Raw genomic sequence first — 55,710 nt, forward strand, 5'->3', positions numbered from 1 at the left:
CGCGACGTCCGACCAGGAGCGCGCGCGATAGCGCGATCCGCTCAGGAGGCGGTGCGGTGCGCGGCGAGGCGACGGAGGCCCTCGGTCACGCCCACCTCGGGGCGCCACGCCAGGTCGCGCATCGTGCGGCGCAGGTCGAACCAGTGCGCGGTCGACAGCTGCTCGGCGAGGAAGCGGGTCATCGGCGGCTCGTCGGCGCCGGGGCGCACGCGCCAGACCGCCTCGACGAGGGACCCCGCGGCCTTGGCGGCGCCGGCGGGCACGCGCCGCGACGGCGGAGCGACGCCTGCGGCGGCGCAGAACCCGGCGAACAGCTCGGAGATCGGCCGGGGCTCGCCGGAGGTGAGCACGTAGGCGTTGCCGTGCACCCGCTCCGCGGCGTCGAGCGCGGCGCGGATCCCGGACACGGCGTCGTCGAGGTAGGTGCTGTCGACGAGCGCGGCGCCCGAGCCGACGACGGGCAGGCGTCCGGCCGCGGCGCGCTGCTGCACGCGGGCGACGAGCTGCGGGTCGCCCGGGCCCCACACGATGTGCGGCCGGACGGCCACGACGGCGAGACCGGGGGCGTCCGCGCCGAGCGCGACGAGCTCCGCGGCGGCCTTCGTGCGGGCGTAGGGGCCGCGGGCGCGCTCGGGCTGGGCCGGCGGCGCGTCCTCCCCCATGATCGCCTCGCCCGTGTGGGCCACCGACGGCGACGACACGAAGACGAAGCGGTGCACGCCGGCGCGCTTCGCCGCGCGGACCAGCGTGCGGGTGCCCTCGATGTTCACCGCGACGAAGTCCGCCTCCGCGCCGGCGAACGAGACCTTCGCGGCGAGGTGCACGACCGCGTCGATCGTCTGGACCGCGCGCTCGACCGCGTCGGGCTGGGTCACCGAGCCCAGCACGTCCTCCGCGCCCTCGACGCCGCTCGGTCGGCGCTGCAGCGTGCGGACCTCGTGGCCCGCGGCCAGCAGGTCGCGGGCGACCGCGGCGCCGAGCCAGCCGCTCGCGCCGGTGACGAGCACCCGGCTCACGGCGCGGCGACCTTCCCGCCGGCGAGCACCTCGGTGGCCCAGCGGGCCATCTTCGCCCGGTCGATCTTCGCGTTGTGGCGGATGTCCGTGGGCAGCACGGGCACGGCGAGCACCGCGGCGACGAACCGGTCGGTCTCGCGCCGCACCGCCTCCGCCGTTCCGGGGTCCGCGAGCGGCCCCTCCTGCCCCTCCACCACGACCACCAGCTGCTGCGTGCCGCGCGGGCCGACGCCGACCGCCGCGGCGCGCGGCGCGCCCGCGCGCTGGGCGGCGAGCTCGATGCGCACGGGCGTCACGACGCCGTCCGCCGTCGTGACGACGTGCGGCAGCCGGCCCTCGACCCAGAGGCGCCCCTGCGCGTCGAGGTGCCCGACGTCGCCGGTGCGGTGCCACTCCTCCTGCGGCGTGCCCGCCTTCGCGGCGGCGTCCGTGCGCCAGAGGCGGTCGTACCCGGCGAGCATGTGCGGCGCGTGCACCTGGATCTCGCCCGTGACGTCGGCGTCGGTCGTCGTCACCGCGGCGGGGACGCCGGCCTCGTCGAGCGGCGCGATGCGCACCTCGGCGCGGGTGATGGGCGGCCCGACGCAGACGCCGTTCCCCTCCCCCGCCTCGTGGATCGCCTCGCGCGTCACGTCCGCGACGAGCAGGGTCTCCGTCATCCCGTAGGGCGTGCGGAGGGAGGCGCCCCGCAGCAGCTGCTGCGCCCGGTCCAGCAGCGGCGCGCCCACCGGCGCGCCGACGGTCAGCAGCAGCTGCACGCCGTCGAACGGCTCGGGGTCCTCCGCGGTCGCGAGCACGTTGGTGAGCGCCGCCGGCGACACGAAGATCATGTCCGCGTCGATCGCTGCGACGGCCTTCGCGAGGGCGGCGGCGGTGAGCGTCCTCGGCTTGGTCACGTCCATGTCGGGCACGGAGGTGCGGCAGCCGAAGGCGGGGCCGAACAGCGCGAAGGGCGCGAAGCCGGCGACGAGGCCCGTGTCCCGCGTGATGCCGTACTGCGAGACGAGCGCGTCCCGCACCCCGGCGAGGCGGGCGTGCGTGTACCGCACGCCCTTCGCGGGGCCGGTGGAGCCGGAGGTGAACAGCACGGCCGCGAGCGCATCGGGACCGGGCTCGGGCGGCAGCGCACGGCCGCGGCCGAGGCGGGCCAGCTCGGGCAGCGTGTGCTCGACGCCGAGCGCCGCCCTGGCCGCGCGGGACAGCCCCGTCGGCGCGATGCGGACGCCGGGCCAGCCGAGCGCGCGCGCGGCGGCGAGGCCGACGGGGATGCCGATGACCCAGCTCGGGCGGGCGCCCTTCACGGCCCGGGTGAGCCCGGTGAGACCCAGCCCGGCGTCGGCCACGACGACCGTCGCGCCGATGCGGAGGCAGGCGTAGAGCGCGGCGGTGAGGTCGGCGCCCGGCGGCACGAGGAGGGAGACGCGGTCGCCCGCCTGCATCCCGATCGCGTGGAACCCGGCCGCGAGCTCGTGCACGCGACGGGCGAGCAGCCGCCAGGAGATCGAGCGCGACTCGTCGCCGTGCAGCTCCACCAGCGCCGGGCCGTCGTCGTCGGCGCGCGCGTCGAGCTCCGCCCACATGGCGCGGGTCTCCACGACCGGCACCGCGGCAGCGACGGCGCTCCGCGCGGGGGTCGGCGCGGCGACCCAGTCGAGCACCGCGCCGGCGACGTCCGCGTCCTCGGGCAGCAGGTGGCCCGCACCCTCGAAGCGGTGCACCGCGGCGTGCGGCAGCCGGTCCACCAGGTCGTGCAGGTACCGCTCCTGGAACACCGGGTCGCGCGGCCCCCACAGCAGCAGGGCGGGCGCCTCGAGGCCGGTGAGTCCGGCCGCGATGCCGTCCAGCGCGGCGCGGCTCGGGTGCGAGTCGGTGCCGGGGATGTCGGCGACGAACTCCCGGATCCCCTGCCGCCGGGCGGCCGCGCGGTAGGGGGTGCGGAACGCGGACCGGATCGCGGGGTCGAGCCGCGGGTGCGCGATCGCGAGCGTGGTGTCGAGGAAGGCGGTGGTGTGCTCCGTGCCGACGGACGAGGCGGCGAGCGCCGCCTTGAGCGCGGCGGGCAGCGCCGCGTGGCCGTCGACGGCCGTGTTGGTCAGCACGAGGCCCGCGAGCACGTCCTGGTGCTCGAGCGCCCAGCCGGACACGATGACGCCGCCCCAGTCGTGCCCGAGCGCGACGACCGGCCCCTCGAGGCCGAGCGCGTCCGTCAGCGCGCCGAGGTCTCGCACGCGGTCCGCGACGCGGCGGACGACGTCCGTGCGCTCGGACCAGCCCATCTCGAGCTGGTCGACGGCGACGACGCGCCACGCCTCCGCGCCCGAGCGGGCGCGGGCGAGCGACTCGGCGACGACTCCGCGCCAGAGGTAGCTCCAGGTCGGGTTGCCGTGCACGGCGAGGATCGTGCCGACGGGCTCGATCCCCTCGGCCGCCAGCGCGCTCCCCGTGTCGAGCACGTGGTGCACGACCGGCCGCCCGGTGGCGGCGTCGTGCACCGGGACCAGGCGCGACCAGGCGGGGTCGAGCCCGGGGAGGGCGGGCGGCAGGGAGGCGGCCGCGCTCACCACGCCAGTTCGAGCATCGAGGTGTTGATGCCGCTGCCGACGCCGCAGAGCAGCACCCGCTCGCCCTTGGTCAGCGTCTTCGACTCCTGCGCCAGCGTGATCGGGATCGACGCGGAGCCGATGTTCCCGAGCGTCGGGTAGGTGACGGGCACGCGCTCCGGGTCGATGTCGGCGGCCTTCACGAACGCGGCCGTGTGCACGCTGGACACCTGATGCATGATGTAGCGGTCCATGTCGGACCAGCTCCAGTCCCGCTTCGCCTCGGTCCAGGCGGCGGTGACGAGCTCCATGCCGCGCTTCAGCAGCGACTTGGTGTCGGTGAACATGCCGTCCATGTCGGCGACGCACAGCTCGTTGTACTCGGTCGCGGCGCGCGTGACGCCGCCGACGATGCGGTGGCCCTCCGGGTGCCGGTCCGCGCGGCCGAGCACGGCCGCGGCGGCGCCCGAGCCGAGCGTGAGGCTCGCGAACTCGTTCATGAAGTCCTCGCGCTGGATCTCCTCGCGGTTCAGGCGCTCCATCGTCGACTTGTGGATGCGGTCGACGTCCTCGCCGTCGATCACCATCGCGTAGTCGACCTGTCCCGCGTCGATGAGACGGGCGGCCAGGTTGAGGCCGTTCACGAAGCCGAGGCACGCGTTCGACACGTCGAAGTTGATGGCGGAGGAGGGCAGGCCCAGGCCGTGGTGCAGCCGCGTGGCGACCGACGGCTCGATGTGCTCCTTGGTGATGGAGGTGTTGATCAGCAGGCCGATGGAGCCCGCGGGCACCCCTGCCTCGCGCAGCGCGTTCTCCCCGGCCTGCACCGCCGCGTCGTGGGACGAGACACCGGGCCCCCAGTTGCGGCGCTCGACGACCCCGGCCACCCGCTGCAGCAGCCCGGAGGGCAGGCGCAGGCGCTTGAGGATCGGGTCGAGGCGACGCTCGATCTCGACGGACGTCGTCACGAGCGGGCCGAGCACGCTCGACACCGAGAGCATTGCGACGTTGTCGTACGTCGCGGTGGCATTGCCGTTCACGCAGGCTCCAGCTGGTCGGAGGCGCGCCTCGTGGGCGCGATGGCAGATCCGTCATTCTGCCTGCTCCACCTTGGCGTCCAGACCGGGTGCGCCGATCCCACGGGCGACGGCGAGCGGTCTGCCAGGATGACGCCATGGCGATCGACTTCGCGCGGTCGGACCGCTCGACGCTCGGGATCGAGTGGGAGCTCGCGCTGGTCGACCGGGACACGGGCGACCTCGTGTCCGCGGCGCCGGAGGTGCTCGCGACGACCGAGGTCGTGTCCGACGACGGCGCCGAGCGGCTGACGAGCGAGCTGCTGACCAACACCGTCGAGGTCGTCACCGGCGTGAACCGCACGGTCGCGGAGGGCGTCGCGGACCTGCAGCGCACGGTCGAGCAGGTCCGCCGCACCACCGATCCGATGGGCCTCGAGCTCATCGGCTCCGGCACGCACCCGTTCGCGCGCTGGCAGGACCAGCAGGTGACGGACAAGGAGCGGTACGTCACGCTCATGGACCGCACCGGCGTGTGGGGCCGCCAGCTGCTGATCTGGGGCGTGCACATGCACGTCGGGCTCGACGCCCCCGCGAAGGCGCTGCCGGTGCTCGACGCCCTGCTCGTCTACTACCCGCACCTGCAGGCGCTGTCCGCCTCCTCCCCCTTCGTCTTCGGGGAGTCCTCCGGCTACGCCTCCAGCCGCGCGATGCTCTTCCAGCAGCTGCCGACCGCCGGGCTGCCGCCCGAGCTCGAGTCGTGGCAGCAGTACGAGTCGATCGTCGAGGACCTGATCAAGGTCGGCGTGATCGACCACTGGGACGAGATCCGCTGGGACGTGCGCCCGTCGGCGAAGTGGGGCACGGTCGAGACCCGCGTCTGCGACGGCCTGCCGACGACGTTCGAGATCGGCGCCCTGACCGCGCTCGTGCAGTGCATCGTCGACGACTGCTCCGCGCGCCTCGACGCCGGCGAGACGCTCCCGACCCTGCAGCCCTGGTACGTCCGCGAGAACAAGTGGCGGGCCGCCCGGTACGGGATGGACGCCGAGATCGTCGTCGACCGCGACGGCGGCCAGACGCAGGTCGTCGATGCGATCCGCGCCCTCGTCGCGCGCCTCGAGCCGGTGGCCGAGCGGCTCGGCTGCGCGCAGGAGCTGCAGGACGTGCTGACGATCATCGACGTCGGCGCCTCCTACGAGCGGCAGGCGCTCGCCTCAGCACGGGCGGGCGGCGACCTGCGGGCCGTCGTCAGCTCGCTGATCCGCGAGATGCGCGAGGGCGTCCCCCTCCGCTGATCCGACCGCGCCGCCCGGGTCCCGAAGACTCGCGCGGATCCGGACGAATCGCGCGACGCGCCGCCGGGCGTCGGCTCCAGGCGGCGTGTCGCGCGAGATCTCCGGATCCGCGAACGCGCTCAGCCGTTCTTCGCGTCGCGCCAGCGGAGCCAGCGCTCGACCCCGGACCAGTCGATCTCCGGGCCGCTGACGCCGACCGTGTAGAGCCGGGCGCCGGCGGCGTGGAGGGCCTCCGCCTTCGCGTCGTCGGCTCCGCGCAGCTCGTTGCCGATCTCGATTTCCGCGACGTCGCGGCCGACCGCCTCCGCGTGGCGCTGCAGCACGTCGAGCTTGTGCCCGATCTCCTCCGGCGCCACGAAGCTGTGCCAGATGTCCGCGTGCTCGGCGACGAGGCGCAGCGTCTTCTGCTCGCCCGCGCCGCCGATCAGGATCGGGATGCGCCGCACCGGAGGCGGGTTCAGCCTCGTCCAGCGGTCGCGGATGACCGGCAGGTCGCGGGCGAGGTCGTTCAGCCGGGACCCGACCGTGCCGAAGTCGTAGCCGTACTCGTCGTAGTCGCGCTGCGCCCAGCCCGAGCCGGTGCCGAACACGAAGCGGCCGCCGGAGATGTGGTCCACCGTCCGGGCCATGTCGGCCTGCAGGTTCGCGTTCCGGTACGAGTTGCAGTTCACGAGGGGGCCGAGCTCGACGCGCTCCGTCGCCTCCGCCCACTGGGCCAGCTGCGTCCAGGCCTCGTAGTGCAGCCCGTCGGGGTCGCCCGACAGCGGGTAGAAGTGGTCCCAGTTCATGATCATGTCGACGCCGAGGTCCTCCGCGTGCACCGCCGCGTCGCGCAGGGCGGCGATCGGGAGGTGCTGCGGGGCGATCTGAACGGCGATGCGGACGGGTCGGTCGTCGGCGCGGAAGGCGGCGGTGCTCACGCGGGGATTCTGCTCCACCCCGCCGGGACGCCCACGAGCCGGATCGCGCACGGCCAGCCTTTCCCCGATCCAGTCGCGTAGGCATGCACCACCCGCATCATGCGGTGCACGACGACACGAAGGAGATCCCATGGCGGACAGCGGCGACCAGGCGAAGACGAACCTCGAGGCGCAGGGGCGGATGGGCGAGATCGTCGGCAGCGGCGACTACGACCGGCTGACGGAGGTGCTCGCGGACGGCCTCGTCGACCACGACCCGGCTCCGGACCAGTCCGCCGGCCCGAAGGGCATCGGCGAGTTCTGGACGACGTTCAAGCAGGCGTTCCCGGACGTGGCCCTCGAGCCCGTCCAGGTCGTCGCGACCGACGAGTTCGTGACCGCGGTCCTGAAGGTGACGGGCACGCACCAGGGCGAGTTCCTGGGCCACGCGCCGACCGGCAGGTCGTTCGAGGTCCGCGGCATCCAGGTGGGGAGGTTCGCCGACGGGAAGATGACGGAGCGCTGGGGCGCCACCGACACGCTCGGCATCCTGCAGCAGCTCGGGGTGGCGTAGTCCTGCAGCGAGCACGCCTCCGCGGACGCGGGGATCCCGGCCTCCAGCGCCGGATCCCCGCATCCCGGAATTCAGGCGGAGGCTCCGCCTGCTGCGCACATCATCCGGCTCCACCGGCTGCGCACATCATTCGGCTCCGCCGAACTCCGCGGTGCCGACCAGGATCGCCCGGCCCAGCGTGTGGAAGTGCAGGTTGAAGCCCAGCACCGCCGGCGTGATGTCCGGGTCGACGCCCAGGGACTCGACGTCGACCGCGTGGACGACGACGAAGTAGCGGTGCACGCCGGTGCCCTGCGGCGGGGTCGCGCCCGTGAAGCCGCGCTGCCGCAGCTCGTTGGGCAGCACGACGGCGCCCTCCGGCGCCTCCGCACCCGCGGCGAGCGAGGTGACCGAGGCGGGGATGTCCGCGACGGCCCAGTGCCAGAACCCGGAGCCGGTCGGGGCGTCCGGGTCGTACATCGTCACGGCGAAGCTCTTCGTGCCGGCCGGCGGGTCCGACCAGGTCAGCTGCGGCGAGCGGTCCTGACCGCCCGCGTCCGCGCCGTAGACCGCGGCGGGCAGCGGCTGGCCGTCCACGACGTCGTCGCTGGTCAGCGGGAAGGAGGGCACCGGGTCGAGCCGGGCGTAGGGGTCGTAGTCGCGATCGCTCATGCTCCGCAATGTAGGGAGCACTCGCTGAACCGCTCCTCAGCGGCGCAGGATCCCGCGCAACGTCGCCTCCCGGTCCGTGTGCCGGAAGACGAACCCCGCGTCGAGCAGCCGCTCGGGCACGACCCAGCGGCTCTTGAGCACCAGCTCGGTCTCGGTGCGGATGGCGGAGGACCCGAGCTCGAGCATCCACCGGGTGGCGGGCAGCCCGATCGGCATCCCGAGCGCGCGGCGGAGCAGGCGCATCAGCGTGCGGTCGTCGCTCGCCTCCGGCGCGGCGAGGTTCACGACGCCGTCGAGATCCGGGTGCGCGCGCAGGAACTCGATCGCGTCGACGACGTCGTCGAGGTGCACCCACGAGAAGCGCTGCCGTCCCCGCGCGGAGGCCGGCCGGTACCGGTGGTGCACGCCCGCGGCGATCCGGGAGGGGGTGCCCGGCCAGCGGCCGTCGAGCTGCGGACCGCCGAGCCCGAGGCGGGTGAGGCGGGTGAGCGGGATCATCACGCTGCCCGGACCCAGCACGATCGCGGTGCGCAGCGCGACCCGGCGCACGCCCGGCAGCTCGGGCTCGAAGAAGGCCCGCTCCCACGCCCGCGCCACGTCGACGGAGAAGCCCTCGCCGAGCTCGCCGCCCGCCTCCGTCATCGGCCGGTCGTCGGCGTGCCGGTAGATCGTGGCGGTGCTCGAGTTGATCCAGAGCGGCGGCGGCGCGTCCGTGGCGGTGATGGCACGGGCGAGCTCGGCCGTGGTCTCGACCCGTGAGCGCACGATCTCCGCCCGGTTCGCCCGCGTGTACCGGCAGTTCACGCTGCGACCCGCGAGGTTCACCAGCAGGTCCGCGCCGTCGAGCAGCCGGGTGATCGCGGCGGTGTCGCCCCAGGCGGCGTCCGCGCCGCGGCGCCCGATCGTGCGGACGTCCTCCCCCGCCCGGCGGCGTGCCGCCACGAGGCGCCGCCCCATGAAGCCGGACGCGCCGGCCACCACGACCCGGGTCATCGGTCCTCCTGCTCCTGCCGGACCCCGTAGGTGAAGGACCCGGCGTACTGGTAGATCCTGCCGACCACGGGTGCGTCGACGTGCAGCGCCACCCGCTGCACGCCCGCGGCGGCGTCGAACCGCTCGGTGAGCACCACCTGCGGCGACAGCGGCCCGAGCGGCAGCCGGAAGACGCCGAGACGCAGCCGCACGCGGAACGAGTCGAGCCGCAGGCCGCCGTCCTGCACCGTCGGGCGGAACGCGACCTCGAGCCGCGGCGGCCTCCCGACGCGGTCGACGACCACGCCCGGCGCGGTCGCGACGGTCTCGTCCCGCATCGTCAGCACCCGGCCGCCGAGGCGGATGCGCCGTTCGGCCGCGACGCCGGCGACGCCGGGGACCGCGCGGTTGCGCACCTCGAACGGCACGTCGGCCGCCCACACGGGGAAGAGGGAGGGGCCGCCGACCACCCGCAGCACGGGGTGCAGCCAGCCGTGCGGCGCGCCGACGCGGTCGAACACGCCGACGCCGAACCCCTCGCCGTCGGGAGGGAGCGCGGCGAAGTACGCCCGCAGCTCCGGACGCAGGTGCTCGATCCGGTCGCCGAGCGCCACCTCCCACGGCGACGGCACGGGTCAGCCGCGCGGGCTCGACACCCGGGCCGGCGCGATGCGCAGCAGCACCCGCTGCTGGCCGCCTCCCCCGAAGTCCGGGTACGGCCGCCCGAGGTACTTCTGCGACAGCTCGTCGATGTGCTCGCGCGCGCCCTCGGTGGTGATCTCGCGCACCGAGCCGCGGACCTGCACGTAGGCGCTCGGGTCGGCCGGGGAGGAGAGCGTGAGGGCGACCCGCGGGTCGCGGCGCACGTTGCGCAGCTTCTGGTGCCCCTCCACGGTGTTGATCAGCACGTCGGTGCCGTCCGTGTCGACCCAGACCTGGGTCAGCTGCGGCGACCCGTCGGGCATCGTCGTGGCGAGGTAGCAGGTGCTGGCGGCGTGCAGCAGGTCGAGGACCTTGGCGGGGAGTTCCATCGCCCGAACCCTACGGGCGACCGCCTGCCCTCGTGCTCAGACGGGTGCGAGGGGGACGTGCGGCTCGGCGGGCAGCTCCACGGCGATCGGGTCGCCGGGGCGGACCACCCCGCCCGCGAGCACGACGGACATCACGCCGGCCCGGCGCACCACGTTCCCCTGCTCGTCCCGGCCGACCATGCGCTTCATCAGCCCGGGCTCGTAGCCGTCGATCTGCAGGCAGGGGTTCCGGAGCCCCGTGACCTCCACGACCGCGTCGTCCCCGATCCGCAGCCTCGCCCCGACGGGCAGGGCGAGCAGGTCGACGCCGCTGGTCGTGATGTTCTCGCCCATCGCGCCCGGCGGCACGGTGAAGCCGTCCGCGTCGACCTCGTCGAGCAGCTCGCGGTGGATCAGGTGCACCTGGCGCAGGTTCGGCTGCGACGGGTCGCGCGCGACCCGCGACCTGTGCTGCACGGTGACGCCGGCGTGGGCGTCCCCCTCCACGCCGAGCCCGGCGAGCAGCCGGATCTCGTCGGCGGTCGGCTTCGAGAACCGGTGGGAGCCGTCGAGGGCGACGGCGGCGACGGACCCGGTGGCGCTCATCTCAGCGACCGAGCAGCTTCTGGAGCTTCTCGAGGTCGTCCGCGCTCGGCTGACCGGCGCCCGCCGCTCCCCCGCCGCCGAGCCCGAAGCCCGCGCCGCCCGCGCTCTGCGGCTTCGTCGGCCGGCCTTCGGCGAGCGCCGCGTTCTCCGCGGCCCGCTTCGCGGGGTTGCCCGACTTCGAGCCCTGCTTCTTCTTCTGCTGCGGCTTGCCGCGGCCCGACCCCATGCCCGGCACGGGGCCCATGCCCGGGATCTGGGGCACGCCGCCGCGTGCGACGGTCTTCATCATCTTCGCGGCCTGGTCGAAGCGCTGCACGAGCGCGTTCACGTCGGTCACGGTCATGCCGGAGCCCCGGGCGATGCGGAGGCGGCGGGAGCCGTTCAGCAGCTTCGGGTTCTGCCGCTCGGCCGGCGTCATCGACTGGATGATCGCCTCCGTGCGCACGATCTCCCGCTCGTCGAACTGGTCGAGCTGCTCGCGCATCTGCCGGGCGCCCGGCAGCATGCCGATCATCTTCATCAGGCCGCCGCGGTTGCGCAGCTGCTGCATCTGCTTGAGGAAGTCGTCGAGCGTGAAGGTCGACGTCGCGATCTTCTCCGCGAGCTCGAGCGCCTCCTGCTCGTCGAACGTCTGCTGCGCCTGCTCGATCAGGGTGAGGATGTCGCCCAGGTCGAGGATCCGGCTCGCCATGCGGTCGGGGTGGAAGGGCTCGAAGTCCTCGAGCTTCTCGCCCGTGGAGGCGAAGACGATCGGCCGGCCGGTGATGGAGGCGACCGACAGGGCCGCGCCGCCGCGGGCGTCGCCGTCGAGCTTCGTCAGCACGACGCCGGTGAAGTCGACGCCGTCCTGGAACGCCTTCGCGGTCGCGACCGCGTCCTGACCGATCATCGCGTCGATCACGAACAGGACCTCGTCGGGGTCCGTCGCCTTCCGGATGTTCGCGGCCTGCTTCATCAGCTCCGCGTCGACGCCGAGGCGGCCCGCGGTGTCGATGATCACGACGTCGTGCTGCTTGTCGCGTGCGAAGCGCACCGCGTCCTTCGCGACGCGGACCGGGTCGCCGACGCCGTTGCCCGGCTCGGGCGCGAACACGGTCGCGCCGGCCTGCTCGCCGACGACCTGCAGCTGCTGCACCGCGTTCGGGCGCTGAAGGTCCGCGGCGACGAGCAGCGGCGTGTGGCCGTCGTTCTCGAGCCACTTCGCGAGCTTGCCCGCGAGGGTCGTCTTGCCGGCGCCCTGCAGGCCCGCGAGCATGATCACGGTCGGCGGCTGCTTGGCGAACTCGAGCCGGCGCTGCTGGCCGCCGAGGATGCCGACGAGCTCCTCGTTCACGATCTGCACGACCTGCTGCGCGGGGTTCAGCGCCTTGCTGAGGTCGGCGCCGAGCGCGCGCTCGCGCACCTTCGCGGTGAACGCCTTGACGACGTCGAGGTTGACGTCCGCGTCGAGGAGGGCGCGGCGGATCTCGCGGACCGTGCCGTCGACGTCGCTCGCCGTGAGCACGCCCTTGCCGCGCAGGTTGGCGAGCGCGGCGGTGAGACGATCCGACAGGGATCCGAAGGTGGCCATAGGTCCGGGATTCTACCGGCGGGACCCGCGCCCGGGCGGCGGGGTCAGCGCTCGGCGAGCAGGCGCAGCAGCGCGCGCTCCTCGGCGTCGGTCAGACCGGCGCCGTGCGGGTGCGCGGGCTGCGCCTCCTCCCACGCCAGCACGTCGCGCAGCGTGTCCTCGAGCGGGCGGTGGGTCAGCCCCGCGGCGCGCGCCGCCGAGCCGGTCCGGGAGGTGAAGCCCTGCCGGTCCGGGTCGGCGAGCCACAGCGGCAGGCTGCGCGGCCCCATCCACTCCTCGACGCCCTGCTCCGTGAGCCACGCCTCCGGCGCGACCGCGAGGCCGGCGCCCGATCCCGCGACGGCCCGGGCCGTCTCGAGGTGCTCGCCCACCGTGATCTCGGGGCCGACGGCGTCGAGCACCCCGCCGGTCCCCTCCTCCGCGGCGCGGACCAGCCAGGCGGCGAGGTCGCGCACGTCGAGCAGCTGGGAGGACCGTCCGGCCGCATCGGGCGCGAGCACCGCGTCGCCCGACGGGTGGGCGAAGCGCCACGGCCACCAGCCGGAGCGGCCGGAGGCGTCCCCGGGGCCGCCGATCAGGCCCGCGCGGGCCACGAGGCCCCGCTCGCCGTACCCGGCGACGACCGCCTGCTCGCAGGCGACCTTCGCGGCGCCGTACTCCTCCATCGACGCCATCCGGTCGCCCTCGAGCGGCCGCAGCAGCGCGGCCTCCTCGTCCTGGTGCTTACGGCGGTGGTCGGCGTAGACGTTGCCGGTGGAGACGAACAGCCACCGGTCCGCGTCGAGCGCGGCGATCGCGCCGCGCACGTGACCGGGGTGGCGGGCGACGTCGACGACCGCGTCCCAGTGCCCGGCGGCGCCCTCGTAGGCGTCGGCGCGGTCGCGGTCCGCGCGCACGAGCCGCGCGCCCTCCGGGATCCCGCCCGACTCCCCGCGGGCGAGGCAGACCACCTCGTGCCCGCGCCGCACCGCCTCCGCGGCCACCTCGCCGCCCAGCCACGCCGTCCCACCGAGCACCAGGAGTCGCATGCGGCCGATCCTGCCCGCGCCCGCGCGGGACGCGGCCCGCGTCCGCTCAGGGCAGCGCCGGACGCGGCTGCTCCCAGCGCAGCCACTTGTCCTCCACCGCGGCGTCGAGGTCGACGCCGAACCGCCGGGCGAGCAGCAGCACGTGCCCGAGCAGGTCCGCGCACTCCTGCGCCAGCCGGGCCTCCACCTCCGCGTCGTCCCAGCCGCGGTCCTTGCCGCGGCCGGTCCGCGCCAGCACCACCTGCGTGAGCTCGCCCAGCTCCTCCCCCAGCTTCAGCAGGAACCAGTCCTCGTCCCGGATGAACCCCTCGCGCTCCGCGTAGTCGACGGAGATGCGTTCGAGGCGGTCGGCGAGTGCGGTGAGCTCCATCCCACCAGTCAAGCGGCGGGCACCGATACCGTCGCCGGAATGCGCACCACCGCCGTCGCCGGGCTCGACCTCACCGCCTGCACGATGGGCAGCGCACCGGCGCCGACCCCGGTGGCGCGGGCCGTCGACCTGCTCGACGAGGGCTGGGAGGCGGGCGTCCGAGCCCTCGACGCCGCCGACGGCACCGGCGGTGCGGAGTCGGCCGCCGGGCGCTGGCTCGAGGAGCGGCAGCCGGAGGGGATCGTCGTGCTCTCGGGCGTCGGCGCCGTCGTCGGGCGCGGCCGGGGCAGCGACCTCTCCCCCGTGCGCCTCGAGGCCGACCTCGCCGCGGGATCCCGGCGCCTCGGCCGCATCGACCTCGCCTGGCTGCGGGGCGCCGACGCCGAGACGACGCTCGAGGACACCCTCCAGCCGCTCGCGGGCGCGATCGAGTCCGGGCGCCTCCGCGGCTGGGGCGCCGGCGACGCGGACGTGTGGGCGCTGGAGGCGCTGCTCGGCGAGGCCGACCGGCTGGGCCTGCCGGCGCCCGCATTCGTGCGGATCCGCCTCAACCTGCTCGAGCGGGACCGCCTGAGGGACCTCGCCTCGCTGGCCGCCGGCGCCGGCGTCGCGATCCTGGCCGGCGCGCCGCTCGGCGCCGGGCGGCTCACGGGCCGGCACGTGGCGGCGGAGGAGAGCGCGGCGGATGCGATGCGCTTCGGCGCCCCGCGAGACGTCGAGATCGATCCCGCCCTCGACGCGCTCGTCGCCCTGCGGGACCTCGCCCGCGACCTCGACACGTCCCTCGAGGGCCTCGCGCTCGCGTGGCTGCTCGCGACGGAGGCGGTCGCCTCCACCGTCGTCACCCCGCGGGCGAAGGCCGACTGGGACGCCGTGCACCAGGCGCTGGCGCAGCCGATCGACGCCGAGACCGTCGAGCGGGTCGAGTCCCTGCTGCCGTGACCTCCGCGTTCCGCAGGAGGACGCGTCCTCCGGAACGGAAGGCCTACAGGGACTCGAGGGGGTTCGCTGCCAGCTTGTCGCGCAGGCCGCCGGCGAGCAGCCGGGCGGCGTGCGACGTCGGCTTCCGGTCCGCCTGCTCCGCGACCCGGTCGCCGAAGTCCGCCGCGAGCGCGCCGCGCGGGTAGGCGCCCAGCACCTCCTGCAGGTACTCGCGCGGCAGCACGCCGGGGCGGGCCCCGGAGATGTCGAGCCCGGTCGCGATCTCGAGCAGGTGCCCCTCGACGTCGAACGTCGGGTCCACCTCGGGCCAGTTGTGGCGCTCGACGACCTCGACGAGCCGCTGCTGCAGGTCGCGGGACCAGCCGGCGCCCGCGCCGAGGACGGCGGCGACGTGACCGCCCGACGACTCGTAGGGCACCCGCACCGCGTCGAACTCCTCCGCGAGGCCCATGTCGTGCAGCAGGGCGGCGACGGCGAGCAGCTCCCGGTCGGGCCGCAGGCCGAGCACCTCCGCGAAGCCCGCCGCCCAGTACCAGCTGCGGATGCTGTGCGCCGCGAGCGCCGGCGTCAGGTAGCGGGCGGCCAGATCGAGGGCCGTGCGCACGGTCGCGGTGTCCGGCGGGCGGAGGTCGTTCAGTCGCACGGCCGCATCCTGCCGCGGACGGGCGACGTCCGCGACGCGACGTAGGGTTGCGGCGTGATCGACGTCGCGCTCACGAGCCTCGCGCCGGACCTGCTCGACTACCACGAGGGCTGGGCGCTGCAGCGCCGCGTCCACGCGGAGGTCGTCGCCGGGACCCGCCCCGACTCGCTCATCCTCTGCGAGCACGAGGCCGTGTACACGGCCGGCAAGCGCACCGCGCCCGACGAACGGCCGGAGGACGGCACGCCCGTGGTCGACGTCGACCGGGGCGGCAAGATCACCTGGCACGGCCCCGGCCAGCTGACCGGGTACCCGATCCTCCGGCTGCCCGACCGCCACGAGGTCGTCGCGTTCGTGCGCGACCTCGAGGCGATGATGATCGACGTCGCCGCCCGCTTCGGCGTCACCGGCGAGCGCGTCGAGGGCCGCAGCGGCGTCTGGGTGCGGAACAGCGCGGGTGGCTGGGACAAGATCGGCGCCATCGGCCTGCGGGTCGAGCAGGGCGTCACCATGCACGGCTTCGCGCTGAACTGCAGCAACGAGCTGACGGCCTACGACCGGATCGTCGCGTGCGGCATCCGGGACGCGGGCGTCACGACCCTGTCGGCGCTGGCCGGCCGCACGATCACGCCCGCCGACGCGGCGCCGATCGTGCTCGAGCACTTCCGCGAGGGCGTCCTCGGCCTCGCCGCACACGAGAAGGTGGCCGCATGACCGACCTCGCGACGCCCAAGGTCGTCCGCCTCCCCTCCACCGGCCTCAGCCCGGACCAGGAGGCCGCGCAGGCGGGCCACCGCCGCATGCTGCGGCTCGAGGCCCGCAACTCGGAGGTGCCGATCGAGCGGAAGCCCGCGTGGATCCGCACGACGCTGAAGCAGGGCCCCGAGTTCCAGAACCTGCGGAACCTCGTCAAGAGCGAGGGGCTGCACACGGTCTGCCAGGAGGCGGGCTGCCCCAACATCTCCGAGTGCTGGGAGGACCGCGAGGCCACCTTCCTCATCGGCGGGTCGCAGTGCACGAGGCGGTGCGACTTCTGCCAGATCGACACCGGCAAGCCCGCGGACTACGACCGCGACGAGCCCCGCCGCGTCGCGGAGTCCGTCGTGCAGATGAACCTCCGCTACGCCACCGTCACCGGCGTCGCCCGCGACGACCTGCCCGACGAGGGCGCCTGGCTGCACGCGGAGACGGTCCGCGCGATCCACGCCGCGATGCCCGGCACCGGCGTCGAGATCCTGGCCACCGACTTCTCCGGCGACCCGGACCTGCTCGGCGAGGTCTTCTCCTCCCGCCCCGAGGTCTTCGCGCACAACGTCGAGACGGTGCCGCGCATCTTCAAGCGCATCCGCCCGGCGTTCCGGTACGAGCGGTCGCTCGGCGTGCTGACCCAGGCGCGCGACGCGGGCCTGGTCACGAAGTCGAACCTGATCCTCGGCATGGGCGAGACGGCCGACGAGGTGCTGCAGGCGCTGGAGGACCTCCACGCCGCCGGCACCGACATCATCACGCTGACGCAGTACCTGCGCCCGACGCCGCGGCACCTGCCGGTCGCTCGCTGGGTCACGCCGGCCGAGTTCGAGGACTTCAAGGTCGCGGCGGAGGAGATCGGCTTCCTCGGTGTGCTCGCCGGGCCGCTCGTGCGCTCCTCCTACCGCGCCGGCCGCCTCTACGCGCAGTCGATGGCCGCGAAGGGCCGCGCGCTGCCGGAGAACCTGCAGCACCTCGCCGACCCGACCCTGGGCTTCGCGCAGGCCGTCGGCTGACCGGCCGGTGCGCGAGCTGCGCACCCTGGTCCCGGTTGCGCCCGAGCGCTCGCGCGCAACCGGGACCAGCGCGCGACTGCGACGTGCGATCAGGGGGCGGTCGGCGGTGCACGGGAGGCTGGCCCGCATGGCCACGATCCTGCCGTTCGACGGCGTGCTGCCCGAGATCCATCCGAGCGCGTTCCTCGCCCCGACGGCCGTGCTCATCGGGCGCGTGCGGGTGGAGGCGGACGCCGTCGTGATGTTCGGCGCCGTGCTGCGCGCCGACCGCGACGCGATCGTGCTCGGCGCGGGCAGCAACCTGCAGGACAACGTCGTCGTGCACGGCGATCCGGGGTCGCCCGCGATCCTCGGCGCCGGGGTGAGCGTGGGGCACGGCGCCGTCGTGCACGGCTGCACGATCGAGGACGACTGCCTGATCGGCATGCACGCCACGGTGCTGAACGGCGCGATCGTCGGCGCCGGGTCGCTGATCGCCGGAGGTGCCGTGGTGCTCGAGGGCGCGGTGGTGCCGCCCCGATCACTGGTCGCGGGCGTCCCCGCGAAGGTGCGGCGGGCGATCGCGGACGACGAGCTCGAGCGCATCCGCCGGAACGCGGCGACGTACCGGGAGCTCGCGGCGGCCTACCGGGCGCAGACCGGCTGAGCCGTCAGGCGGCGGGCCGCCGGAGCGCCGCGTCGATGAGCACGGTCGCGGCGCCGCGCGCGTGGCGCGCCGGCTCGGTGGTGCCGGAGATCGCGGCGGTGGTCTGGGCGCCCTCGGCGAGCAGCGCCAGCTGCGGCGCGAGCTCCGGGTCCGCGCCCGCCTCCGCCACGAGGCCCGCGACGTACCGCTGGAACGAGCGCTTGTGCTCGCGCGCCGCCTCCGCGACCAGCGGCGACACGGTGCCGAGCTCGCCGAAGGCGTTGATGAAGCCGCAGCCGCGGAACGAGCCGTCGGCGAACCAGGCCTCGAGGAAGTCGTAGATCGCGAGGAGGCGGCCCCGCGGGTCGGGGCGACCCTCGGCGGCACGGGCGATGCCCTGCTCCCACAGCGCGTGCCGGGACGCGAGCACGGCGACGACGAGCCGCTCCTTGCTCGGGAACTCCGCGTAGATCCGCTTCAGCGGGATGCCCGACGCCTCGCGCACCTGGTCCATGCCCACGGCCTGGATGCCGCGGCCGTAGAACAGGTCGTCGGCGGCCGCGAGGATGCGCTCGCGCACGCCGTCCGTCTCCGCCATCCGCGCCTCCCGGGCCCTGGCCGTCGAGAACGGCCGTTCTCCCACAGTACCGCGCACGCACCGGTTCGCGGATCCGCAGAAATCGGCCGACACGCCGCCTCCGACCGCTCTGCCGCCGGCGCGTCGCCTGAGCGCTGCGGATCCGCGACGGAAGTGCGGATCCGCGGGATCGGGTCAGCCGACGAGGCCCTGCGCGAAGACGTGCGGGGTGAAGCCGGTGAGGTCCTGGATGCGCTCGCCCTGCCCGATCAGCTTGATCGGGATGCCCGTCTCGTCCTGCACGCGCAGCACGAACCCGCCCTTGGCGGAGCCGTCGAGCTTCGTGACGACCAGGCCGGTGACGCCGGCGGACTCGATGAAGGCCTGGGCCTGCATCACGCCGTTCTGCCCGGTCGTGGCGTCGAGGACCAGCAGCACCTCCGCGATCGGCGCGAGCTTCTCGACCACGCGCTTCACCTTGCCGAGCTCGTCCATCAGCCCGCCCTTGGTGTGCAGGCGGCCGGCGGTGTCGATGAGCACGATCTCGGTGCCGGTCCGCTGCGCGTACTCGACGGTCTGGTACGCGACGGAGGCGGGATCCTGGCCGGGGTGCTGCGGGCGCACGACCGCCGCCCCGGCGCGCTCCGCCCAGGTGGCCACCTGCTCGACCGCGGCGGCGCGGAAGGTGTCGGCGGCACCGACGACCACCGAGCGGCCGTAGTTGCCGACGAACTTCGCGAACTTGCCGATCGTCGTCGTCTTGCCGACGCCGTTCACGCCGACGATGAGCACGACCGCCGGGCGGTCGGACAGCTTGAGCGTCGGGTCGAAGCCCGCGAGCCGCTCCTCCACGTCCTCCCGCAGCATGCGCTGCAGGTCGCGCGGGTCCGTCGTGCTGTACCGGTCGACCTTCTCGCGCAGGTCCGCGAGCATCGACTCGGTGATGTCGGGACCGAAGTCCGCGCCGATCATCGCCGCTTCGAGGTCGTCCCAGGTGTCCTCGTCGATCGTCCGGACGGTGCCGAACAGGTTCCGCAGCCGCGCACCGAATCCCGCCACGGGAGCCAAGGGTATGGGTTGCCGGGCTCCCCGCCCGCACCCAAGAGCCCGGGGCTACCGTCGCCCCGCTGCTGCGACGGAAGGACACGCGATGCCGAACACCCCCACGATCACCCTGCTCGGGACCGGGACGATGGGCGTGGGCATGACCCACTCCCTCCTGCGCGAGGGGCTGCCCGTGACGGTCTGGAACCGGCACCCCGAGAAGGCGGCGCCGCTCGCCGACGACGGGGCGAGCGTGGCGACGTCCCTCGAGGACGCGCTGCGAGGGGCGCAGGTCGTCGTCACCATGCTGTTCGACGCGGACTCCGTGGCGTCCGTCATGGAGCAGGCGCTCCCGCTGCTCGAGGACGGCGCGGTGTGGGTGCAGACCAGCACGGTCGGCCGGGACGGCACCGCGCGGCTGGCGGCGCTCGCCGCGCAGCACGGCGCCCCCTTCTACGACGCCCCCGTCGTCGGCACGAAGCAGCCCGCCGAGGAGGGGAAGCTCGTGGTGCTCGCGGCCGGACCGGCCGCCCGGCGCGAGCTCGTGCAGCCCGTGTTCGACGCCATCGGCGGGCGCACCGTGTGGCTCGGCGACGAGGCGGGTGCCGCGAGCGCGCTGAAGCTCGTCGCGAACTCCTGGGTCGCCCTGCTGACGGCGGGCGCAGCGTTCGGCATCGCCCAGGCGGAGGCCTTCGGGCTCGACCCCGCGAAGTTCCTCGAGACGATCTCGGGCGGAGCCGCGGACAGCCCGTACCTCCAGGTGAAGGGCAAGGCGATCCTCGAGGACCGCACCGGCGACGCGCAGTTCGCCCTCGACGGCGTACTGAAGGACCTGCGCCTGATCCGATCGGCCGACGAGGCGGCGGGGGTGCCGACGACGCTCGTCGACGCGCTCGTCGCGCTCTACGCCAGCGCGTCGGAGGCGGGCGCGGGCGACCACGACCTGGCCGGGGTCATCACGGCCTTCCGCGCCGACCGCGCCTGATCGTCGATGGCCGCCCCCTCGCTCAACAAGGACACGCGCGTCTGCATCTCGCTCGCCGGCAGGCCGAGCAATCTGGGCACGCGATTCCACAATTCGCTCTACGCCGAACTCGGGCTCGATTTCCTCTACAAGGCGTTCACCACGGACGACCTCGAGGGCGCGGTGCGCGGCGTGCGCGCCCTGGGTTTCCGGGGCTGCTCGGTCTCCATGCCGTTCAAGACGACGATCATCCCGATGCTCGACGCGGTCGAGGACTCGGCCGCGGACATCGACGCGGTCAACACCGTCGTGAACGACGACGGGGTGCTGACGGGCTCGAACACGGACGTGGAGGCGGTCGCGACCCTGCTCGTCGAGCACGCGCTGGACCCCGGTTCGCGCGTCGTGCTGCGCGGCAGCGGCAGCATGGCGTCCGCGGTGTCGGCCGCGTTCTCCCGCGCCGGCTTCGAGCGCGTCACGGTCTGGGCGCGCGATCCGGAGGCGGGCGGGCGGATCGCCGAGCGCGACGGGCACCACTACTCCGAGGTCGAGCCGGACGGCGCCGACCTGCTGGTGAACGTCACCCCGCTCGGGATGGCGGGGCCGGACGAGGACGCGCTGTCCTTCTCCCCCGAGTCCGTCCGCGCCGCCTCCGCGGTGTTCGACGTGGTCGCGCTGCCGGTCGAGACGCCGCTCGTGCGCGCGGCCCGTGCGGCGGGCCTGCCGGTCGTCACCGGTGCCGAGGTCCACGCCCTGCAGGCCGCGCTGCAGTTCGAGCGGTACACCGGCGTGCGCCTCACTCGGGAGCAGGTCGACCGCGCCCATGCATTCGCGCGGGAGGGTTGACCCGCCCCTTTCCTGAATGTCCGGGAGGCGCGCCGACGATTCGGAAATGCACCCGGAAATGGGGATAGGCGGATATCGGGAATCGCAATACCTTGGTCCTACAGCCGCTACCCGAGTCGGGACGACCGCGAGGTCCGTTCCGCACAGCTCGAACGACTGCTCGCTGCGGCCGTCGTCTGCGCGCTGGGCCACCCCGCATCGGCCCCGCGCAGACGGCGGACGCGGTGGGGCCACCCGCCGGGCGCACGGTTGAGGGCGGTGCGGTTCACGACCGTGCGGCGAGTCGCTGCCCGATGACGTTCGAGACGCCGTCCTGCTGCATCGAGACGCCGTAGAGCGCGTCCGCGATCTCCATCGTGCGCTTCTGGTGCGTGATGAGGATCAGCTGCGACGTGTCGCGCAGCGATGACACGACCTCGAGCAGACGGCCGAGGTTCGCGTCGTCGAGCGCCGCCTCCACCTCGTCGAGGATGTAGAACGGGCTCGGCCGCGCGGTGAAGATCGCGAGGAGGAACGCCACCGCGGCGAGGGAGCGCTCGCCGCCGGACAGCAGCGACAGGCGCTCGATCTTCTTCCCGGCCGGTCGCACCGCGACGTCGATGCCCGGCTCGTCGCCGCCCTCGGTGAGCGTGAGCCGCCCCGTGCCGCCCGGGAAGAGCACCGGGAAGATCCGCGCGAACGCCGCCTCGGTGTCGGCGTAGGCGCCCGCGAAGATGTCGTGCATCCGCCGATCGAGGTCTTCGACGATCTTCAGCAGGTCCGCGCGGGTGCGGTGCAGGTCGGCGAGCTGCTCGCCGAGGAAGGCGTGGCGCTGCTCGAGCGCCGCGAACTCCTCGAGCGCGAGCGGGTTGACCCGCCCGAGGCGGGCGAGCCGCCGCTCCGCCGCGGCGAGCCGCCGCTCCTCCTCCGACCGGTCGAGGTCGGGCGCCTCGGCGGCGGCGAGGGCGGCCGGGTCGAGGCCGAGGTCCGCCATCGCGCGGTCGCGCACCGTCTGCAGCGAGACCTGCTGCTCGTAGGCCCGCATGTCGAGATCCCGGGCGCGGCGGTCGAGGTCGCCCACCTCGCCCCGCGCCGCGCTCAGCCGCTCGCGGGCGGCGCGCAGCTCGCGGTTCTGCTCCGCGCGCTCCTGCTCGGCGACCGCGAGCCGGGTCCGCGCCTCGACCGCGGCGGCGTCCACCGAGGCCTGCCATGCGGGCAGCTCCTCGAGCACGGCCTCGGCGGCCGCCCGCTGCAGCGAGCGCTCGGCGGCCCGGCGCGCGGCATGCTCGGCGGCGCGCTCGGCGGCCTCGGCGCGCTCCTCGAGGCCCCGGAGCCGCGTGCGCTCCGCCCGGAGCCGTTCCTGCAGCGTCTGCGCCTCCAGCCGCGCGGCGACGGCCGACTCCCGCGCGGCGTCGACGGCCTCGGCGAACGGGGCGCGGGCACCGCCGTCGACGATCGGACGATCCTCGGTCCTGGCGGCGCTCACCTGCGCCGCGGCGGCATCCCTGGCCGCCGTGGCCTCGGCCCGGCGGGACGCGGCGTCCGCGGCCTGCGCGGTCGCCCGCGCGAGCTCCGCCGCGGCGGACTCGGCCACCGCGGTCCCCGCGGCCCTGCGGCGCTCCGCCGCGCGGACGACGTCGGTGCGCTCGCGCGCCCGCCGCTGCGCCGCGTCGGCCGCGGCCCGCGCCGCCTGCTGGGCCTGCTTCGCCTCCCGCAGGCGATCGCGGGCGGACTCGACCTCGTCCGCGAGCGCGGCGGCCGCCGCGGCCGCCTCGTCCCGCTCCGCCGTCAGCTCGACCCCGGTCGCTCCCGAGCCGGCGGTGCGGAGGCGGCTCGCGGTCACGAGCACCCCCTCCGCCGTCACCGCGATGCGGTCCGTACCCTGCACCGCCGCCCGCGCGGCATCGAGGTCGGGCACGAGCACGACGCCGCGCAGCAGCTCGAGCACGCCCGCTGGGGCGCGCACCACGTCGGTCGCAGGAACGCCCGGTCCCCCGGACCGCGCCGGCAGCGGCGCCGCGGCCGCGGCGACGAGGTCCACGGCGCCGAGCGGCGCGACGGCGGCAGCGGCAGCGGCGGGGTCGTCGACCACCGCGGCGTCGAGCAGGCCGCCGAGCACCGCGCCCACCGCCACCCGCCAGGCGGGGTCGATGTCGAGCACGTCCTGCAGTCGCCGCGCGGCCGGCAGCGCTGCGAGCACCTGGGCGACGGTGGGCGGTGCCGCCGTCGCGGCCCGCAGCGCCGTGAGCCGCGCGTCGACCGCGCTCTGCTCGCGCTCGAGCGCGTGCAGCGCCGTCCGGGCGGCGTCCGCATCGGCGGTGGCCGCCGCGACCGTGTCCTGGCCGGCCTCCTCCTCCACGGGCGCCTCCGGAGGAGGGGCGGGCAGCGCCTCGAGGGCCGCCGCGGCGTCGCGCGCCCGCACGGTCGCCGCGTCCACCGCTGCGGCCCGCCGCGTCGCCTCCGCCTCCGCCGCAGCCGCGCGGGAGGCGGCCGCAGCGGCATCGCGGTCGAGTGTCGCGAGGGCGCGGTCGTGCTCGGCGACCCGGGCGGCATCGGCCGCGATGCGGCGGTCCACGGCGTCGAGGCGCTGCTGCGCGGCGGCGAGCGCGGCCTGCGCGGCCTCCGCCTCCCCCCGCACTGCGGCAGCCCGGTCCTCCAGCGCCCGGATCGAGGCCTCGGCGTCCGCGCGCTCCGCGGCGGTCGGACCCGTCGCGGCCTGCGGGGCCTCCTCCGGTGCGAGCATCGCGACGCGGGTCGCCGCCGTGCGGGCGAGCGCGCGGAACCGCTGCTGCACGCCCTCGAGCTCGAGCGCGGTCCGCCGCAGCCCGTCGAGCGCCGCGCCGTCCGCCTCCCGCTCGAGCGCCGCGACGCGGGACTCGAGCCGCTGCTCCGCGTCCTCCGCCACCTGGCGGGCGGTCCGCAGCTCGCCCTGCTCGGCGGCGAGCCGGGCGACGGAGGCGGCGAGCCGGCCGGCGTCGAGGGCGAGCAGCCGGGTGCGCGCCTCCCGCACCGCCGCCTGGATCCCGCCCGCCTCCTTCGCGATCTCCGCCTGGGCGCCGAGCGGCTTCAGCTGCCGCTGCAGCTCGTCCTTCAGATCGGTGAGCCGCGTCAGGTTCGCCTGCATCGACTCGAGCTTGCGGAGCGTCCGCTCCCTGCGGCGCCGGTGCTTGAGGATGCCCGCCGCCTCCTCGACGAAGCCGCGCCGCTCCTCCGGCGTCGCCCGCAGCACCGCGTCGAGCTGCCCCTGGCCGACGATGACGTGCATCTCGCGGCCGAGCCCGGAGTCGGACAGCAGCTCCTGCACGTCGAGCAGCCGCACGGCGTCGCCGTTGATCGCGTACTCGCTGCGGCCGTCGCGGAAGAGCGTGCGGCTGATCGCGACCTCGCTGTACTCGATCGGCAGCGCCCCATCCGCGTTGTCGATCGTGAGCACGACCTCCGCGCGGCCGAGCGGCCCGCGCGTCGCGGTACCCGCGAAGATGACGTCGGCCATCGAGCCGCCGCGGAGGTTCTTGGCGCCCTGCTCCCCCATCACCCAGGCGAGCGCGTCGACCACGTTCGACTTGCCGGAGCCGTTCGGGCCGACGATGCACGTCACGCCGGGCTCGAAGACGAAGGAGGTGGGCTGCGCGAAGGACTTGAATCCCTTGAGCGTCAGGCTCTTCAGGTGCACGCCGCGACTCCTCCCCGCCGGACCCGAGGCTAGCGAGCGGCGCGGACACGCCGCGCGGGACTAGGCGCCGAAGCGGGCGAGCAGGTCCGCGCGGATCGCCGGGCGGGAGCCGAATCCGAGCAGGAAGTGCGCCTCCCGCAGCAGCCGGTCGGCGCGCGAGCCCCGGATCACGCTGCGGCCGCCGTCGTGGACCGCGAGCGCCGCGGCGGCGCGCACGGCGAGGGCGGAGCAGGCGCCGCGCGCGGCGGGCAGCTCGTCGACGCCCGCGGCGAGCAGGCCCGCCCGCGCCGCCGCCACCTCGTCCAGGAGCGCATCGGACTCGGCGAAGACGGCGGCCCGGTGCGCGACGCCGAGGGCGAGCGCGCCGTTGCCGGCGAGCCCGGCGGCGTCGGCCGCGGCCCAGGTCTCCCACGTCACCGCCTCGAGGAAGCGGTCCGCGGGCACGGCGACGTCGTCGAAGGTGAGCGTCACGGTGGCGGAGGCGTTCGCCGCGACGAGCGGCGCCGGGTCCGCCCGCATCCCGGGACCGACGTCGACGAGCGCGGTCGTGATCGTGTCGTCGTCCGCGACCGCCGCGACGCGCAGCTGCTGCGCGATCCCCCACCCCGTCACCCAGAGCGCGCTGCCGGAGAGCGTCCAGCCGTCGTCGGCCGTCCGCAGCCGCAGCGGGGACGGACCGCGCACGGCCGTGATCACGACGCCGGCGCGGCTGCGCCCGGAGGCGAGGTCGGGCGCGAAGCGCGATCCGGGGCCGGCGGCGCTCAGCGCCCCGGCGAGGGCGCCCTGATGCTGCGCCCAGACGAAGGCGGTCGCGAGGCAGCCGCCCGCGAGCGCGGCGGCGACGTCGACGCGCTCGTCGAGCGACGGCCGCTGCGCGGCGAGCCCCGTCAGCCCGGCGTCGTCGAGCGCGGTCAGGTGCGCCGCCGGCACGCGGCCGGCGGCGTCGACCGCCTCCGCGTCCGGCAGCAGCACCTCCTCCGCGATCCGCCGTGCCGCCTGGACCGCTTCGGTGCTCACCCCGTCATGCTGCCAGCCGCCCCCGCGCACTCGCTCGGCCGGCCGGCACGGGGGGCGGGAGCGGTCAGCCCTGCTTCGCCGCGCAGCGCGCCTGGAACCGCGCCTGCACGGTCTTCACGTGCTGCTGGACCGTGGTGCCGTAGTCGCCCGCGAGCGCCTTCTGCTCGATCCGCTTCGCCTCCGCCGTCTGCTCAGCGCTCCTCCGCGGCGTGGCGTGCAGGGTCTTGAGGTCGGCGCGGAGTGCTGCGGGCAGCTGCGCACGCACCTCCTTCGCCTCCTTCCCGCCGCCGACGACGCGCGCGAGCTCGCCCGCACGGGCGCCGTAGCCGCCGGCGAGCGCCTTCTCGCGGATCGCCTTCCGCTCGGCCGCGCGGGCCTCGCCCTTCGGTTCGCTGCGGAGCTTCTTCAGGTCCGCCTTCAGCTGCGAGGGCGTCGCGCCGCGCAGCTCGGCGCGCAGGTGCACCCCGCACGCGGCCGGCGTGCCGGAGGGGCTCGGCGTGCTGTCGCCGGTCGCGGCGAGCGCCGCGGTCGTGCCGCCGCCGACGGCGAGCAGGACGGCGGCGCCGGAGGCGACGAGCACGGCCTTGCGGCGGGTGGAGCGGAGGGGGTTCATCATGTCGTCCTCGTTCAGCGGGTTCGGGCCGTCGCGGATCAGCAGCGGTGCGAGCAGTGTGCGAACGCCGGGCTCGGCCGCCGTTCGAGGGATGTTCGAGGCGTGTAAAGCGTGCCGGTCGCTCCGGCCGGCGGTCGACCGGCAGGGGCTTGAATGGCGCGGTGGACGCCAAGGGGCTCGTGCTCGTCGCCGAGGACGAGCCCGCCATCGCGGACCTCGAGCGCCTGTACCTCGCCGACGCCGGCTTCGGGGTGCACGTCGAGCGGGACGGGGACGCCGCGCTCGCCGCCGTCGAGCGCCTGCGCCCGGTCGCGATCGTGCTCGACGTGGGCCTGCCGGGGCGCGACGGTCTCGACGTCTGCCGCACGCTCCGCGCCCGCGGGGACTGGACGCCCGTGGTCTTCGTCACCGCGCGGGACGACGAGGTGGACCGGCTGCTCGGCCTGGAGCTCGGCGGCGACGACTACCTGACGAAGCCCTTCTCGCCGCGCGAGCTCGTCGCGCGCGTCCGCGGCCTGCTGCGCCGGGCGGCGCTGCCGGCGACGGGCGCGCCGGTCGAGGTCGGCGCGGTCGCGCTCGACCCGGACCGGCGGACCGTCGTCGCGGGCGGCCGGCGCGTCGACCTGACCGCGACGGAGTTCGACCTGCTCGCGAAGCTGATGAGCGCGCCCGGCCGCGTCTTCACGCGGGAGCAGCTGCTGTCGAGCGTCTGGGGGCAGGCCGACTACGGCGGGGGCCGCACGGTCGACGTGCACGTCGCGCAGCTGCGGGCGAAGCTCGGCGACGCCTCCCCCATCCGCACCTCCCGCGGCGTCGGGTACGCCGCGGACGCCGGCTGATGCGCGGGCTCTCCCTCCGCATCCTCGCGCTCTCCCTCGGGCTGGTGCTCGCGACGACGCTCGCCGCCGGGCTCGCGACCGTGCAGCTGGCCCGCGCCGCGGCCGCGAGCGAGCAGCGGGGCGAGCTCGTCGCGCAGGCGTCGCTGATCACGCTGCAGTCGGCGCGGCTGGCGACGCCGCGGTTCCTGCGCCGCGTCGGCACCGGCCTCGACGGCTCGCTGCTGGTGGTGATCGACGAGGACGGCGCGGTCTCGACCTCGACGGCGCCCGGCAGGCGGCGGCTGATCGCGGCGGTCGCGGGGGCGGGACGGCGGGCCGCGACGGTCGAGCGCCCGGTGTCGACCACCGCGGACCTGCGGGGTCGGACCCAGCTGGTGGAGGCGCGCCCCCTGCCGGACGGGGGCGCGATCGTGCTGTCCCGCCCGCAGAGCGCGCTCAGCCGGACCACGCGGGACCTCGTCGGCCGCATCCTGCTGGTGCTGCTCGCCGCCCTCGCGGTCGCCGCGCTCGCGGCCGCCTGGCTGTCCCGGCGCATCGCGCGGCCGCTGGCGGCGACCGCGCAGGCCGCCCGTCGGCTGGCGCACGGCGAGCGCGGCGTGCCGGTGCCGGAGGACGGGCCGGGCGAGGTCGGCGACGTGGCCTCGGCGCTGCGGTCGCTCGACGTCGCGCTCGCGCAGAGCGAGGGGCGGCAGCGCGAGTTCCTGCTCTCCGTCTCCCACGAGCTGCGCACCCCGCTGACCGCGCTGCGCGGCTGGGGCGAGGCGCTCGCGGACGGCCTGGTCCCTCCGGACGGCGTGCCCGGGGTCGGCCGGGTGCTGATGACCGAGACGGCCCGGGTGGAGCGGTTCACCGCGGACCTGCTCGAGCTCGCCAGGCTCGAGGCCGACGACTTCTCCATCGAGCCGGTCGCGGTCGACCTCGCGAGCGTCGCCGCGGAGGCCGCAGCCGCCTGGCGGGCGCGCGCCGATGCGGCGGACATCCGCATGGAGGCGGCCGGGCCGCCCGCCTCCGTCCGGGCGGATCCGCGGCGGGTCCGTCAGGTGCTGGACGGGCTCGTCGAGAACGCGCTGCGGGCGACACCGGCGGGCGGGTCCGTCGTGATCACGGCGTTCCGCACGGCGGAGGCGGCCGGGATCGCTGTGGAGGACACCGGCGCCGGGCTGTCGGACGACGACCTGCACGACGCGTTCGCGCGCGGCGTGCTCGCTGAGCGCTACCGCGAGACGCGGGAGGTGGGCACCGGGCTGGGCCTGTCGATCGCGACCCGGCTCGCCGGCCGCATGGGCGGTCGCGTCCGCGCCGAGCACGCCGCCACGGGCACGGGCGCCCGGTTCGTCCTCGAGCTGCCGGCCTCCGAGGCCTAGCCGAGCAGGGAGACGGCCCGGGCGATCACCAGGGCGAGGATCACGAACGGGATGAACGATTCGAGCGCCATCAACGCCTCGGCGCGGGCGGTCAGGGGCATCACGTCGGTGGGCGAGAACGCCATCGAGTCGGTCAGGGAGCAGTAGCGGTAGTCGACGAAGGCCGCGACCCAGCCGACCGCCCCGTCTTCGGGGAGCAGCGCGCTCCTCAGGCGGTGCTGGCGATGCGGGCGCGGAGGAGGGCGTACAGCCCGGCGACGATCCAGCCGACGCCGATCGCCACGAGGAGCGCCTGCCCGAAGCCGCTGGCCGGGAAGCCCGCGAGCGCCGAGTCGAGTCCGCCGACCCGTCCCGGGTCGACGGACCAGGCCGCGACGAGCAGCGAGCCCCCGACGAGCAGGATCGTGCCGCCCTGCGCGACGTAGGCGAGCACGCCGAGCCCGAGCACGAAGCGGCGCGGGGCCGCGTCCTCCGGCACGTGGATGGTCTTCACGAAGCGGCGGCTCAGGCCCAGCCAGACCATGCTGCCGCCGACCACGAGCACGATCCCGGCCACGATCACGAGGGCCAGGCGGCCACCGGGCACCTCGAGCAGCTGCCGTCCCGCCGCCGCCTCGCTGCCCGAGTCCATGGCGTGCGCGCCGAGCGCGAATCGCAGCGCCGTCAGCCCGATGACGCCGTAGACCGCGCCGCGCCCCCAGTACACGAGCCGCTGCCGCCACCGCTCCAGCAGGTGCGGGTGCCGGAAGAGCGCGCCCTGCACCAGCAGCCAGAGGAACAGCGCACCGTTGCCCGCCGCCACCAGCACGAGCAGCACGAAGCCGCCGGGCACGTCCGCCAGCGCGTCGAAGGCGCCGGACGCACCGGGGTGCGCGCCGTCGACGTGCACCGCGAGCAGCAGCGCCAGCACGCCGATCGCGCCGCGGAGCAGGCCGGACGCGACGTAGCCCGAGCGCGCGATGCCGCGGATCACCGGGCTGCCGCTGGCCCGGCGCGCCATCGCCTCCGCCTCGTCGACCCGGTCCGCGAACTCCGTCATCGCCGCGTGCTCACCGACGCGAGGGGTGCCGGTGCGCCCCGCCGTCCGGTCGCCCCGCTCCTGCCACGCGCCCACGCTAGGGCTCGGGGGACGACCGGGCGCGCGGCGCGTCGACGGACGCCGGGCCTCGCGATCCACCAGCACTCCCCCGGAGGTCTCCCGAGTTCCGCCCCTACGGTGCCCGGATGACCGCGCACCCCGTCGAGGCCCAGGAGACGGGCTCGAAGCTCAAGCAGGTGGTCACCGGACCGCTGCTCTTCCTGTTCATCCTCGGCGACGTGCTCGGCGCGGGCATCTACGCGCTGATGGGCGTGCTCGCGAAGGAGGTCGGCGGCGCGCTGTGGGTGCCGCTCGTCGTCGCGCTGCTGCTCGCGCTGCTCACCGCGGGCTCCTACGCCGAGCTCGTCACCAAGTTCCCGCGGGCCGGCGGCGCCGCCGTGTTCGCCGAGCGGGCCTTCGGGAAGCCCCTGCTGTCGTTCCTCGTCGGGTTCTGCATGCTGGCCGCAGGCGTCGTCAGCGCCGCCGGACTCGCCCTCGCGTTCGCGGGCGACTACCTCGGGACCTTCCTCCCCGTCCCCCCGATCCCCGCGGCGATCGTCTTCCTCGCGCTGGTCGCGCTCGTGAACGCGCGCGGCATCCAGGAGTCGACCCGCGGCAACGTGGTCATGACCGTCATCGAGGTGAGCGGCCTCGTCATCGTCGTCGTGTGCGTGGCCGTGATGCTCGGCGCGGGCGGCGGCGACGTCTCGCGGGTGGGCGCGTTCCCGGAGGGCGCGAACCCCGCGATCGCGACGCTCGGCGCCGCGATCATCGCCTACTACTCGTTCGTCGGCTTCGAGACCTCCGCGAACATCGCGGAGGAGGTCCGCGAGCCGTCCCGCGTGTACCCCAAGGCGCTGTTCGGCGCGCTCATCACCGCCGGCGTCGTCTACGTGCTGGTCGGGCTGGCGAGCTCGATCGCGCTGGCGCCCGAGCAGCTGAGCAGGAGCTCGGGCCCGCTGCTCGCGGTCGTGTCCGCCTCCGGCGTGCCCGTGCCGGAGGCCGTGTTCAGCCTGATCGCCCTGGTCGCGGTCGCGAACGGCGCACTGCTCACGATGATCATGGCGAGCCGCGTCACCTTCGGCATGGCCGAGCAGCACCTGCTGCCCGCCGTCCTCGGCCGCACGCTGCCGAAGCGGCGGACGCCGTGGGTGGCGATCGTGGTGACGACGCTCGTCGCCATGGCCCTGACGCTGGTCGGGGACCTGTCGCTGCTCGCCTCCACCGTCGTGCTGCTGCTGCTGTTCGTGTTCATCGCCGTGAACGTCTCGGTGCTCGTGCTGCGCCGCCAGCCGGTCGAGCACCGGCACTTCCGCGTGTGGACGTTCGTGCCGGTGCTCGGCGTCGCGTCGTGCGTGCTGCTGCTCACGCAGCAGGAGGGGCCGGTCTGGCTCGCGGGCGGCATCGCCCTGGTCGTCGGCGTCGTGCTCTACTTCGCGGCCAGGCTGGTGCCTTCGCGCGCCTGAGCGAGGGCACGGGGCCGCCGCTGGCAGAACGGGCAGAGGTGGCTCGACCGGTTCATGAACGCCTCGCGCACGATCGGCCGGCCGCACCGCGGGCACGGCCTGCCCTGCCGCCCGTACGCGTTCAGCCGCTGCGAGAAGTAGCCCGAGGCGCCGTTCACGTTCACGTACTGGGCGTCGAAGCTCGTGCCGCCGTCGGCGAGCGCGCGGGTCAGCACGGACCGCACCTCGGCGAGCAGCCGGCGCACGACCGGGCGGCGGAGGGAGGCGGTCGGGGCCTCGTAGTGCAGACGGGCCGCCCAGAGCGCCTCGTCCGCGTAGATGTTCCCGATGCCCGACACCAGCGTCTGGTCGAGCAGGGCGCGCTTCAGTCCGGTGCGGCGCGCGAGCAGGCGGTCGACGAACGCGTCGTCGTCGAAGGCGGGGTCGAGCGGGTCGCGGGCGATGTGCGCCACGTGCTCCGGCACGAGCGATGCGCTCCATCCCAGCCCGCCTGCGGCGCCGTCCGCGGTGGGCACGAGCGGGTCGAGGGCGAGGGACCCGAAGATGCGCTGGTCCGCGAACGCGACGACGAGCTCGCCGTGCTCGGGGTGCTCCAGCCCGATGCGGATGCGCAGCTGCCGGTCCGGCTCGGCGCCAGGAGCGCGCAGCAGCAGCTGGCCGCTCATGCCGAGGTGGCCCAGCAGCGCGATCGGCGCCTCGTCGGGCGACGCCTCGACGGGCAGCCAGAGGAACTTGCCGCGCCGCACCGCGCCCGCCAGCCGCCGGCCGACGAGCCGGCGCTCGAAGTCCTCGGCGCCTGCGAGGTGCCGCCGCAGGGACCGCGGCTCGAGCACCTCCACGCCCGTGACGAGCGCACCGCTCACCGCGGGCTCGAGCCCGGCGCGGACGACCTCGACCTCGGGCAGCTCAGGCATCGAGCGCCCGGTAGGCCTCCCACGCCGCGGCGACCTCGGCCTGCTTCTTGCTGGTGCCCGTGCCGGTGGCGGTCACGAGCTCGCCGACCACGACGGTCGCCGTGAAGACGCGCGCGTGCTCGGGTCCGGTGCCGGTGACCTCGTAGACGGGCGGGTTCGCGCCGCGCTGCGCGGCGGCCTCCTGCAGCGCGGTCTTCGGGTCGGTGACGGCGCCGGTGGAGGCGGGGTCGTCCACCAGCGGCTGCACGAGCCGCAGCACGAACGCCTCCGCCTGCTCGCTGCCGACCGAGAGGAAAGCTGCGCCGATCAGCGCCTCCACCGCGTCCGCGAGGATCGACGGCTTCTCGGCGCCGCGCGTCAGCACCTCGCCGCGGCCGAGCCGGAGGTGCTCCCCCAGGCCCAGCCGCCGGGCGACGGACGCGAGCGCCACCGTGGACACGAGGCCCGCCCGCCGCTTGGCGAGGGCGCCTTCGTCGTCGCGCGGATAGCGCTCGAACAGCATCATCGTGACGGCGCGCTGGAGCACGCTGTCGCCGAGGAACTCGAACCGCTCGTTGTCGGCGGTCCCGTGCTCGTACGCGAAGGAGCGATGGGTCAGCGCGGTCTCGAGGAGACCGGGATCGATCGCGACGCCCAGCGTCGCGACCAGCTCTGCACGATCGGGCGCTTCAGCGCCCGGCCGATCAGGCGTCGGCGACGCGGCGACCCTTGTACTCGAGGTACAGGGGCACGCCGTCCGAGCCCTCGACCACCTTGGCGCGGTGGGGCAGGGAGTACACGACCTTGCCGTTCTCGATCGTCTTGACCAGCGTCGGCACCTCGGCCTTCCACTGCGAACGACGCGAGCGCGTGTTGGAGCGCGACTGCTTGCGCTTCGGAACCGCCATGGCTATCTCTTCTCTGTGTTGTCGCTCGCCGCAGCACTCTGGTCACCAGAGCCGAGAGCCTGCAAGGCGGCCCACCGGGGGTCCGCAGGCTTCTCCTGCTCGTCATCGGCCCTGATCAGGCTGATGCCGGGAGCGAGTTCAAGGTCCTCGCAACCGTCGACGCACTCGGGCTGGAAGGGCAGTGCCAGCACCACCGCGTCCCGCACCACCGGCTCGAGATCGAGCTGGTCGCCATCGAGCTGGTGGTCGAACGGTTCGTCAGCAGGATAGCCGAAGAGCTCGGCGAACTCGACCCGGACCGGCAGCGACACGGGCGCGAGGCAGAGGGCGCACTCGCCGTCGGCGGTGCCGACCACGGTCCCGGAGGCGAGGATCCCCTCGTGGAGGGACTCGAGCTTCACGTCGACGCCGAGCTGCGACCCCTCCTGCACCGCGACGAGGCCCTCCCCGAGGTGCTCGGGGACGGTGACGTCGAGGTGGCGCTCCCGCATCTCGCCGGGGTGCCGGATGAGGTCGCGCACGTTCTGCACATAGGGGGTCCGCGCGTTCACCCCCCGAGTTTACGCGGGCCCGCCCCGCGGCCGGCGCCCGTTCGCCGCCGGCGAGCGCGGTAGCGCGATCCCGCCCGCGGGTTCCGGCAGCGTCGGTCGGCTCCGGCAGCCTCGACGGCGCGATCGTGCTGCCGGAACCGACGGACGCTGCTGGAGCCGACGTCGCCTCGAGCAGCGCCGAGGCCGTCCGACGCCGGTATCCGCTCCTCCCCAGGCCCTTGTCCACAAGGCGTGCGCGCCCGACGGTCGCGAGCGGCGCCGAGCGCACCACGATCCCGGGCATGCGCAGCTTCTGGACCACCGCCGACCTGCTCGCCCGAGGGAGGTCGGAGCGCGACGTCCGACGGGCGATCGAGCAGGGGCGGCTGATCGCGGTACGCCGCGGGCTGCGCGCGGCGCCCGGGACCTCCGCTCCCCTCCTGCGAGCGGCGAGGTCGGCGGCGTCGCGACCTCGGTGACGGCGGCGGGCGCGATGGGGCTCTGGACGCCGCCGGACCTCCCGCCCGGCCGCGTCCCCGTGCGCCCGCACCGGCCGGAGCACGATCGCCTGCACGTGGCGTTCCGCCGCACGACGACGCGGCTGCACGATCCCGACGACGGCGCGCTGCCGCTGCGCCCCTCCCCCGCGATCGTGCTGCACCGCGCGGATCCCGACGTCGTCGAAGCCGCGACCGCATCCTGCATCGCGCCGGCGCTCACCGTGGTGGAGCACGCGTTCCGCTCGCTCCCGCCCGAGCGCGCGCTGGCCGTGCTCGACTCGGCGCTGCACCACCGGTTCCTGCGCGCCGCCGACCTGCCGGCCCTCGCCGCGCGGCTGCCGGCACGGCTCCGGGGCGTCGTCGCGGCCGCGGACGGCCGGGCGGACTCGGGCATCGAGACGATCGCGCGCCACCTGCTGGGCCTCATCGGTCTCCGGGTGACCGTGCACCCGTTCATCCCGGGGATCGGCGAGGTCGACCTGCTCGTGGAGGGCAGGCTGGTCGTCGAGCTCGACGGCAAGGAGTGGCACGACCCCGAGGACGCGTTCGAACGGGATCGCCGTCGCGACCTGGTGGCTGCGAGCACCCGCTACCGCACCCTCCGCTTCACCTGGCGGCAGGTGCTCTTCGAGTGGCCCGCCGTCGAGGCCGCGGTCCTCGCCGCGCTCGCCGCCTGAGCCCGTCGGTTCCGGCAGCCCTCCGTCGGCTCCGGCAGCCTGGCAGCGGCGATCGCGCTGCCGGAGCAGACGGACGCTGCCCGAGGCGACCTGCGGCTCAGGGGAGGACGGCGTCGTAGATCGCGATCGCGCGCGCGACCTCGGCGTCCGTGACGATGCAGGGCGGCACGACGTGCACCCGGTTGTCCTGCACGAACGGCAGCAGGCCGGCGCCGACGAGCCCCGCCTTGATGCGCACCATCTCCGCGGGCGGCAGCGGTGCGCGGGTCGCGCGGTCCTCGACGAGGTCGAGCGCCCAGAACACGCCGAGGCCGCGCACCTCGCCGATGCAGGCGTGCCGGTCCGCGAGGTCGCGCAGCGCGGGCCCGAGCACGTCCGCGCCGATGCGCCGGGCGTTCTCGACGATGCCCTCCTCCCGCATCGCGTCGATCGTGGCGACGATCGACGCCATCGCGAGCGGGTGCCCGGAGTAGGTGAGGCCGCCCGGGAAGACGCGGGTGTCGAACTGCGCCGCGATCGCGGGCGGCATGATCACGCCGCCCGCGGGCACGTACCCGGAGTTGACGCCCTTCGCGAAGGTCACCAGGTCGGGCACGACGCCGTCGGGGTTCAGCTCCGGGTTCTGGAACGCGAACCAGTCGCCGGTTCGGCCGAAGCCGGACATCACCTCGTCGAGGATCAGCAGGATCCCCCAGCGGTCGCAGATCGCCCGGAGCCCGGCCAGCCAGCCGGGCGGCGGCACGATCACGCCGGCCGTGCCCGGCACGGTCTCGACGAGCAGCGCCGCGATGGAGGCGGGCCCCTCCGCCTCGATGAGCCGCTCCAGCGCGTGCAGGGCGCGCTCCGCCTCCTGCTCGGGCGACGACGACCAGAACTCGCTGCGGTACGGGAAGGGGCCCCAGAAGTGCACGTGCCCGCGGGCGTACTCGTTCGGCACGCGCCGCCAGTCGCCGGTCGCCGCGATGGCCGCGCCGGTGTTGCCGTGGTACGAGCGGTAGGCGGACAGCACCTTGTCGCGGCCGGTCACGAGGCGGGCGAGCCGGATGGCGTTCTCGTTCGCGTCGGCACCGCCGTTGGTGAAGAACACCTTCGAGAAGGGCTGCCCCGCGACCTCGAGGACCCGCTGCGCGGCGAGCCCGCGGATCCGGGTGGCGTGCGCGGGCGCGACGGTCGGCAGCACGGCCGCCTGCTGCTGGATCGCCGCGACGACCCGCGGGTGCGTGTGCCCGATGTTCGTGTTGACGAGCTGGCTGGAGAAGTCGAGCAGCCGCCGCCCGTCCTCGTCCCACACCTCGGTGCCGGAGGCGCCCTCGATCACGAGCGGCTTCAGCGCGCCCTGCGCGCTCCACGAGTGGAACACGTGCCGGTCGAGCTCGAGCGCGGTCGCCTCGGTGATGTCCTGCAGGGTCATGCCTGTTCCTCCCTGTCGTGCGGCGTCAGTCGCCCGTGCCGCCCGGTCGCACCGCCGCGTCGTCGCGGACGGTGATGCGGCGCACGCCCGCCTCGCTGCTGTCGACGTCGATCCGCGGCGCCGCGTCCTCCTCGGTCGCGGCCGGCGCGGTCGTCAGCTGGTCCTTGCGTCGTTCAGCGTCGGTCATGACGCCATCCTCCCGGTCCTCCCGGGATCCGGGGAAGCGCACGGATGCGCGCTCCCCCGGATCCACGATGAGGTCGGTCAGGCGCCGCCCTTCTTCAGCGTCACCGAGATCGGCTCGAACGAGGATCCCGTCACGTCGTCGCCGTCCGACTTCAGCTCGGCGAGCGCCTTCTCCACGTACTCGTTCGTGTAGGCGGTGGCGGGCGGGTCCTTCGTGATGACCGTCGCGCCGGAGCCGTTCTTCGTCGTCTTCGCGATCGAGACGGTGCGGTCCCACAGCGTCTTGTCGATCATCCCGATCCCGTCCGGGCTCGGCCAGACGAGCTTGTTCACCTCGTTGGTCTGCCAGAGCTGGTGGCTCGCGCCGAGCTGGCTGCCGGAGGCGACGACGTCGGTCGCCGTCTTCTCCGCGTTGTCGCGGGCGTACATCCAGCCCTTCAGCACGGCCTTGACGACCTTGGTCGTCTGCGCCTGGTACGCGGTGTCGGAGGCGAGCTTCCCGCTGTTGGCCCAGAGCGCGTCCTGGTACATGCCGACGCCGTCGTCCGACCAGTTCACGACGTTCAGGTCGCTCGGCTGGAACAGCTTCCCGGTCTTCGGGTTCTCGCTCTCGAGCACCTGCGCGTACTCGTTGTAGGTCATCGCCTGCGCGGTGTCGATGTCGCCCGCGAGGAAGCCCTTCATGTCGAAAGCCTGCTGCACGACCTTGACGTCCTTCGCGGGGTCGAGGCCCGCCTTCGTCATGCCGGCGTACAGCTCGAACTCGTTGCCGTAGCCCCAGCTGCCGACGTTCTTGCCCTTGAAGGCCGCGACCGAGCCGACGTCCTTGGACTTCATCGAGATCTGCAGGGTGCCCGACTTCTGGAAGATCTGCGCGACGTCGGTGATCTGCGCGCCCTGCTCGATCGATGCGAGCGCCTTCGGCACCCACGCGACCGCGTAGTCGACCTTGTTCGTCGACAGCTGCGTCTGCGGCACGATGTCGGCGCCACCGTCGACGAGCGTCACGTCGAGCCCCTCGTCCTTGAAGTAGCCCTGCTTCACGGCCTCGATGTAGCCGGCGAACTGCGCCTGCTTGTACCACTGCAGCTGGATCTTGACCGGCTTGAGGGCACCGGAGGAGGAGCCCGCGGCGGCGGTCGAGCCCGGGGAGCTCTGGCCGGGCGCGCAGCCGGTGAGGGCGAGCGCGGCGGTCGCCGCGATCGCCAGGATGCCGCCGAGGGTTCGACGACGGGTCGGATGCTGCATCGGTCTTCCTTTGCTGTGGAGGGACGGAACGGTGCGGTGCAGCCCGGCGCGGTGCCGGGACGTTCAGATGCGGCGTCGGGCGACGAGCCGCTCGAGGCCGAGGGTGGCGCCGAAGAAGAGGAGTCCCAGGACGATCGCGCCGGTCACGTACGCCCAGGCGGTCGCGGTCGCGCTGTTCGCGGCGGCGGAGGTGATGACCGAGCCGAGGCCGTTCTGCGGGCCGCCGAAGTACTCGGCGACGAGCGCGGAGATCACCGCGAGGCTCGAGGCGACGTTGAGCCCGGTGAAGAGGTAGGGCAGCGCGCCCGGCACGGTGACCGAGCGGGTCAGCTGCCAGCCGGACGCTGCGAGCGAGCGCATCAGGTCGCGGTGCACGGGCCGCACCTGCCGCAGCCCGCGCAGGGTGTTCAGGAACACGGGGGCGAACACGGCGATGCCGGCGACGACCTGCCTCGGCACCTGCGAGTCGGCGCCGTACATCGTGTAGAGCACGGGCGCCACCGAGACGATGGGCAGCACGGCGACCGCGGCGACGATCGGCGCGGACGCGTCGTCGAGCAGGCGGAGCCGGCTCGCGAGCGCCGCGAGCACCACGGCGGCGACCGCGCCGCCGAGGAAGCCGACGAGCGCGTTCAGCCCCGTCGCCAGCGTCGCCGCCAGCACCAGCTGCGGCGCGAGCGCCAGCTGCCCGGCGATCGCGACGGGTGACGGCAGCAGGTACGGCTGCACCTGCAGCACGACGACGAGCCCCTGCCACAGCAGGAGGAAGGAGACCGCGACGAGCAGCGGCGGCAGCACGGTGCGGGTCGCCCTCATCGCTGCTCCGCACCCCGGATCGCGGGCGCGTCCGCGCCGTGGAGCGCCTCCCGCACCGCGGTCACCGCCGCGAAGAACGCCTCGTCCTCGCGCACGCCCTCCTCGCGCAGGCCGAGCGCGACGTCGACGACCGCGGTGATGCGACCGGGGCGCGGTGACATCACCGCGACGCGGTCGGAGAGGAAGACCGCTTCGGGGATCGAGTGGGTGACGAAGACGACCGCGGCGCCGGTCTCGGCGGCGATGCGCGCGAGCTCGGTCTGCATGCGCTCGCGCGTCATCTCGTCGAGCGCACCGAACGGCTCGTCCATCAGCAGCAGCCGCGGCCGCTCCGCGAGCGCCCGCGCGATGGCGACGCGCTGCTGCATGCCGCCCGACAGCTGGTCGGGGTACCGGTCCGCGAAGTCGGTGAGCCCGACGAGCGCGAGCAGCTCGTCGACCCGCGCGGTCCGGTCCCGCTTCGGCGCCTTGTGCAGGGCGAGCGGCAGCTCGACGTTGCCGCGCACCGTGCGCCAGGGCAGCAGCCCGGCCTGCTGGAACGCGATGCCGTAGGCGTGCTCGCGCCGCGCCTGCGCTGCGGGTGCGCCGAACACCTCGACCGCTCCCGCGGAGGCGGTGTCGAGATCGGCGATCAGCCGCAGCAGCGTCGACTTGCCGCAGCCGGACGGCCCGATGAGCGAGACGAACTCGCCCTCCGCGACCTGCAGGTCGACCGCGTCGAGCGCCTGCACGGTGCTCCCCCGGTCGCCTCGGAAGACGCGGGTGGCCCCGCGCACGTCGACGGCGCTCATGCGACCTCACCTCTCCGGAACCGGGACAGCAGCGGACCGATCGCCGAGACGACGCCGGCGGCGACGAGCCCGACCGCGATCGCCCCGAGGATCGCGGCCCAGGGCCGGGCGGGATCCCCGGTGGACGTGACGGCGAAGGTGATGATCGTGCGGCCGATGCCGCCGTCGGTGCCGGTCGACACCTCCGCGACGATCCCGCCGATCACCGCGCTCGCGACCCCGAGCCGCAGGGCGGGGAGCAGGTAGGGCACGCTCGCGGGCAGACGGAGGTGGAGCAGCGTCCGCCAGAAGGAGGCGCCTTCCGCGACGAACAGGTCGCGGTGCACCGCGTCGGGTGAGTCGAGGCCCTTGAGCAGTCCGACCGAGATCGGGAAGAACGCCAGGTAGGCGGCAATCACCGTGACGGTCGACCACGCCGACCACCCGGGCAGCTGCGCGCCCCACACCGCGACCAGCGGCGCGAGCGCGACGAGGGGCACCGTCTGGCTCAGCACGATCCAGGGCAGCAGGCCCCGCTCGGCGACGCGGAACCGGGACATCAGCAGCGCCAGCAGCGCCCCCGCGACCAGGCCGAGCAGGAAGCCCTGCGCCGCGATCGCGAGGCTCGTGACCGCGGCGGCGAAGACGGCGGCGCCGACGCTCGGCCCGCCGGGCACCGCGCTCAGCGGCCGGCCGAGCTCGGCCGCGACCGCCCAGACGTGCGGCATCGCGTCGTCGTTCGACCGGGGCAGCACGAGGTTCCCGCCGATCCGCAGGCCGTCCGCGGGCCCCAGCGCCTTGTACGCCTCCCAGATCGCGGCGAGGACCACGAGGGCGGCGACCGTCAGCAGCACCCGCCGCAGCGCCGGCCGGCCGGCGCGAGGAGCGCCGACCGGCGCGAGCGCCGTGCCGAGGTCCCCCGGAGCAGCGGGCGCGGTGACGGTCACGCCTTCGCCGTCCTCGTGTCGCGGAGGGCGGGGATCACGGTCTCGCCGTACTGGCGCAGCGTCTCCTCCTTGCTGTCGTGCTGGAGGTAGACGGCGAACTGGTCGACGCCGAGGGCGCGGAGGCGCTCGAGCTTCGCGATGTGCTCCTCCGCCGTGCCGAGCACGCAGAACCGGTCGACGATCTCGTCGGGCACGAAGGCGGTGTGCGAGTTCCCCGCGCGGCCGTGCTCGTTGTAGTCGTAGCCCTCGCGGGCGCGGATGTAGTCGGTCAGCGCGGTGGGCACCGCGGACGCCTCCCCGTACTTCGCGACGATGTCCGCGACATGGTTGCCGACCATCCCCCCGAACCAGCGGCTCTGCTCGCGGGCGTGGGCGAGGCCCGCCTCGCTGCCGTCGGTGATGTACGCGGGCGCCGCCACGCAGATCGTCACCGAGGCCGGATCGCGGCCCGCGTCGGCCGCGGCCTTCCGCACGCTCGCGATCATCCACTCCGCGATGTCGACGTCGGCGAGCTGCAGGATGAAGCCGTCGCCGACCTCGCCGGCCAGCTTGAGCGCCAACGGCCCGTACGCGGCGACCCACACCTCCAGCTCGGAGCCGGTGCTCCACGGGAAGCGGAGCGTCGCCCCGTTGTGCTCCACCGACCGCGAGTTGGCGAGCTCGCGGATGACGTGGATCGACTCCCGCAGCGTCTTCAGCGTCGTCGGCGCGCCGTTCGTCACCCGCACCGCGGAGTCGCCGCGGCCGATCCCGCACACGGTGCGGTTGCCGTACATCTCGTTCAACGTCGCGAAGACGCTGGCGGTGACGGTCCAGTCGCGCGTCGCGGGGTTGGTGACGAAGGGACCGACCTTCACCCGCTTCGTCTCGTTGAGGATCGCGGAGTGGATGACGTACGGCTCCTCCCACAGGAGGTGGGAGTCGAAGGTCCACACGTGGCTGAACCCGTGCTGCTCCGCGAGCTTCGCGAGGTGCACGGCCCGCGACGCGGGCGGGTCGGTCTGCAGGACGGCGCCGAAGTCCATGGCCGTCAGACCAGGTACTGCGACAGGCCGCGCTTCACGTAGCGCCCGTCGCCCTTGGTGCCGATGTAGCCGGTCTCGTCCACGATCACCTTGCCGCGCGACAGCACGGTGTCGACGTGCCCGGCGATCTCGAACCCCTCCCAGGCCGAGTAGTCCATGGCCATGTGGTGGCTGCGCCCCTCCCCGACGCCGATGGAGGTGTGCCCGGCGGGGTCGTAGATCACGACGTCGCCGTCCGCGCCCGGCTGGATCACGCCCTTCCGCCCGTACATGCCGAACATCCGCGCCGGCGTGGTCGAGGTGATCTCCACCCAGCGCGGCAGCGTGATCCGCCCGTCGACGACGCCCTGGTACAGGAGGTCCATCCGGTGCTCGACGGAGCCGATGCCGTTCGGGATCCTCGAGAAGTCGTTCAGGCCCATGTCCTTCTGGCCGCGCATGCAGAACGGGCAGTGGTCGGTCGACACCATCTGCAGGTCGTTCGTGCGCAGCGCCTGCCACATGTGGTGCTGGTGCCCCTCGGCCTTCGACCGGAGCGGCGTCGAGCAGACCCACTTCGCGCCCTCGAAGGAGCCCCACTCCTCGCTGGAGGCGCCGAGCTGGTCCTCGAGCGAGAGGTAGAGGTACTGCGGGCAGGTCTCGCCGAAGACGTTGCTGCCGCGGTCCCGTGCGGCGGCGATCTGCTCGACGGCCTGCTTGGCGGAGACGTGGACGACGTAGAGCGGAGCCCCCGTGAGGTCGGCGATCATGATCGCGCGGTGCGTCGCCTCCTCCTCCGCCTGCCACGGGCGGGTGAGTCCGTGGTGCAGCGGCGACGTGTTGCCGGCGGCCAGCGCCTGCTCGACGAGCACGTCGATGACCGCGCCGTTCTCGGCGTGCATCATCATCAGCGCGCCGTTCTCCGCGCCCTTCTGGAACGCCCGCAGGATCTGCCCGTCGTCCGACAGGAAGACGCCCTTGTAGGCCATGAACAGCTTGAAGCTGGTCACGCCCTCGTCGATCAGCTCGTCCATGGCGGTGAGGCTCGACGGCTGGACGTCGGACAGGATCTGGTGGAAGCCGTAGTCGATCGCGCACTGCCCGGCGGCCTTCTCCTGCCACGCCCCGTAGCGGTCGAGCACCGACTCGTGCGGGTACTGGACGGCGAAGTCGACGATCGTCGTGGTGCCGCCCCAGGCCGCTGCTCGCGTGCCGGTCTCGAAGGTGTCGGAGGCGTTCGTGCCGCCGAACGGCATCTCCATGTGCGTGTGCGCGTCGACACCGCCCGGGATCACGTACTTGCCCGCGGCGTCGAGCACGGTGTCGACGTTCCGCTCGACGTCGAAGCCGAGCAGGGTCGAGCCCGGCGCGAGGACCGCCGCGATCGTCTCCCCGTCGATCAGCACGTCGGCCTGCGCGGTGCCGGTCGCGTTCACGACCGTGCCGTTCTTGATGAGCGTCTTCGCCATCGGTGGTGCCTCTCGCGGAACGTCAGGGAGCGGTGATCGCGGTGTACGAGTCGGGGCGGCGGTCGCGGTAGAACTGCCAGTCGTTCCGCACCTTCCGGATCAGGTCCAGGTCGAGGTCGCGGATCAGGACCTCCTCCTCCGTCTCCGATCCGAGGTCGCCGACCTGGTTGCCGCGCGGGTCGAGGAACTGGCTCGAGCCGTAGAAGTCGACGGCCAGGTCGCCGTACTCGTTGTCCTCACGGCCGACGCGGTTCGGCGCGGCGACGAAGTAGCCGTTGGCGGCGGCCGCGGCGGCCTGCTCGATCTCCCACAGGCGGTTCGACAGACCGGGCTTCGTGGCGTTCGGGTTGAAGACGATCTCGGCGCCGTTCAGGCCGAGCTCGCGCCAGCCCTCGGGGAAGTGGCGGTCGTAGCAGATGTAGACGCCGATCTTCCCGACCGCGGTGTCGAACACCGGGTAGCCGAGGTTGCCGGGGCGGAAGTAGAACTTCTCCCAGAACTTCTCGAGGTTCGGGATGTGGTGCTTGCGGTACTTGCCGAGCACCGTCCCGTCCGCGTCGACGACGACGGCGGTGTTGTAGTAGACGCCGGTCTGCGCCTCCTCGTAGATCGGCAGGACCAGCACGACGCCGAGCTCCTTCGCGAGCGCCGCGAAACGCGTCACGATCGGCCCGTCGGTCGCCTCCGCGTAGTCGTAGTACTTCGCGTCCTCGGTGATGCCGAAGTAGGGGCCGTAGAACAGCTCCTGGAAGCAGACGACCTGCGCGCCGTCCGCTGCGGCGGAGCGCGCGAAGCCCTCGTGCTTGTCGAGCATGGAGGCCTTGTCGCCCGTCCACGTGGTCTGGGTGATGGCGGCTCGCACGGTGCTCACGTCGGCGAGCCTGCCGGTCGGCTGTTTCCCCTGCGTTTCAGGTTCGTTGCATTCGCTGCGCGACCGGACGACGGCGCCGGCGGGCGAGGCCGGTGCGTCCGCGCGGCTCATAGGGTTGCCGGGTGGACCCCGACCGCATCGTCGTCCTGGCGGGAGGCGTGGGCGGAGCGAAGTTCGTCCGCGGCCTGCGCGCCCTCGGCCGACGCACCCCCGACCGCTCCCCCGACGTCACCGTGGTGGCGAACACCGGCGACGACCTCTGGCTGGCCGGGCTGCGGGTCACGCCCGACCTCGACTCCCTCATGTACGCGCTCGCGGGCGTGAACGACGAGCAGCGCGGCTGGGGCCGGGCCGGGGAGTCCGAGCGGGTCAGCGCGGAGCTCACCGCCTACGGCGTCGGCTGGCCGTGGTTCACGCTCGGCGACCTCGACCTCGGCACGCACATCGCCCGGTCGGCGATGCTGCGGGAGGGCCTGCCGCTGTCGGCCGTCGTGGAGCGGCTCTCCGCGCGCTGGCCGCTCGGCGTCCGCCTGCTGCCCGCGACCGACGACGAGGTCGAGACCCACGTCGTCACCGCCGAGGGCGAGCTGCACTTCGAGGAGTGGTGGGTGCGCACCAGGGCCGCGCTGCCCGCGCTCGCCTTCCGCCAGCAGGGCGTCGAGACCGCCACCGCCGCACCCGGTGTGCGGGAGGCGATCCTCGCCGCCGACGTGGTGCTGGTCGCGCCCTCGAACCCCGTCGTCTCCATCGGCACGGTCCTCGGGATCCCGGGGGTGCGGGAGGCGCTCGCCGCAACGAGCGCCCCCGTCGTCGGGCTCTCCCCCGTGATCGGCGGCGCCGTCGTGCGCGGGATGGCGGATGCCTGCCTGACCGCGATCGGCGTCGAGACCGACGCGGCCGCGATCGCCCGCCACTACGGCGCTCGCGCCGACGGCGGCCTGCTCGACGGGTGGCTGGTCGACGAGACCGATGCGGCCGCCGTCGAGGCGCTCGCCGGGTCCGGCATCCGCACCGCGGCCGTGCCGCTGTGGATGACCGACGACGACGCGACCGCGGACATGGCCGCCGCGGCCCTGCGGCTGGCGGCGCGATGATCGCCCGGGGCGGCCCCTCGGTCGTCCAGCCGGCGCTCGCGGGCGTGGTCGGCACCGTCACCGGCTTCTTCGGGTCGGTGGCCGTCCTGCTGGCGGGGCTCACCGCCGCGGGCGCGTCGGCGGCGCAGGCGGCGTCCGGACTCGCGGCGCTCTGCGTCGTCATCGGCCTGCTGTCGATCGCCGCCTCGTTCCGCCTCCGCATCCCCGTCTGCCTCGCGTGGTCGACGCCGGGGGCCGCCCTGCTCGTGGCCGCGCGCCCCGGCTCCTTCGGCACCGCGGTCGGCGCCTTCCTCCTCGCTGCGGCCCTGGGGATCGCGACCGGGGCGGTGCCGCGGATCGCCCGGTCGATCGACCGCATCCCGGCCGCGCTGACCGGCGGCCTGCTCGCCGGGGTGCTGCTGCCGTTCTGCCTCGCGCCGGTGCGGGAGGCGGTGGTCACGCCGGCGACCGTCCTGCCGCTCGTCGTCGCCTGGCTCGTGCTCTCCCGGTTCGTGCCGCGCGCGGCCGGTCCGGTGGTCATCCTGGCGGCGCTCGTGATCACCGTCCTGCAGGGGTCCGCCGGCCGGGTGCTGCCGCCGACGCCGGTGCTCGTCGCCCCCGCGCTGGACCCGGTCGGGATCCTCGCGCTCGGCATCCCGCTCTACCTCGTCACGATGGCCGGCCAGCAGCTGCCCGGCCTCGCGGTGCTGCGCGCGAACGACTACGTGCCCCCGACCCGCTTCGCACTCGTCGCCTCCGGACTCGGCAGCGCGGTCGCCGCACCCTTCGGCGGGGTGCAGCTGAACCTCGCGGCGATCACCGGGGCGATCATGATCGGCCCGGACGCGGGCGAGGACCGGTCGCGGCGCTGGATCTCCGGCATCGCCTCCGGCTGCACCTACCTGGTGCTCGCCTCCATCGCCGGCGTCGTCGCGGGGCTCGTCGGCGAGCGCCCGCCCGCCCTGGTCGAGGCCGCCGCCGGGCTCGCGCTGATCGGCGCCTTCGTGGGCGCGATCTCGTCGGCGCTCGACCGCCCGGACACCCGCGTGCCCGCGGCGGTCACGTTCCTCGTGGTCGGGTCCGGCATCGCGGTCGCGGGCGTGGGCAGCGCGTTCTGGGGCCTGCTCGCCGGCGGCCTCGCCCTGGTCCTCCTCCCTCGCCGCCGCACGGCCTGACCGTCGGATCCGATGCTGCGAGCGCCGCCTCGCAGTCGATACGCTCCTTCGAGCCGGTCCCGACCGACGGGATCCGTCGTCCGTCAGCGAGGCCCGCATGCCGCAGACCGTGTTCGACCGACCCTTGGACGACCGCCTCGTCGACGCCGCGCTCGCGGGCAGCCGCCCGGGCAGCTTCTGGCTCGAGCGGACCCCGGGCGAGCGCCGGCCGGCGCTGACCGCCGACCTCGACTGCGACCTGCTCGTCGTCGGCGGCGGGTACACCGGGCTGTGGACCGCGCTGCAGGCGAAGCGGCGGGACCCCGGCGCCCGCGTCGTCGTGCTCGAGGCGCGGACGAACGGCTGGGCCGCGTCCGGCCGCAACGGCGGCTTCGTGGAGGCGAGCCTCACCCACGGGGAGTCGAACGGCCGCACCCGGTTCGCCTCCGACTACGACGCGCTCGACGCGGACGGGCTCGCGAACCTCGACGCGATGGAGGCCGACGTGCTCGGCTTCGCGCGCACCGCGGACTGGGAGCGGACGGGCGTGCTCGGCGTCGCCACCGAGCCGCACCAGGTGCCGTGGATGCAGGAGGACGCGGACGGCGAGCGCGGCCGCTTCCTCGACGGGCCCGCGATGCGCGCGGAGGTCGCGTCCCCGACCTTCCTCGCCGGCGTCGAGCGCCCGCGGGACGCCGCGCTCGTGGACCCCGCCCGGCTGGCGGACGCGCTCGCCGACGCCTGCGCGACCGCGGGCGTCGAGCTGTTCGAGCGCACGCCGGTGCTGGGCATCGAGCGCGCGGACCGCGGGGTGCTCGCGCGCACGGCGACGGCGCGGGTGCGTGCCGACCGCGTGGCGCTCGGCACCAACGTGTTCCCGTCGCTGCTGAAGCGCCTCCGCCTCTACACGGTGCCCGTCTACGACTACGTGCTCATGACGGAGCCACTGTCCGCCGCGGACCGGGCCGCGATCGGCTGGCGGGGACGGCAGGGCATCGGCGACAGCGGCAACCAGTTCCACTACTACCGGCTGACGACGACCGGATCCTGTGGGGCGGGTACGACGCGGTCTACCACTACGGCGGGCGGGTGCGGCCGGAGTACGAGGAGCGGCAGGAGACGTTCCGCAAGCTGGCCGGGCACTTCCAGACGACGTTCCCCCAGCTCGAGCACGTGCGCTTCACCCACCGCTGGGCGGGGGCGATCGACACCTGCAGCCGGTTCTGCGCCTTCTTCGGCACGGCGCTCGGCGGCCGCGCCACCTACGCGCTCGGCTTCACCGGCCTCGGAGTCGCTGCCACGCACTACGCCGCGGACGTGATGCTCGACCTGCTGGAGGGGAAGCGGAACCGCCGCACGACGAACCCGATGGTCGCGTCCAAGCCGATCCCGTTCCCGCCCGAGCCCGCCACCTGGCCGGCGGTGCAGGCGACGCGCTTCGCGCTGGATCGGGCCGACCACCGGGAGGGGCGCCGCGGCGCGTTCCTGAAGACCCTCGACGCGGTGGGGCTCGGCTTCGACTCCTGATCCGGAGACCTGCTCATGAGGGAGGAGCGGAACGAGGATCGAGACCGCCTCGCACGACATGCAGGCCGTCCTGCCGGATGCTGGCCGGAGCCGGAGGAACCGTCCTGCACATCCGACGACCTCCTGCATCCGGTGCCCGACGCGCCCCTCGCCGGGCTCCGCGGAATTGGTGTGCGCCCCCTCCCGTCCCGATACTGGGCGCATGTCCGACGCGCGCAGCACGCCGCCCCTGTGGGCACCCGACCACCTCGCCGACTTCACGGGCTCCATCGCCCGGTTCTGGAAGAAGTACGTGCAGTTCAGCGGTCGCGCGAGCCGCCGCGAGTACTGGTGGAGCTTCCTCTTCGTCGGAGTGGTCTACGTGCTGTCGCTCACGCTGCTCTACGGCGGCCTCGGGCTCTGGTACGCGACGTCGGACGGCGAGGGCGTGCCCCCGGTGATCTTCCCGATCGGCGTCGCGCTGACCGTCGGCTGGTTCCTCGCGACGGTGATCCCGTGGCTGGCGCTCGAGGCGCGCCGGCTCCACGACGCGAACATGTCCGGCTTCCTGCTCTTCATCCACCTGGCGTCCGGGCCCGGCGCGCTGGTCGTCTTCATCCTCTGCCAGCTGAGCCCGAACCCGCTCGGCCGCCGCTTCGACGCCCCTCCCGGGGAGGCGCCCCGCTTCGGCCGGGTCGGCGACTGGCCGGCCGCTCCGGGCGAGCCGAACACCCCGTACGCCGTCGCCTACTACGGCGCTCCGGGCACGCAGGCCCCTGCCGCGCCGCCCGCTCCGCGCGTCGAGGAGTAGCCGCCCCGGCACATGCTCGGACCACGGGGTGCCCGCCGACCCGCGCCACGGCCTGGTCTGTGGCTCAAGGGCGACCTGGCCTGCCTCCCGACCACGGCCGTGATGGTTTCGGTCGAATCGGCCGGGCTGCAGAACCGGGTCCGCGACGGCGAGGCCGGTCTGCTGGCGCCGGAGACGCGGGACGACCGCGCGAACTCCGGCTGACGCCGGACGCGGTGGTCGGGGCCGTCCTCGCCGGCTGACCCCGGCACTCGGGGGTCCCGGGTCCGATCGGTGCCGAGCGGCAATTACCCTCGGCGGGTGCGCCGACGCGACGGGGAGCCCGAGCGCTCGGACGCAGCGACTCCGGCCCGCAGCCGCGCCACCGGTCGCCGGCTGCTCCCGCTCGTCGTCGCCGGCGCCGCGGTCGTCGTGCTCAGCACGGCCGTCGGCGGGCGCCCGACCGTCGTCTCGCCGTTCGGCGGCGGATCCGCCGACGGTCCGCCGCAGTCCGCCCCGCCGGCACCCACCTCATTCGCGACGCCCCCCGCCGCGAACCCGCTCGTCCCGGCCGTGAGCAGCGTCGTCCAGACCGTGCTCGTCGTGCTCGTGTCGGTCGTCGCGCTCGCGGTCGCGGTGCTGCTGATCCGCCTCCTCGTCGGTGCGATCCGGGACCGGCGCCGGCGCGTCCGCCTCCGCGCCGGCGCGGTGCTCGACGCGGGACTCGAGCCCGAGGCGGCCGACGCACCGACGGTGCTGCGCGGCATCGCCGCCGCGCTCGGTGCGCTGGACGAGCACCGGGAGCCCGGCGACGCCGTCGTCCGCGCCTGGCTCGGTCTCCAGCAGGCCGCGGAGGAGGCGGGACTCACCCGGTCCCCCGCCGAGACGCCCACGGAGTTCACCGGTCGGGTACTCAGCCGGACCGGCACCGATCGCGCCGCCCTGCGCACGCTGCTCGGGCTCTACCTCCGCGCCCGGTTCGGGGACGACGTGATCGCCGCCGCTGACGCGGCAGCGGCACGGGAGGCGCTGCAGGCGCTCGCGGCGTCGTGGGAGCAGGTGCGCGCATGAGCGTCGGCGAGGTGGTGCGGAACGCGCTGATCGCCGCGTTCGTCGCCGCGCTGATCGGCGGCGCCGCCCGGGTGCTGGGGCTGGACGGCCCGCACGCGATCGCCGTGGGCTGCGGCGTGCTCGCGCTGGTGCTGATCCTGCTGTCGCAGCGCAGCGTCGTGCCATCCGCCGACCTGACCCCGCCCGACCTCGAGCCGCCGGTCGGCGGGCGCCGCGACCTGGAGCAGCTCGCCTGGTCGATGGTCGAGCACCGCACGCACGTGCGCGGAATCGTGCTCGCCCGGGTGCGGGCGATCGCCGTGCACCGGCTCGCGCCGCACGGCCTCGACCCGCGGCGCCCGGATGACGACGCCGCCATCGCCGCGCTCCTCGGCGCCGCCGCCTGGGCACCGCTGCGGCCGGACCTCGACCGACCCGTCAGCCCGCGCGCCCTCGACGCGACCCTCCGCGCCCTCGAACGCCTCCCGCCCGCACCGCTCGGCCCCGCCCGCGCGATCCCCGAAGACAGGACGACCCGTGCCGACTGACCCGCAGCTCTCCCTCTCCGACGTCGCCGCGATCGGCCGGGAGGTGCTCGACCGCGTCGGCACCGTCGTGGTCGGCATGCGCGACGGCCTCGAGCTCGCGCTCGGCACCGTGCTCGCCGGCGGCCACGTGCTGTTCGAGGACGCACCCGGGCTGGGCAAGACGCTCGCCGCACGCAGCCTCGCCACCGCGCTCGGGCTCGACTTCCGCCGCCTCCAGTGCACGCCCGACCTGCTGCCGTCCGACATCACGGGCTCGTTCGTCTACGCGCCCGCGACCCGCGAGTTCGAGTTCCGTCCCGGCCCCGTGTTCACCGGCCTGTTCCTCGCCGACGAGATCAACCGCACCTCGCCGAAGACGCAGTCCGCGCTGCTCGAGGCGATGGCGGAGGGGCAGGTCACGATCGAGGGCCGCAGCATGCCCCTCCCCCGCCCGTTCCACGTCGTCGCGACCTCGAACCCGATCGAGTACGAGGGCACCTACGCGCTGCCCGAGGCGCAGCTCGACCGGTTCCTCGTGCGCCTGTCGGTCGGCTACCCGGACCGCGGCGGCGAGGCCCAGGTGCTGCGCAACCGCGTGCAGCGGCGGCACGAGGCGGCGCCGATCGCTCCCGTCATCGACGCCCGCACGCTGCTGGCGATGCAGGCCGCGGTCGAGGCGGTGTTCGTCGACGACGACGTCATCGCCTACTGCGTCGACCTCGCCGCTGCGACGCGGGACATCGCGCAGGTGCAGGTCGGCGCCTCCCCGCGCGGGTCGCAGGGGCTGCTGCTGCTCGCGCGGGCGCTCGCGGTGCTGGACGGCCGCGACTTCGTGACGCCGGAGGACGTGAAGCGCTGCGCCGTCCCCGTGCTCGCGCACCGGCTGACCCTGACCGCGCAGGCGTGGGCGTCGGGCGTCGATCCGGCCGCGATCGTGCGGCACGCGGTCGCGGAGGTCCCCGGTCCCCCGGTGGTCGGCCGCGCCGGGGTCCGGTGAGCGGGCCGACGCAGCAGCGCTGGCACCGTCGCGGCGGCGGCGGCGCGCTCGGGATGCTCGCGATCGTCGTCCTGGCCGTCGGCCTCGTCGCCGGGCGCGCGGACGTCGCCCTGCTCGGGCTGCCGCTCGCGGCGACCGCGGCGGTCGCCCTCCGCCGGCCGGACGGAGTCGCGACGACCGCCGTGACCGTGACCGCGGAGGACGACGCGGTCCGCGTCGCGGTGCAGGTCGCGGGTGCCTCCGGCGTCGACTTCGTCGTGCTGTCGAGCGGCGCTTACGAGGAGCCGCCGACCACCGTCGTCGTCAGCGCTCGGCGCGCCGCGGCCCTCGAGGCGCGCCTGCCGGTCCTGCACAGCGGCCCCCAGGAGGTGCTGCGCGTCGGCGGCCGGGCGGTCGCGGCGGGCGGGGACCTCGTGCAGCACCTCGATCCGCGCATCGCCCGGGCCACGATCGCGCCGGCGCGGGAGCGGATCGCCTCCCTCCTCCTGCCCCACCGTTTGACGAACCGGCCGGGCGCGCACCCCGCGCGGCGGCTCGGCGACGGCCTCGACTTCCGCGACCTCGCACCGTTCACGCCCGGCGACCGGCTGCGCCGGATCGACTGGCGCGCCACGGCCCGCTCGCCGCGCCCGGAGTCGGACCTGATCGTGCGGCGGATGGACGCCACCGCGGAGGCGGCCGCGGTCGTCGTGCTCGACAGCCGCGACGACGTGGGCTCGGTGATCGTCGAATGGGGCAGCGACCGCCCGGCGCGCAAGGGCGTCGCGTCGCTCGACCTCGCCCGCCCGGCGGTCCTCGCGATCGCGGCGAGCTACCTGGAGGCTGGCGACCGCGTCGCGTTCCACGACCTCGTCCGGGCCGGCGCGAGCGCCCGCAGCGGCGGCGGCCGCCGCAAGCTGGAGCAGATCCGCGCGGTCGTCACGCAGACGCTGCCGCGACCGGGCGGCGCCCTGCGGGCACCGGTGCTGCCCACCGCCGCGGTCGTGTACCTGGTGTCGACGTTCCTCGACGACGACGTCGCAGCCCTGGCGGTGCTGTGGCGGAACGCGGGCCACCGGGTCGTCGCCATCGACGTGCTGCCCGCGCCGGACCTCGAGGGCGCCGACGAGCAGCACCGTCTCGCGCACCGCGTCCTGCAGCTGGAGCGCGAGGACCGCCTGAACCGGCTGCGCGGCGTCGACGTCACGGTCGTGCCGTGGCGCGACGCGGACCACGACGTCCAGCTGCGCCAGGCCGAGCGCCTCCGGGGCCGCCGATGAGCGAGTCGACCCGGCCGAGGGTGCGCGCACGGTTCCCGATCGGTCCGTGGGTGCCGGGCGTCGTGCTCCCGATCGCGGTGGGCGTGGTCGGGATCCTCGCCTCGCTCCTCGTGCTGCAGGACGCGCTGCTCCTGGTCGGCGTCGTGCTGTCGATCGCGACGGCCGTCCGCGTCCGGTCCGCGACGCCCTGGCTGCTCGTCGCCCTGCTCGCGGTCGGGCAGCTGTCGCGCGACCCCGCCGGCCTCGACGCCTCCCTCTCCGCACTCGTGCTCGGGCTGCACGTGCTCGTGGTCCTCGTGCTGCTGGCGCGGGCGGTGCCGGTGCGATCGCGGCTGCAGCTCGCCGCGCTCGGTCCCGCGGCGCTGACCACGGGGCTGGTCCAGGTGCTGGCGCAGGTGCTCGCCGCGCTGCTCCTCGCATCGCAGGGCCGCCTCGAGGTGCTGCCCGCCGCCTCGACCGTCGGCGGGGCGCTGCTCGTCCTCCTGGCCGGCGTCCTCGTCCTCACGCGTCGCGTGGACCGCGAGGACTGACCCGAACCGTCCGGAGGGTGCGCACCGCATGAGCCGATGGCGCGGATTCCGCGCGACGGCGCATCAGCCGACTCGGGAGCCCTCAGGGTGTCCACATGGCACGGAGACGCAGCAGGACCGGCGTCCTCCGTGTCGTCGCCGTCGTCGCCGCGATCCTGGTCGCCCTCACGGCGATGATCGCGGCTCCTGCCGCCGCCGGCACCGCGGCGGCGTCGCCGCCGCGCAGCCGGTTCGTCGAGGTGCCCGACGTCCCCGGCGGCACCGGGACGATCCGCATCGACACCGACCTCTACCTGCCGGCGAGGACGCCGGCGCCCGCGGTGCTGCTGGCGCACGGGTTCGGGCAGCACAAGCGGTCGCTGGCGCCGGAGGCGGAGCGGCTGCAGGCCGAGGGCTACGTCGTGCTCGCCTACTCGGCGCGCGGGTTCGGTCGCTCCACCGGACGCATCGGGCTCGACTCGCTCGACGGCGAGGTGCCGGACGCGCGGGCGCTCGTCGACGTGCTCGCGCGGACGCCCCAGGTCGAGCGGCAGTCCGGCGACCCCGTCGTCGGCGTGGTCGGCGGCTCCTACGGCGGCGCGCTCGCCCTCATGCTCGGCGCGACCGACCGCCGCATCGACGCGGTCGTGGCGGGGATCACCTGGAACGACCTCGCGCAGGCGCTGGACCCCGTGTCCTACGGCTGGATCCGCGGCGACGGGCAGCCGCAGCGGCTCTTCAAGGAGGCGTGGGCCGCGCGGCTCTTCGGCAGCGGCGCGCGCGACAGCGCCGACCCGTGCAGCCGCTTCACCGCGCGGCTCTGCGCGCTGTACGAGCGCCTCGTCGCCGGCGGCTCCCTCACCGACGCGGACCTCGCGCTGCTGCGGAACTCGTCCCCGAGCAGCGTGCTCGACGACATGACCGCACCGACCCTGCTGCTGCAGGGGCTGCAGGACTCGCTGTTCAGCCTCGGTCAGGCCGACGCGAACCGGCGCCAGCTGCGGAGGGCCGGCGTGACCGTGCAGGTGGACTGGTTCGACGGCGGGCACGACGGGGACGGCGTCGCCGGCACCGAGCGGGCCACGGACGAGTTCCTCGCCACGACCCTCCAGCAGCAGGCCTACCCGGGCCAGCGGTTCCGCTACGCCGTCCCGGCCGCGGCGACCTCCTTCGCGGAGCAGCACACCCTCAGCCGCTACCCGGGCACCCGCGGCCGGGTGCGGCCCGCGAGGGTCCCGCTCGAGGGCGCCGAGCAGACCGTCGTGAACCCGCCCGGCGGCCAGCCCGCGTCGGTGACCTCGTTGCCCGGCATCAGCGCCGACAGCGACGTCGGCCGGGCGGCGAGCGAGTTGCTCGCACCCCGCAACCCGGCCGGGCAGGCGGCCCGGTTCGTCTCGGCCCCACTCGGTGCAGCGGTCGTGCTCGCCGGCTCCTCCTTCGTCCGCGTCCGCGTGACACCGGTGACCCGCACCGCGCAGGACGTCGTCCTCTTCGGGCAGCTGACAGCGCGGACAGGCTCGGCGAGCCGCGCGCTGCCCGGCGGCGTCGCACCGATCCGCGTGCGCGTCCCCGCGGACGGCGCCACCGTGAACGTCGTGCTGCCCTCGACGACGTGGCGCTTCGCGCAGGGCGACCGCGTCGTGCTGACCCTCCGCACCACGGACGGCCAGTTCGCCGGCTCGACCACGCCGGCCGCCTTCCGCATCTCGGCCGCGAGCCCGATCCTGCTGCCGAGGATCACGACCGCCGCGACCGCCGCTTCCGTCTCCGCACCGGGGCGCGCGGTGACGGACCGGATCCTCGTGCTGCTCGCGATCGTCCTCGTCCTCCTGCTCGCCGCGGTCGTCGCGGGCCTGGTGCGGCGCGGCCGTGCACGTCGGGCCGAGGCCACGGGTGCGCGGCCGGGAGACGACGGGGAACCCGCCCCGCCGCTGCGGGTGCAGGGCGTGCGGAAGCGATTCCGCTCCGGCTTCGTCGCGGTCGACGACGTGTCCTTCACCGTGGAGCGCGGGCAGGTCGTCGGCCTGCTCGGCGAGAACGGCGCAGGCAAGACCACGACGATGCGGATGATCCTGGGCCTGACCCGCCCCGATTCGGGCGCGATCGAGGCGTTCGGCGCGCCCGTCGCGCCAGGCTCGCCGGTGCTGCGTCGGATCGGCTGCTTCGTCGAGGGCCCGGGCTTCCTGCCGCACCTCTCCGGACGAGCGAACCTCCGACTCTTCTGGGCGGCGACAGGACGGCCCCGCCGCGATGCGCACCTCGAGGAGGTCCTCGCCATCGCCGACCTCGGCCCCGCGATCCGGCGCCGCGTCGGCGGGTACAGCCAGGGCATGCGGCAGCGCCTCGCGATCGCGCAGGCGATGCTCGGGCTGCCCGACCTGCTCGTGCTCGACGAGCCGACGAACGGGCTGGACCCGCCCCAGATCGTCGCGCTGCGGGGCGTGCTGCGGCGGTACGCGGAGGGCGGCCGCAGCGTCGTCGTCTCCTCGCACCTGCTCGGCGAGGTCGAGCGCACCTGCACCCACCTCGTCGTGCTCTCCCACGGCCGCGTCGTCGCCGCCGGCGGCGTCGGGGAGGTCGTGGGCTCCGCCGAGCAGCTCATGCTGACCGTGAACGACCCCACCGGCGCGGTCGCGGTCCTCCGCCGGCTACCGGTCGACGCGGTCGAGCTGACCGTCGAGGACACCGTCCGGGTCCGCCCGGGCGAGGTCCGGACGGGCGCGGTCCTCGCCGCGCTCCTCGACGCGGGCGTGGAGGTCGCCGAGCTGCGCCGCGAGCAGCGGCTCGAGGACGCCTTCCTCGACCTCGTCGGCGCGCAGGAGCCCGCGCCGTGACCGCGCCGGCGACCGCGTGGCAGCGCCGAGCGGCCCTGCCCCTCCGGGTCGAGCTGGTGCGGCAGCTGAGTCAGTGGCGGGTGCTCGCGGCCGCGGCCGTGCTGCTCGCGCTGCCGGTGATCGTGCGGGTCGCCTTCGCGCTCGGCGGCGCGCAGCCCTCCGACACCGGGACCGACCTCGCGACGCTCGCCCAGTCCTCGGGCGGCAGCTTCGCCGCCTTCGTGCTGCTCGTCTCCGGCGGCTACCTCGTCACCATCGTCACGGCGGTGCTGTTCGGCGACCTGATCGCGGGCGAGGCGTCCCGCTCGACGCTGAAGTACCTGCTCGCGATCCCCGTGCCGCGCCTGCGGCTCCTGGGCGTGAAGGCGATCGCCGCGGCGATCGTCCTGCTCGCCGCTCTGACCGGCATGGCCGTGGTCGCGCTGCTCGTCGGCGTCCTCTCCTACGGACCGGGCGGGATGCAGGTGCCGAACGGCCCGCGCCTCGACGGCGGGGAGACGCTGCTCCGGCTCGCCCTCACCACGCTCGTGACCCCGTTCGGCCTGCTCTGGGCGGCGGCGCTCGGACTGCTGCTGTCGGTGCTCACGAGCTCGCCGCTCGCGGCCGCCGGCGGAGTCGTCGTGGTCGCGATCGTCAGTACCACGCTCGACCAGGTCGAGGCGCTGAAGGACTTCCGGCTCTGGCTGCCGACGCACTGGGCCTTCTCCTACCAGCAGTTCCTGCTGCAGCCGATCGACCTGAAGCCCGTCGCGGAGGCGTTCGCGAGCGGGCTCGCGTGGGTCGTCGTCCTCGGGCCGA

General features: G+C 74.8%; 57 protein-coding genes (1 of these 57 cut by a window edge). 24 read left to right on the top strand and 33 right to left on the bottom strand.

Going from position 1 to position 55,710, the window contains the following annotated elements; all coding sequences use genetic code 11:
* Positions 1–41: 41 nt before the first annotated feature.
* From ABEA53_RS09015 to ABEA53_RS09025, 3 genes are read right to left on the bottom strand one after another with little or no spacing between them, the layout of a single operon-like run.
* Positions 42–1,016, bottom strand: coding sequence for an NAD-dependent epimerase/dehydratase family protein (locus ABEA53_RS09015; protein ID WP_345480784.1), 975 nt, complete (start codon positions 1,014–1,016; stop codon positions 42–44).
* On the bottom strand, positions 1,013–3,580 hold the full coding sequence (locus ABEA53_RS09020; protein WP_345480785.1) for an alpha/beta fold hydrolase: 2,568 nt from the start codon (positions 3,578–3,580) through the stop codon (positions 1,013–1,015). Before ABEA53_RS09020 ends, ABEA53_RS09015 begins: the two co-directional genes overlap by 4 nt.
* On the bottom strand, positions 3,574–4,596 hold the full coding sequence (locus ABEA53_RS09025; protein ID WP_345480786.1) for a 3-oxoacyl-ACP synthase III: 1,023 nt from the start codon (positions 4,594–4,596) through the stop codon (positions 3,574–3,576). Before ABEA53_RS09025 ends, ABEA53_RS09020 begins: the two co-directional genes overlap by 7 nt.
* A 134-nt stretch (positions 4,597–4,730) precedes the next feature.
* Between ABEA53_RS09025 and ABEA53_RS09030 the strand changes: the two genes are divergently transcribed.
* Entirely contained in the window at positions 4,731–5,870 is a 1,140-nt protein-coding gene (locus ABEA53_RS09030; RefSeq protein ID WP_345480787.1) for a glutamate--cysteine ligase, read from the top strand.
* Positions 5,871–5,989: 119 nt separating this feature from the next.
* Here the strand turns inward: ABEA53_RS09030 and ABEA53_RS09035 are convergent, their stop codons facing one another.
* The gene (locus ABEA53_RS09035; protein ID WP_345480788.1) at positions 5,990–6,790 is read right to left on the bottom strand and encodes an LLM class F420-dependent oxidoreductase; all 801 of its coding nucleotides are present in this window, start codon (positions 6,788–6,790) and stop codon (positions 5,990–5,992) included.
* A gap of 130 nt (positions 6,791–6,920) precedes the next feature.
* Here ABEA53_RS09035 and ABEA53_RS09040 point away from each other — a divergent pair, with 130 nt between their 5' ends.
* A complete protein-coding gene (locus ABEA53_RS09040) occupies positions 6,921–7,343 on the top strand; it encodes an ester cyclase (RefSeq protein WP_345480789.1) in 423 nt (140 codons plus the stop codon).
* Between the two features lie 126 nt (positions 7,344–7,469).
* Here the strand turns inward: ABEA53_RS09040 and ABEA53_RS09045 are convergent, their stop codons facing one another.
* The 8 genes from ABEA53_RS09045 to ABEA53_RS09080 are packed head-to-tail and all read right to left on the bottom strand — an operon-like array spanning position 7,470 to position 13,550.
* Entirely contained in the window at positions 7,470–7,994 is a 525-nt protein-coding gene (locus ABEA53_RS09045; RefSeq protein ID WP_345480790.1) for a YbhB/YbcL family Raf kinase inhibitor-like protein, read from the bottom strand.
* 36 nt (positions 7,995–8,030) lie between these two features.
* Complete coding sequence (locus ABEA53_RS09050) at positions 8,031–8,987, bottom strand: epimerase (RefSeq protein ID WP_345480791.1); 957 nt, start codon at positions 8,985–8,987, stop codon at positions 8,031–8,033.
* Positions 8,984–9,598: a DUF4166 domain-containing protein gene (locus tag ABEA53_RS09055; RefSeq protein ID WP_345480792.1), complete on the bottom strand. Its 615-nt coding sequence runs from the start codon at positions 9,596–9,598 to the stop codon at positions 8,984–8,986. Before ABEA53_RS09055 ends, ABEA53_RS09050 begins: the two co-directional genes overlap by 4 nt.
* A 3-nt stretch (positions 9,599–9,601) precedes the next feature.
* Positions 9,602–9,997 (bottom strand): PPOX class F420-dependent oxidoreductase, encoded by a 396-nt coding sequence (locus ABEA53_RS09060; RefSeq protein ID WP_345480793.1) that lies wholly within the window; start codon positions 9,995–9,997, stop codon positions 9,602–9,604.
* Between the two features lie 36 nt (positions 9,998–10,033).
* The gene (locus tag ABEA53_RS09065; protein WP_345480794.1) at positions 10,034–10,582 is read right to left on the bottom strand and encodes an MOSC domain-containing protein; all 549 of its coding nucleotides are present in this window, start codon (positions 10,580–10,582) and stop codon (positions 10,034–10,036) included.
* 1 nt (position 10,583) lies between these two features.
* A complete protein-coding gene (gene ffh, locus ABEA53_RS09070) occupies positions 10,584–12,152 on the bottom strand; it encodes a signal recognition particle protein (protein WP_345480795.1) in 1,569 nt (522 codons plus the stop codon).
* Between the two features lie 44 nt (positions 12,153–12,196).
* Complete coding sequence (locus tag ABEA53_RS09075) at positions 12,197–13,180, bottom strand: NAD-dependent epimerase/dehydratase family protein (protein ID WP_345480796.1); 984 nt, start codon at positions 13,178–13,180, stop codon at positions 12,197–12,199.
* Between the two features lie 46 nt (positions 13,181–13,226).
* Complete coding sequence (locus ABEA53_RS09080) at positions 13,227–13,550, bottom strand: pyrophosphohydrolase domain-containing protein (RefSeq protein ID WP_345480797.1); 324 nt, start codon at positions 13,548–13,550, stop codon at positions 13,227–13,229.
* A gap of 39 nt (positions 13,551–13,589) precedes the next feature.
* Between ABEA53_RS09080 and ABEA53_RS09085 the strand changes: the two genes are divergently transcribed.
* Positions 13,590–14,492 carry an aldo/keto reductase gene (locus tag ABEA53_RS09085; RefSeq protein ID WP_345480798.1) on the top strand — a complete coding sequence of 301 codons (903 nt, stop codon included), beginning with the start codon at positions 13,590–13,592 and terminating at the stop codon, positions 14,490–14,492.
* Between the two features lie 43 nt (positions 14,493–14,535).
* Here ABEA53_RS09085 and ABEA53_RS09090 read toward each other — a convergent pair whose 3' ends face one another.
* On the bottom strand, positions 14,536–15,135 hold the full coding sequence (locus ABEA53_RS09090; RefSeq protein WP_345480799.1) for an HD domain-containing protein: 600 nt from the start codon (positions 15,133–15,135) through the stop codon (positions 14,536–14,538).
* 54 nt (positions 15,136–15,189) lie between these two features.
* Between ABEA53_RS09090 and lipB the strand changes: the two genes are divergently transcribed.
* From lipB to ABEA53_RS09105, 3 genes are all read left to right on the top strand, one after another.
* On the top strand, positions 15,190–15,849 hold the full coding sequence (gene lipB, locus ABEA53_RS09095) for a lipoyl(octanoyl) transferase LipB (RefSeq protein WP_345480800.1): 660 nt from the start codon (positions 15,190–15,192) through the stop codon (positions 15,847–15,849).
* A complete protein-coding gene (gene lipA, locus ABEA53_RS09100) occupies positions 15,846–16,898 on the top strand; it encodes a lipoyl synthase (RefSeq protein ID WP_425550612.1) in 1,053 nt (350 codons plus the stop codon). Before lipB ends, lipA begins: the two co-directional genes overlap by 4 nt.
* Before the next feature lie 127 nt (positions 16,899–17,025).
* A complete protein-coding gene (locus ABEA53_RS09105) occupies positions 17,026–17,544 on the top strand; it encodes a gamma carbonic anhydrase family protein (protein WP_345480801.1) in 519 nt (172 codons plus the stop codon).
* 4 nt (positions 17,545–17,548) lie between these two features.
* On the opposite strand, the gene ABEA53_RS09110 is transcribed toward ABEA53_RS09105, so the two are convergent.
* Complete coding sequence (locus ABEA53_RS09110) at positions 17,549–18,121, bottom strand: TetR/AcrR family transcriptional regulator (RefSeq protein ID WP_345480802.1); 573 nt, start codon at positions 18,119–18,121, stop codon at positions 17,549–17,551.
* A gap of 174 nt (positions 18,122–18,295) precedes the next feature.
* Positions 18,296–19,159: a signal recognition particle-docking protein FtsY gene (ftsY, locus tag ABEA53_RS09115; RefSeq protein WP_345480803.1), complete on the bottom strand. Its 864-nt coding sequence runs from the start codon at positions 19,157–19,159 to the stop codon at positions 18,296–18,298.
* Between the two features lie 91 nt (positions 19,160–19,250).
* Between ftsY and ABEA53_RS09120 the strand changes: the two genes are divergently transcribed.
* Positions 19,251–20,129, top strand: a complete 879-nt coding sequence (locus ABEA53_RS09120; RefSeq protein WP_345480805.1) for an NAD(P)-dependent oxidoreductase — start codon at positions 19,251–19,253, stop codon at positions 20,127–20,129.
* 6 nt (positions 20,130–20,135) lie between these two features.
* The gene (locus ABEA53_RS09125; RefSeq protein WP_345480806.1) at positions 20,136–20,954 is read left to right on the top strand and encodes a shikimate 5-dehydrogenase; all 819 of its coding nucleotides are present in this window, start codon (positions 20,136–20,138) and stop codon (positions 20,952–20,954) included.
* 265 nt (positions 20,955–21,219) lie between these two features.
* On the opposite strand, the gene smc is transcribed toward ABEA53_RS09125, so the two are convergent.
* The 3 genes from smc to ABEA53_RS09140 form a co-directional block, all read right to left on the bottom strand.
* The gene (gene smc / locus ABEA53_RS09130; RefSeq protein ID WP_345480807.1) at positions 21,220–24,606 is read right to left on the bottom strand and encodes a chromosome segregation protein SMC; all 3,387 of its coding nucleotides are present in this window, start codon (positions 24,604–24,606) and stop codon (positions 21,220–21,222) included.
* 60 nt (positions 24,607–24,666) lie between these two features.
* Positions 24,667–25,623 carry a hypothetical protein gene (locus tag ABEA53_RS09135; protein WP_345480808.1) on the bottom strand — a complete coding sequence of 319 codons (957 nt, stop codon included), beginning with the start codon at positions 25,621–25,623 and terminating at the stop codon, positions 24,667–24,669.
* 64 nt (positions 25,624–25,687) lie between these two features.
* Positions 25,688–26,239 carry a hypothetical protein gene (locus ABEA53_RS09140; RefSeq protein WP_345480809.1) on the bottom strand — a complete coding sequence of 184 codons (552 nt, stop codon included), beginning with the start codon at positions 26,237–26,239 and terminating at the stop codon, positions 25,688–25,690.
* Between the two features lie 158 nt (positions 26,240–26,397).
* Between ABEA53_RS09140 and ABEA53_RS09145 the strand changes: the two genes are divergently transcribed.
* Together ABEA53_RS09145 and ABEA53_RS09150 are read left to right on the top strand one after the other, a co-directional pair.
* On the top strand, positions 26,398–27,075 hold the full coding sequence (locus tag ABEA53_RS09145) for a response regulator transcription factor (protein ID WP_345480810.1): 678 nt from the start codon (positions 26,398–26,400) through the stop codon (positions 27,073–27,075).
* Entirely contained in the window at positions 27,075–28,439 is a 1,365-nt protein-coding gene (locus ABEA53_RS09150; RefSeq protein ID WP_345480811.1) for a HAMP domain-containing sensor histidine kinase, read from the top strand. The genes ABEA53_RS09145 and ABEA53_RS09150 overlap by 1 nt, the downstream gene beginning before the upstream one ends.
* Here the strand turns inward: ABEA53_RS09150 and ABEA53_RS09155 are convergent.
* Positions 28,436–28,564, bottom strand: coding sequence for a hypothetical protein (locus ABEA53_RS09155; protein ID WP_345480812.1), 129 nt, complete (start codon positions 28,562–28,564; stop codon positions 28,436–28,438). The two genes, ABEA53_RS09150 and ABEA53_RS09155, sit on opposite strands and share 4 nt — an antisense overlap.
* Positions 28,565–28,647: 83 nt before the next feature.
* A complete protein-coding gene (locus tag ABEA53_RS09160; RefSeq protein ID WP_345480813.1) occupies positions 28,648–29,478 on the bottom strand; it encodes a DUF1206 domain-containing protein in 831 nt (276 codons plus the stop codon).
* 185 nt (positions 29,479–29,663) lie between these two features.
* Here ABEA53_RS09160 and ABEA53_RS09165 point away from each other — a divergent pair, with 185 nt between their 5' ends.
* Positions 29,664–30,983 (top strand): APC family permease, encoded by a 1,320-nt coding sequence (locus ABEA53_RS09165; protein WP_345480814.1) that lies wholly within the window; start codon positions 29,664–29,666, stop codon positions 30,981–30,983.
* On the opposite strand, the gene mutM is transcribed toward ABEA53_RS09165, so the two are convergent.
* From mutM to ABEA53_RS09185, 4 genes are read right to left on the bottom strand one after another with little or no spacing between them, the layout of a single operon-like run.
* Complete coding sequence (mutM, locus tag ABEA53_RS09170) at positions 30,947–31,897, bottom strand: bifunctional DNA-formamidopyrimidine glycosylase/DNA-(apurinic or apyrimidinic site) lyase (RefSeq protein ID WP_345480815.1); 951 nt, start codon at positions 31,895–31,897, stop codon at positions 30,947–30,949. The genes ABEA53_RS09165 and mutM overlap by 37 nt on opposite strands.
* Positions 31,890–32,546 carry a ribonuclease III gene (rnc, locus tag ABEA53_RS09175; protein ID WP_345480869.1) on the bottom strand — a complete coding sequence of 219 codons (657 nt, stop codon included), beginning with the start codon at positions 32,544–32,546 and terminating at the stop codon, positions 31,890–31,892. Before rnc ends, mutM begins: the two co-directional genes overlap by 8 nt.
* 34 nt (positions 32,547–32,580) lie before the next feature.
* Positions 32,581–32,784, bottom strand: a complete 204-nt coding sequence (rpmF, locus tag ABEA53_RS09180; protein ID WP_119482703.1) for a 50S ribosomal protein L32 — start codon at positions 32,782–32,784, stop codon at positions 32,581–32,583.
* 2 nt (positions 32,785–32,786) lie between these two features.
* On the bottom strand, positions 32,787–33,335 hold the full coding sequence (locus ABEA53_RS09185; RefSeq protein WP_345480816.1) for a YceD family protein: 549 nt from the start codon (positions 33,333–33,335) through the stop codon (positions 32,787–32,789).
* 553 nt (positions 33,336–33,888) lie between these two features.
* On the opposite strand from ABEA53_RS09185, the gene ABEA53_RS09190 reads away from it, so the two are divergent.
* Positions 33,889–34,491: an endonuclease domain-containing protein gene (locus tag ABEA53_RS09190; RefSeq protein WP_345480817.1), complete on the top strand. Its 603-nt coding sequence runs from the start codon at positions 33,889–33,891 to the stop codon at positions 34,489–34,491.
* Positions 34,492–34,588: 97 nt separating this feature from the next.
* Here the strand turns inward: ABEA53_RS09190 and ABEA53_RS09195 are convergent, their stop codons facing one another.
* The 9 genes from ABEA53_RS09195 to ABEA53_RS09235 all read right to left on the bottom strand — a co-directional run bounded on the left by ABEA53_RS09195 (position 34,589) and on the right by ABEA53_RS09235 (position 43,213).
* On the bottom strand, positions 34,589–35,902 hold the full coding sequence (locus ABEA53_RS09195; protein WP_345480818.1) for an aspartate aminotransferase family protein: 1,314 nt from the start codon (positions 35,900–35,902) through the stop codon (positions 34,589–34,591).
* A 25-nt stretch (positions 35,903–35,927) separates the two neighbouring features.
* A complete protein-coding gene (locus ABEA53_RS09200; RefSeq protein WP_345480819.1) occupies positions 35,928–36,089 on the bottom strand; it encodes a hypothetical protein in 162 nt (53 codons plus the stop codon).
* 77 nt (positions 36,090–36,166) lie between these two features.
* Positions 36,167–37,336 (bottom strand): ABC transporter substrate-binding protein, encoded by a 1,170-nt coding sequence (locus ABEA53_RS09205; protein ID WP_345480820.1) that lies wholly within the window; start codon positions 37,334–37,336, stop codon positions 36,167–36,169.
* Between the two features lie 63 nt (positions 37,337–37,399).
* Entirely contained in the window at positions 37,400–38,152 is a 753-nt protein-coding gene (locus ABEA53_RS09210) for an ABC transporter permease (protein ID WP_345480821.1), read from the bottom strand.
* Entirely contained in the window at positions 38,149–38,943 is a 795-nt protein-coding gene (locus ABEA53_RS09215; RefSeq protein WP_345480822.1) for an ABC transporter ATP-binding protein, read from the bottom strand. The genes ABEA53_RS09210 and ABEA53_RS09215 overlap by 4 nt, the downstream gene beginning before the upstream one ends.
* Positions 38,940–39,869 carry an ABC transporter permease gene (locus ABEA53_RS09220; protein WP_345480823.1) on the bottom strand — a complete coding sequence of 310 codons (930 nt, stop codon included), beginning with the start codon at positions 39,867–39,869 and terminating at the stop codon, positions 38,940–38,942. Before ABEA53_RS09220 ends, ABEA53_RS09215 begins: the two co-directional genes overlap by 4 nt.
* Entirely contained in the window at positions 39,866–40,894 is a 1,029-nt protein-coding gene (locus ABEA53_RS09225) for a TIGR03842 family LLM class F420-dependent oxidoreductase (protein WP_345480824.1), read from the bottom strand. The genes ABEA53_RS09220 and ABEA53_RS09225 overlap by 4 nt, the downstream gene beginning before the upstream one ends.
* Before the next feature lie 5 nt (positions 40,895–40,899).
* Positions 40,900–42,342: a dihydropyrimidinase gene (hydA, locus tag ABEA53_RS09230; protein WP_345480825.1), complete on the bottom strand. Its 1,443-nt coding sequence runs from the start codon at positions 42,340–42,342 to the stop codon at positions 40,900–40,902.
* Positions 42,343–42,364: 22 nt separating this feature from the next.
* Complete coding sequence (locus tag ABEA53_RS09235; RefSeq protein WP_345480826.1) at positions 42,365–43,213, bottom strand: nitrilase-related carbon-nitrogen hydrolase; 849 nt, start codon at positions 43,211–43,213, stop codon at positions 42,365–42,367.
* A 122-nt stretch (positions 43,214–43,335) separates the two neighbouring features.
* On the opposite strand from ABEA53_RS09235, the gene cofD reads away from it, so the two are divergent.
* From cofD to ABEA53_RS09295, 12 genes are all read left to right on the top strand, one after another.
* A complete protein-coding gene (gene cofD, locus ABEA53_RS09240) occupies positions 43,336–44,307 on the top strand; it encodes a 2-phospho-L-lactate transferase (RefSeq protein WP_345480827.1) in 972 nt (323 codons plus the stop codon).
* Positions 44,304–45,461 (top strand): benzoate/H(+) symporter BenE family transporter, encoded by a 1,158-nt coding sequence (locus ABEA53_RS09245; RefSeq protein ID WP_345480828.1) that lies wholly within the window; start codon positions 44,304–44,306, stop codon positions 45,459–45,461. Before cofD ends, ABEA53_RS09245 begins: the two co-directional genes overlap by 4 nt.
* Positions 45,462–45,558: 97 nt before the next feature.
* On the top strand, positions 45,559–46,761 hold the full coding sequence (locus ABEA53_RS09250) for an NAD(P)/FAD-dependent oxidoreductase (RefSeq protein ID WP_345480829.1): 1,203 nt from the start codon (positions 45,559–45,561) through the stop codon (positions 46,759–46,761).
* Entirely contained in the window at positions 46,758–46,967 is a 210-nt protein-coding gene (locus ABEA53_RS09255; RefSeq protein ID WP_345480831.1) for a hypothetical protein, read from the top strand. The genes ABEA53_RS09250 and ABEA53_RS09255 overlap by 4 nt, the downstream gene beginning before the upstream one ends.
* Before the next feature lie 202 nt (positions 46,968–47,169).
* Entirely contained in the window at positions 47,170–47,757 is a 588-nt protein-coding gene (locus tag ABEA53_RS09260) for a DUF805 domain-containing protein (RefSeq protein ID WP_345480832.1), read from the top strand.
* A 300-nt stretch (positions 47,758–48,057) separates the two neighbouring features.
* On the top strand, positions 48,058–48,807 hold the full coding sequence (locus ABEA53_RS09265) for a DUF4129 domain-containing protein (protein WP_345480833.1): 750 nt from the start codon (positions 48,058–48,060) through the stop codon (positions 48,805–48,807).
* Entirely contained in the window at positions 48,804–49,334 is a 531-nt protein-coding gene (locus ABEA53_RS09270; RefSeq protein ID WP_345480834.1) for a hypothetical protein, read from the top strand. Before ABEA53_RS09265 ends, ABEA53_RS09270 begins: the two co-directional genes overlap by 4 nt.
* Positions 49,324–50,310: an AAA family ATPase gene (locus ABEA53_RS09275; protein ID WP_345480836.1), complete on the top strand. Its 987-nt coding sequence runs from the start codon at positions 49,324–49,326 to the stop codon at positions 50,308–50,310. Before ABEA53_RS09270 ends, ABEA53_RS09275 begins: the two co-directional genes overlap by 11 nt.
* Positions 50,307–51,569 (top strand): DUF58 domain-containing protein, encoded by a 1,263-nt coding sequence (locus tag ABEA53_RS09280; RefSeq protein WP_345480838.1) that lies wholly within the window; start codon positions 50,307–50,309, stop codon positions 51,567–51,569. The genes ABEA53_RS09275 and ABEA53_RS09280 overlap by 4 nt, the downstream gene beginning before the upstream one ends.
* Positions 51,566–52,099 carry a hypothetical protein gene (locus ABEA53_RS09285; protein ID WP_345480840.1) on the top strand — a complete coding sequence of 178 codons (534 nt, stop codon included), beginning with the start codon at positions 51,566–51,568 and terminating at the stop codon, positions 52,097–52,099. The genes ABEA53_RS09280 and ABEA53_RS09285 overlap by 4 nt, the downstream gene beginning before the upstream one ends.
* 95 nt (positions 52,100–52,194) lie before the next feature.
* Entirely contained in the window at positions 52,195–54,912 is a 2,718-nt protein-coding gene (locus tag ABEA53_RS09290; RefSeq protein WP_345480841.1) for an alpha/beta fold hydrolase, read from the top strand.
* Positions 54,909–55,710 carry the 5' portion of an ABC transporter permease gene (locus ABEA53_RS09295; RefSeq protein WP_345480842.1) on the top strand. It continues 41 nt past the right edge of the window, so the window shows 802 of its 843 coding nt (coding positions 1–802); the start codon lies at positions 54,909–54,911; its stop codon lies off the right edge, out of view. Before ABEA53_RS09290 ends, ABEA53_RS09295 begins: the two co-directional genes overlap by 4 nt.

Source organism: Amnibacterium soli, assembly GCF_039544415.1.
Taxonomy (GTDB): Bacteria; Actinomycetota; Actinomycetes; order Actinomycetales; family Microbacteriaceae; genus Amnibacterium; species Amnibacterium soli.

Coding starts and splice junctions, on each gene's coding strand:
- ABEA53_RS09205 (WP_345480820.1), bottom strand. CDS start 37,336: ATGCAGCATCCGACCCGTCGTCGAACCCTCGGCGGCATCCTGGCGATC.
- ABEA53_RS09060 (WP_345480793.1), bottom strand. CDS start 9,997: ATGGAACTCCCCGCCAAGGTCCTCGACCTGCTGCACGCCGCCAGCACC.
- hydA (WP_345480825.1), bottom strand. CDS start 42,342: ATGGCGAAGACGCTCATCAAGAACGGCACGGTCGTGAACGCGACCGGC.
- ABEA53_RS09050 (WP_345480791.1), bottom strand. CDS start 8,987: ATGACCCGGGTCGTGGTGGCCGGCGCGTCCGGCTTCATGGGGCGGCGC.
- ABEA53_RS09160 (WP_345480813.1), bottom strand. CDS start 29,478: ATGACGGAGTTCGCGGACCGGGTCGACGAGGCGGAGGCGATGGCGCGC.
- ABEA53_RS09270 (WP_345480834.1), top strand. CDS start 48,804: ATGAGCGTCGGCGAGGTGGTGCGGAACGCGCTGATCGCCGCGTTCGTC.
- ABEA53_RS09290 (WP_345480841.1), top strand. CDS start 52,195: ATGGCACGGAGACGCAGCAGGACCGGCGTCCTCCGTGTCGTCGCCGTC.
- ABEA53_RS09075 (WP_345480796.1), bottom strand. CDS start 13,180: ATGCGACTCCTGGTGCTCGGTGGGACGGCGTGGCTGGGCGGCGAGGTG.
- ABEA53_RS09105 (WP_345480801.1), top strand. CDS start 17,026: ATGGCCACGATCCTGCCGTTCGACGGCGTGCTGCCCGAGATCCATCCG.
- ABEA53_RS09245 (WP_345480828.1), top strand. CDS start 44,304: ATGATCGCCCGGGGCGGCCCCTCGGTCGTCCAGCCGGCGCTCGCGGGC.
- ABEA53_RS09140 (WP_345480809.1), bottom strand. CDS start 26,239: ATGATGAACCCCCTCCGCTCCACCCGCCGCAAGGCCGTGCTCGTCGCC.
- ABEA53_RS09285 (WP_345480840.1), top strand. CDS start 51,566: ATGAGCGAGTCGACCCGGCCGAGGGTGCGCGCACGGTTCCCGATCGGT.
- ABEA53_RS09120 (WP_345480805.1), top strand. CDS start 19,251: ATGCCGAACACCCCCACGATCACCCTGCTCGGGACCGGGACGATGGGC.
- ABEA53_RS09085 (WP_345480798.1), top strand. CDS start 13,590: ATGCGCACCACCGCCGTCGCCGGGCTCGACCTCACCGCCTGCACGATG.
- ABEA53_RS09045 (WP_345480790.1), bottom strand. CDS start 7,994: ATGAGCGATCGCGACTACGACCCCTACGCCCGGCTCGACCCGGTGCCC.
- ABEA53_RS09225 (WP_345480824.1), bottom strand. CDS start 40,894: ATGGACTTCGGCGCCGTCCTGCAGACCGACCCGCCCGCGTCGCGGGCC.
- mutM (WP_345480815.1), bottom strand. CDS start 31,897: ATGCCTGAGCTGCCCGAGGTCGAGGTCGTCCGCGCCGGGCTCGAGCCC.
- ABEA53_RS09150 (WP_345480811.1), top strand. CDS start 27,075: ATGCGCGGGCTCTCCCTCCGCATCCTCGCGCTCTCCCTCGGGCTGGTG.
- ABEA53_RS09065 (WP_345480794.1), bottom strand. CDS start 10,582: ATGAGCGCCACCGGGTCCGTCGCCGCCGTCGCCCTCGACGGCTCCCAC.
- ABEA53_RS09155 (WP_345480812.1), bottom strand. CDS start 28,564: ATGGCGTTCTCGCCCACCGACGTGATGCCCCTGACCGCCCGCGCCGAG.
- ABEA53_RS09125 (WP_345480806.1), top strand. CDS start 20,136: ATGGCCGCCCCCTCGCTCAACAAGGACACGCGCGTCTGCATCTCGCTC.
- ABEA53_RS09260 (WP_345480832.1), top strand. CDS start 47,170: ATGTCCGACGCGCGCAGCACGCCGCCCCTGTGGGCACCCGACCACCTC.
- ABEA53_RS09080 (WP_345480797.1), bottom strand. CDS start 13,550: ATGGAGCTCACCGCACTCGCCGACCGCCTCGAACGCATCTCCGTCGAC.
- ABEA53_RS09040 (WP_345480789.1), top strand. CDS start 6,921: ATGGCGGACAGCGGCGACCAGGCGAAGACGAACCTCGAGGCGCAGGGG.
- ABEA53_RS09030 (WP_345480787.1), top strand. CDS start 4,731: ATGGCGATCGACTTCGCGCGGTCGGACCGCTCGACGCTCGGGATCGAG.
- ABEA53_RS09110 (WP_345480802.1), bottom strand. CDS start 18,121: ATGGCGGAGACGGACGGCGTGCGCGAGCGCATCCTCGCGGCCGCCGAC.
- lipA (WP_425550612.1), top strand. CDS start 15,846: ATGACCGACCTCGCGACGCCCAAGGTCGTCCGCCTCCCCTCCACCGGC.
- ABEA53_RS09210 (WP_345480821.1), bottom strand. CDS start 38,152: ATGAGGGCGACCCGCACCGTGCTGCCGCCGCTGCTCGTCGCGGTCTCC.
- ABEA53_RS09250 (WP_345480829.1), top strand. CDS start 45,559: ATGCCGCAGACCGTGTTCGACCGACCCTTGGACGACCGCCTCGTCGAC.
- ffh (WP_345480795.1), bottom strand. CDS start 12,152: ATGGCCACCTTCGGATCCCTGTCGGATCGTCTCACCGCCGCGCTCGCC.
- ABEA53_RS09195 (WP_345480818.1), bottom strand. CDS start 35,902: ATGACCCTGCAGGACATCACCGAGGCGACCGCGCTCGAGCTCGACCGG.
- rpmF (WP_119482703.1), bottom strand. CDS start 32,784: ATGGCGGTTCCGAAGCGCAAGCAGTCGCGCTCCAACACGCGCTCGCGT.
- ABEA53_RS09200 (WP_345480819.1), bottom strand. CDS start 36,089: ATGACCGACGCTGAACGACGCAAGGACCAGCTGACGACCGCGCCGGCC.
- ABEA53_RS09165 (WP_345480814.1), top strand. CDS start 29,664: ATGACCGCGCACCCCGTCGAGGCCCAGGAGACGGGCTCGAAGCTCAAG.
- ABEA53_RS09215 (WP_345480822.1), bottom strand. CDS start 38,943: ATGAGCGCCGTCGACGTGCGCGGGGCCACCCGCGTCTTCCGAGGCGAC.